Raw genomic sequence first — 57,178 nt, 5'->3', positions numbered from 1 at the left:
CGGCTGCGTACGCGGCGCATCCTGAAGGCCCCAGTTTTGGTGACTATTTGGGTGTGGGTGGCGCATCGCTGTTCTATGGCGTGACCGGCTACATGGCACCCGGCCTGGCTGGGTCGATGCTGAACGGCACGGTGGCCATGTCGCTGCAAAGCGCTGGCACGGCGGCTGGCATGGTGGGTGGTGCACCTGTGGCGGCGGGACTCGCTGCAAGTGCGGCCGGTGCGCGCGCCTTGGGGCTTGCGGGCGGTGCCATGGGTGCGTTGATGCCCGTTCAAAAAGCTGCGGGTGCCATTGGTGGCTCTTCTGCTGGCGTCGGCTTTGGTGGTGGCATCAGTGGTGCGGTCACCCCTGTCAACCCTTTTCAAACCAGTGCGAACGCGAGCAGTGGTGGCCAGGGCGTACCCGGTGGTTTGGGCGCTGCAGTCCAGAGCAGCATGGCTGGCAAGTCGGGTGGCGGCACTGGCAGTCACCTCGGTGCATTTTCACCCTCCCCCTCGCCGCCTCCTTCTGACAGTCCTGTGGCTTGGCAAGGCTTGAACGCGGGTAGTCAAAGTCTTGGCCAGACCCAAGCTCCTGGTTTTGTTGATGCGCGTTTTGATCCATTTGCGAGTCCACGTGATGGCGGCTCCAGCAAAAGCCAACCAACCAGCAACGAAACCGGTGGCATGCCTGCCAATTCATTCGATGCAAGGTCTGCACAACAACGATTTGAGACCGACTACAAGCAAGAACCAAGTGGCGTGGCAGACAAGCTCAACAGTTTTTCAAAGCGTTTGCAATACGCTGCGGATCGCAGGAAACCGCATTGGGTGAGTGATGGTCATCTGGGTCACGCGCCAGGCTTGCGCATGGGGCTCGATTCTTGAAGAATCACTATGGATTCATTGCAAAAGATTGAGAACTACCTCGTTGCCCGAGGCTGCGAAATTCACAAAATCAAAGACCATTTGGTCGAATTTCGTCTGCCCGGTGAAACCAGTCGAACGCCCGGTGGTCGACTGTCCCTGGCACGGGATGGTTCTCTGAAAATGTGGCATCGCTACGCAGAAAAGGGGCTCGCAGCGGGTGAGCCTTGGCTTGCCGCAGGCGACATCCCTCTTGGAGACAAAACTACCCCGGCGCTCCGGGCGCATGTCGACCAGCTGACCGTGCACCAAGAACTGGCGGCACTGAACAAAGTGCCCAAATTTTTGTCTGCACCAGGGCAACTGCGCTCGTATCACCCGGAACAAGTGTGGCGAGCGGCAGATGCGTCCTTACAGGCGGCTGGTTTGATTCCGTCGCGCTTGAAAGGACGTTACTGCGATGGCTCGGATCAAAAACCAGTCTACAAGCTGCTGGTGTCGAACGACGGCGTTGCAACCGCTTTTTCATTTCGTGGCGACATCGATCTCCCTGCACCATGGCGGGAAGGCAGGCAAACCAGTGATGGCAAGAAAACCATGTTCGTCACGGGACGCGATTTGGGACTGGATGGCGATCTTGCACCACCCCGGTCTTCACCTGTTTTACCGCGCCCGGTGAAAGCGTCTGAATTTAATCCGGTCGATCTGGACTTGAATCGAGACACCATCAATTCATGGATGGCTGCTGAAATCCCGCCCGCTGATCATAGGCACCTTGTCAAAGGTAATGCCACTTTGGATGGCTCGGATTTGCGGGTGTATCTCAGGCATCATAGATATGCCGGTACGATGATGGTTCCCATGTTTCGCCCTGATCCGTTGGGCAGGCCAGGCATGGTGGAGTTGTGCGGTGTGCAACACCTAATGCCCAAGCTTACGTTCAGCACCGACAAGATCATGGCCAAAGGCTCGCGAACGGTCGGCGCCTTTGTGCCTTTCCCTACTCCTGATTCACTAATGCGAGCAATGACTGGCGATTCCCTGGCTCCGATTCAGGCGTGGCTGGCAGTCGCTGACAAAACGAAGCCGCTGGTGATCTCTGAAGGGGTGGCAACAGGACTTGCGATTCAACAAAGCGGTGCGGGCAACACGCTGTGCGCCCTATCGTCCAACAATGTGATGGCAGTCGCCAAATGGGTCAAAGAAACCGGCCTGTCGGACATGTTTCCAAGTGTCGTCATTGCAACCGATCACGACATTGGCCGTGATGCGGCGGGAAGACTCAAATCGAATGCCATCCCGCGTGCCTTGGAGGCTGCAAATTTGACAGTGTTCGCTTTGGCCGTGCCTCCTGCGACAAGTCAAGTTGGCACTGATGCGCGGGACCTGCTCGGCCAAGGTGGCACCCAGGCCGTTCGCGACTACATTGCCAGCGCTGCACCGGCTGCCGACGTGGCGAAAGCGAGATCCGACATCTTTCTGTCGGCGAACGTAAATCAGCTTTCCAAAGAACCAGAATTCGAGCGGTGAGCTTGGCTGAAGCAGGTTCGGAAGATTCCTTGATTAGCGATTAATCCGACAAAAAAGGATGTAATTCTGCAGTTTTCAGACATATCTACCCTCTGCGCCCGACGAGTCAGCACAAAATCCGACAAACCCCATTTTTCAGAATGAAACACTTTTCCGACAAAAAGTGTCACAATAATATAAATATCAGACAAATATTAAGTGATCGACATGGCAATCAAGCAAAAATCCGACGTTTCTCTGCCTGAGCTTCTGCTCACAGGTAAGGGCGACCCCGCTGCAGACCGCAAGGTCATTCGGCTAGCCAGTGACGGGTTACTGTTGAAGCTGTACCAGGGTATCTATACAAGCAACCTGGCCAGCCCCCCAGAATCGGTCGTACTGCGTCATTGGGCGAGTATTGTGAGCCACCTACTGACTGACGGGATCCTCAGCTATCGAAGCGGCTATGACGCAAAGCCCTTCGAGGGCCGTATTTATGTTACGCGCGGGGATCGGCCGCGAATCCTGGAGTTGCCGGGCCTCGCCATCAAGGTTATCCCAGGACCAGGCGCAGTTGAGGGTGACACGCCCTACAAGGGCTTTTTCCTGGCCAGTCAATCTCGCTGGTTGTTGGAGAACCTGGCAATTGGCCGCGGTGTCGGTGAGCGAACGCTTTCTCAGGAAGTGCTTGAGTCGGAGCTCGACAAGGTTCTTTCAATTCGTGGGGAGTACCGATTCAATCAACTCCGGGATACCTGCCGCACGCTGGCAGAAAAATTGGGCCGGGAAAAAGAGTTCAAGCGCCTGGATGGCATCATGGGCGCCATGCTGGGGACCCACGAGAGCGAAAAGCTGCACAGCCAACAAGCGCTTGCCCGCGCTGCCGGACGCCCCTATGACCCAGACCGTCTCGCCCTTTTCGACACACTGTTCAGCCGCCTGCGAATGGAGGCTCTGCCGGAGGTGGCCTCCACCGCGGACGTGGGGGTATCGCGCGAGAACTTCGCGTTCTTCGAGTCGTACTTCTCGAACTATATCGAGGGCACCACCTTTCTGGTCAGTGAGGCCGAGGAAATTGTGTTTGAAGGTAAGCTCATCGCGAACCGAACCGAGGACTCCCACGACATTCTGGGAACCTTCCAGGCTGCCATGCGAGCCCCCTGGCGCGACCAGCCAGCCAGCACGGCTGACGACTTCCTGGGTTGGCTAAAAAACGTCAACGCGCTGGTCATGCAGTCCCGACTGGACAAAAACCCTGGGGAGTGGAAAAACCAAAACAACCAGGCGGGGTCGACGCTATTTGTTTCCCACGAGTTCGTGCAGGGCACGCTTCGTGAAGGCTTCGAGCGGATTTACGCGCTGGAGGACCCCCTGGCTCGCGCACTGATGACCATGTTCGTCATCTCTGAAGTTCACCCCTTCAAAGACGGTAACGGAAGAACGGCGCGACTTGCGATGAACTGCGTGCTGAGCGCGGCAGGCCGGTCACGCATCATCGTGCCGACGGTCTATCGCGAAGATTACCTGTTGCCGCTGAAAAGCCTGTCGAACCATGCCGACGCAACGCCCTACATCCGAGCCATGACCCGTATCCAGGCCTGGACGGCTGCCTTTGACTACACCCGACCACGCCACGAGCTCCACCAAGCGCTAAAGCAGTGCAATGCCTTCGAAGAAGACCTACGAAACTACCGGTTGGTGTTCCCGGAAACCAAAGCAGAAATTGCTAGAGACAGCGGGTAGAGCGAACGGCTGGGGGGTTTGCTTCCTTTTTTTGTGCTGCTTGCGCCAAAACGGTATTTGGCAACAGCACTCAAAAAGGACGCATGCATGTCAAAACAAAATCCATACCTCAACGCCCGCCGGGAGTGGGATGAGCGATACGGAGGGTTGATCTCACGCGCGCGCAATTGGCAACTCATTGCCGCTGGCTCCTTGGCTGTCGCGGTTGTGGCTGTGGTGGGCATTGCTTTCATCGGGTCCCAATCAAAGATCCAGCCGTTTGTGGTTGTCACCGATCAACTTGGCTCGCCTGTTGCTGTGGCTCGTCCTGCGCCGGTTGCCAAGGCTGATTTTGACAAGCGGTTGATGGTGGCCCAACTGGCCGCCTTCATCAAAGACGTCCGCTCCATGTTGCCCGATGCTGTTGCCCAACAGGTCACGCTTAACCGGGTGTATGCCATGGCTGGGCGCGACGTGGCTGGGTTTCTAAATGATTTTTTCAAAGACAACTCACCTTTCTCAGTCGATGGCTCTGTCACCCGCGTGGAGGTTTCATCCGTCATTCCACAAGGGGGCGAAACCTACCAAGTGTCTTGGGTGGAAACAAAGGCCAAGCCTGGGGCGACGGCTGTGGCGGAACACTGGAAAGCGGTCGTCATGGTCGGGGTTGACGCCAAGCTGGCGGAAAACCAGAAAGTCGCGCTTTGGAACCCGTTTGGCATTTACGTCAAGTCCATTTCCTGGACAAAAGAAGTTCTGTAAAGGCAGTCATCATGAAAAAATCCATCCTCACTCTCGCCGCACTTTCCTTGGCTGCCAGTGCATTTGCACAGTCAAATGGTGCAGCTTCGTCAACCAAGCCTGCCGCCGTCGAAACCATCGAAGCGAACGATCATGGCCTGATATCCACTCAACCATTACCCCCGCGATCAGTTCCAGCAGTTGAAGCCCTGGCTTTGCATCCCACCCCTGCAAAGCAACAAATCACGGCATCCCCTGAAGTCTTGGCTCCGACACCCATGCTGCCAACAGCCAAGGTCCAGGTCAGAAAACTTCCTGCCGCCGATGCCGCAAGGCTTGCCGCCGCGCAACGCTGGGAACAAACAGGCACGGCTGATGCGCTGGTCGGCGCCGGTGGCGTTGTCGAATATCCCTATGGGTATTCACGTCCCACGATTACTTGCGCACCCTTACACGTCTGCTCTGTTGCACTGCAAGAGGGAGAAGCAGCGACCAGCGTGTCGATTGGCGATACGGTGCGATGGCTATTGCAGACCGCAACAGCCGGGACAAAACCGGTGATGATGATCAAACCGACACAGGCAGGCCTGTCAACCAATCTGGTGGTGACCACAGACAAGGGCCGCATCTATTACATGCACCTGGTCTCAAACAAAACCGAGTATGTGCCTATGGTGAGTTGGTATGACCCGGCTGCAATGACGCGCGACTTGAGCGCCGAGGCGCAAACATCGGCACGGCAAAAGGCAGAATTTGAGGCAACGATGGTTGCCACCAAGATTGCCGCCGAACAGGCCAAAGCCCAAAGGGTCGTGGCGGACAAGTCGGTTGGCAAACTTGATCCAACAACGCTTGATTTTGGCTACACCTGCACCGGTGAGGCGGCGTTCAAGCCTGCGCGTGTCTTTGCCAATGACACGCACACGTTCATTCAATTGCCGCCGGGTGCATCAGCCAGTGATGCACCAGCGGTGTTCAATGTCTCGAACAATGAAACCGAGCTGCTGAATTCCCGGCTGGTGAATGGCTATTACATCCTCGATGGCAAACCCGCCAAACTCAGTCTTGTTCTGGGTGTGGGTGCCAGCGCCCAAACCGTCCAGTGCCAAAAATCATCGCCAAACAGTCTGTTCAGCTGGGGCGCCAAATGATGTTCAGATTCGGCAAAAAGTCCCAAGCTGACGATCCAGCGGACGTTGAGGTGGCGGCCATTGATGGCCCGGGTCAGCCGCTGGAAATCCATACGCCACCACCTGGCACCAAGCGACTGTCCAAGAAAGGGCAGTTTTTACTCTTGGGCGGCGCGTCAACGGTGGCATCGGCGATTTTGATCGGCGTGATGATCAGTGGCAAAAGTGGCGGCAATGCTGAGTCTAAAAAGCAATTGACCGCCAGTGATGCACCAGGCCAAACGGCCCCGTACAAGGAAAACGCTGAAGACATCCAGCGCAGAGCAACTGTTGCGGCTGCAGCGGTTGGCAATCAAGCCACTCTTCAAATGGCTGATGGGCAGCAAACAGGGCCATTGACAAGCCGCTCGTCAAATCCAAAAGGCAGTTCTGGGGGAACTCAAACTGCCAGTGGTGGTGCCTCACCGCCCTCACCCGCTGAGGCACACCGGTTGTGGCTGCAAAAGCGCAAGTATGAGCGCATTCAGGGGCACCTCATGGCATCTGACTCAGCCGAAACAGCGGACATCAGCAAGGGTGGTGCCGCGCTGGCTGCCAAATCGGCTGCGGGAGGAATCATGGGCGTGAATGCTGATGGTGAGGCCGTGGTTGGCGGTGTGAACCAAAAGCTGTCAGCCGCCAATGGGCGTGCTGCGACTGCCCGTGCGTCGGCTACGGCTGAGGCCATGCGCATGGCGAATTCGCCAGCCGGGGTGGCAGGTACCGGCAGTAATTCAGGAAATTTACCTCCCACTTTGGCTGCTGGCGGCTCCGCCGGTCTTGACCCTGCAGTGGCGGCCCAAGCGCGCAACAAGGCTTTCATGAAAGAAGCATTTGACAACGGCTACTTGCCAGAATTGCTCAAACCCAAATTGGGGGAATTTGAATTGACGGCTGGCTCCGTCATCCCCGCGGTCATGCTGTCTGGCATCAATTCCGATCTGCCTGGAACCATCGTGGCCCAAACCCGCCAAACTGTTTATGCCACCAATGACCCCGACACTGTGGTGATCCCACAGGGTTCGCGCCTGGTCGGCAGGTACTCTGCTGATGTCGCCTATGGTCAATCACGGGTGCTGGCGGCGTGGGATGAACTGATCTTGCCCAATGGTTCGCGGATTTCCTTGCGCGCCATGTCGGCAGCCGACGGTCAAGGTCAATCCGGCATGGAAGATCAGGTGAATAACCACTTCTGGAAAACCTGGTCGTCAGCGCTGTTGGTGTCGTTCTTGGGGGTTGCCGCCCAGCAGTCGCAACCGCAAAACCAGGGGGCATTCAACACGCCATCCGGCTCGACTCAAGCCTCTGCTGCTGCCATGAATTCTTTGAGTGACGTCAGCTCGAAGATTTTGCAGAAAAGCTTGAACATTTCACCCACGCTGCAAATCCGCCCCGGCATGGCTTTCAACGTCATGGTCAACCGCTCAATCATCTTGCCGACCTACCGATGATCATGGCACTGCACGGCGACTCTAACACCGCGTCGTTCGGCAGATGCCGATCCGCTCACAACACACCGCGTCAAACAGACGGATGCCAGTGTCAGCTTACTGGCAAATCAATTTCATGAATTTGAAAGCCATCTAGTCGCCCATCTTGGCTGACTTCAACGTGCCCATAACGGTCATCAAGGTCCGTGTGAAGCGGCCATTCATTTTTGCCCATCGAATGGAAGAGCTGACATTCCCAAAAGGCCCGTCAACTGGGATTGACATTCGAGTGGCCATTTTTTTAGCGTCAACATGGTTTGAGTTGGATTCTGGAGACGCATCTTTTGTTGGATTGGTTTTTAAGCTTGATGTTGAATATAGTGGCGGCAGAACGTTGTCGGCGCCGATAAAGATCTGACCTGGTCAAATTGGCGTAGGCATAAGTGCCACTTCAAAAAATTTCAAGGTATTCCCTGGGCCTGCGGCTACTTCAGCTTCGACTGGTTCGCTTGCAGCCGCACGATGTCATGCGTCAAGCGGATGTGTGCCTCCAGCGCCAAAGAAGCGCGTGCCTCCTGGCGGCCCACGGCGGCACGAAAGATGTCTTCGTGTTCCTTGTGCACATCGCGTCCGCTGGCGTGCGCTGCGGTTAGTCGCCAGTTTATGTTGCGGTAACGCTCGGCATGGCGGTACAGGATGGACAGTAGGTACTTGCTCCAGTTTGAATCAAAGCTTGCAATCAGTGCCTCATGAAAGGCCTTGTTGCGGCGCTCCCAAAGCTCAGAGCCAGACTCTGCTAGGTCTCTTTCGGTCTGGCTCAAGCACTCGTAGCTTTGCACCAGCGCGGCCTCCCATTGGGCATCACCATGGCGAATGGACTGGCGCAAGGCCTCCGTTTCCAGCATCACGCGGGTGTTGGTCACGTCTTCCAGGTCTGCCAGCGAGATCGTTGCCACCCGAAAACCGCGCTGGCCTTCCGAGGTGACGAGCGCATCGGACATCAGCAGCGACAAAGCCTCGCGCAGGGTACCCGCGCCCACCTCGTACTGATCTTTCAGGTGCTCCACGCGCAGGCGCTCGCCGGGTACCAGCTTGCCGCACACCACGTCGTGGCGCAGGGCCAGGTAGGCGCGCTCCACCAGCGTGCGCGGCGCTGGAGCTTCGTTGGCTGAGTCTGCAACACGGTTTTTTTGAATGCTTGACATCACAATGCTCCCGGGTCGCCTCTTAGGTTGTAGTCGGAGCGCTACCTTGGCGCTGCTTGAGCCGATAGGCCAGTTGGGGCCGGGTCAGACCGAGCAGGCGCGCCGCCTCAGACAGGTTGCCTCGCGCACGGGCCACAGCATGGTCCAGCACACGTCCCTCAATCTCATCAAGCGAGCTGCCGCTGTCCAAGATGCGCGTGCTCAACTCGTCGTCTTGCACACTTGGCAATCTGGCTAGGCGGCCATTCGCGTCCAGGCTGGTCTGCGCCCCATCTGGCTGGTTTGGAAACAGATGCTCTAACTCGACCCTGCCGGCCTGCAATGCAAGAATCACACCCCTTTCCACCAGGTTTTCCAGTTCGCGCACGTTGCCGGGCCAGTCGTATTGCCGTAGCGCCTGCAGTGCGCGCTCTTCAAAACCCAGCACACGTTTGCCGTGCAGCGCGCAAAAGCGCGCGAGCATGGCCTGGGCAAGTGGCTCAATATCGGCTTTGCGCTCGCGCAACGGGGGGATGCAGATGGGGTAGACATTGAGGCGGTACATCAGGTCAGCCCGGAAACGCCCGGCCTGAACGGCTTGCGCCAGATCCACATTGGTGGCAGCCACCAGGCGCACATTGACCTTGCGCGTGGTCTCGCTGCCCACGCGCTCGATTTCGCCTTCCTGCAAGACACGCAGCAACTTGGTCTGGGCCGCCATCGGCATTTCCCCCACCTCGTCAAGCAGCAGGGTGCCGCCGTCAGCGCGCTCGAAGCGGCCGAGACGCGCGGCGTGGGCGCCGGTGTAGGCCCCTTTATCGACGCCAAACAGTTCGGATTCGATCAGTTCAGCGGGCAGGGCGGCGCAATTGACCGCTACAAACGGTTTGTCGGCCCGGCTGGACAGTTCATGCAGGGCGCGCGCAAACCGCTCTTTCCCGACACCGGTTTCGCCCGTCAACAACACCGTGGCCTGCGTCTGTGCCACCTTTTGAATCAGCGTGTAGGCTTTGCGAAAAGCCGGGGAGTTACCAATCAGCTGGCCACCCAGGTTGACGGGCTCCAGCTTCGACTTCAGCTCCTCCACCTGCGATTGCAGGGCCACTATCTTTTCCATCAGGGAGTCGTTGGTGAAATAAACGCGATGCGCTTCGCCATCCGGCCACTCTTCAATCGGGCGCCCGACGATCCGGCAATGGTCCGCGCCAGAGGCGGCACAGATGGTTTCCTTGTATAGGATCAGCCGGCCCATGAAGGCACTGGTGTAGCCGCTGGCGTAGCCCAGCAGCGTCCAGCAGGCGGGTTCTTCATCCAATCCGAACTTCTGCTGGTGTGAAACAGCCTCCCAAGACTGCTCCCAGCTGAATTCGCCGTAAAACTGGCCTGCTTGGATATCGAAATTGAGCTTGATGGGTGTGACTTTGGCCGCCCCTTCGAGCATGAACAGTTGCGGGCCGACTAAAAAAGTGTCTTGCGAGACTTCGCCTGGTCGCGTCTTTCTTGCGTATTCGGCGTCGTACACGCCTGAGGCGTAACCCATGCGCGTCAGGATGCGCCGTGCATGCTCGGGGCCAACTGATGTCATTAGATCCTGACGCAATTCAGTCAGCGCCATGGTGTGCATCAACACCATGCGCAGGTCGCCCAGCCAGATCCCGCCGCTTTCTGGCTCAAAGCGTAACAGGCGTCGTAAATCGTCGTTTGGGGGGTATTTCAGGCTCATAAATAGGTCACTCCACGGTCAATGAAAAACAATTATCTCGAAATTTATGTGCCAGCGCCAAAAGTTTGAAATTTATTGATCATGTTGTTGAATTTGATTATTTGGTAAATTTTAGCCGTTCGCCCTTCATCAAATACGCAAATTCAAAGGAATATCTTAGATTGTTGATTTAAGGGTAAACCCTTTTTTTTCACGAAGTCTTCTCAGGTTCCTTGAGAAAAGGAGAGTCGTTTGTAGTGGTTAACCCTTTAAATATCGAGATTTAAGGCGTTTTTGATTTTATTGGCAAGGTCCTTGCGAAGTCCTGACGGTAATGCCCGCCACCACATGACCCTGTCAGATGGGAAGACTTGGGCAGATAAATTTTCGTTGTTGCATGTGTCACGGCAATTCCGCCACATTTTAAATAGAGGAGACTTGAGATGGCTTTACTGAATCGAATGGACTGGTATGACATCGCCAGAACGACCAATTGGTCACCGAAATACGTCACAGATCTGGAGTTGTTTCCAAAAGAGTTGGCGGGTGACTACGGCCTCCCTGCCGAAGCGTGGGAGCAATATGACGAACCTTACAAACAGACCTATCCTGAATATGTGAAGATTCAACGGGAAAAAGACTCTGGCGCCTATTCGGTCAAGGGCGCCTTGGAGCGTTCAAAGATTTTTGAGAACTCCGACCCGGGTTGGAAGTCGGTGATCAAGGCGCACTACGGTGCCATCGCACGTGCAGAGTACGCTGCCGCCAGTGCAGAGGCGCGGATGGTGCGTTTTTCCAAGGCACCTGGCATGCGCAATATGGCCACCATGGGCTGTCTTGATGAAGTGCGTCATGGTCAGATACAGCTTTACTTCCCGCACGAGCATGTATCGAAGGATCGCCAGATGGACTGGGCGTTCAAGGCCTATGACACCAACGAATGGGGTGCGATCGCAGCGCGTCACTTTTTCGATGACATCATGATGACGCGCGACGCGATCAGCGTCTCCATCATGCTCACCTTCAGCTTTGAAACCGGCTTCACGAACATGCAGTTTCTCGGTTTGGCAGCAGATGCGGCCGAATCCGGAGATCACACCTTTGCCAGCTTGATATCGAGTGTGCAGACTGATGAGTCGCGACACGCCCAGATTGGCGGGCCTGCCCTGGAGATCCTGGTAAAGAATGGAAAAAAAGCCGAAGCTCAAAAGAAGGTTGACATTGCCTTCTGGCGCGCCTGGAAACTGTTTTCGGTGCTGACGGGCCCGATGATGGACTACTACACCCCGGTGGAACACCGCAAGCACTCTTTCAAGGAGTTCATGGAAGAGTTCATCGTGGCACAGTTCGAGCGTGCCCTGACCGATCTCGGGCTTGATTTGCCCTGGTATTGGGATCACTTCCTTGAAGAACTGAGCGAGCAGCACCACGGCATGCACCTCGGCGTCTGGTTCTGGCGGCCAACCGTATGGTGGAACCCAGCAGCAGGTGTCACGCCTGCCGACCGCGACTGGTTGGAAGAAAAGTACCCGGGCTGGAATGACACTTGGGGTCAGTGCTGGGACGTCATCATCGACAACGTGGTGGATGGCAACATGGCCATGACTTACCCCGAAACCTTGCCGATGGTCTGCAACATGTGCAACTTGCCAATCAACTACACACCGGGCAAAAAGTGGAACGTCAAAGATTTTCCACTTGAGTACAAAGGGCGTCTGTACCACTTTGGCTCGGAGCAAGACCGTTGGTGCTTTGAGCAAGAACCAGAGCGCTATGCAGGTCATCTGAGCCTGATCGACCGTTTCCTTGCCGGCATGATCCAGCCGATGGACTTGAGCGGCGGCTTGAACTACATGGGCCTGGCCCCGGGCGAAATTGGTGATGATGCTCACAACTATGCATGGGCCGAGGTTTACAAAGCCATGCGTGAAATCAAGAAAGCAAGCTGACAGCAACTGAAAGCTGACAACAACTGAAACATACCGCCGGTGACTCCGGTCACCGGCAAGATAACTAACCTGTTACAGGAGAAAAAAATGGCTTTATTTCCTTTGAGTTCCAATTTTGAAGGCGACTTCGTGCTCCAACTGCTGCCGGTTGATACCGAGAACACCATGGACGAAGTGGCGGCGGCGGCGGCCCATCATTCAGTGGGACGGCGCGTGCGTGCGCGTCCCGGTCACATCATGCGGGTACGCCGTCAGGGCAGCGAGGAATTCTTGCCCCGCACCATGAAGGTCGCAGACTCGGGCTTGAAGCCCACCGAAACCATTGAGATCATCTGGGAAGCTCCCAAGCACTGATGGATTTGCAGGCAGTCGCAGTGATCGCAAGGATTGCCGCGACGCAAGCTGAAACAGGAAAAAACCAACATGGCATTCAAAAAAGTATGTACCCGCGACGACTTGTGGGAAGGTGAGATGCAGTCATTCGAAGTGAATGGGCAAGAAATTTTGCTCGTTTGTGCCGAGGGTGGAGATATCAAGGCGTTCCAGGGCATCTGCCCGCATCAGGATATTCCATTGGTCGAAGGCAAATTCGATGGCAAGACGGTCATTTGCCGGGCTCATCTTTGGCAGTTTGATGCCTGCTCCGGCAAAGGCATCAACCCTTCTGACTGTGCCTTGGCCGAATACCCGGTAAAGGTCGACGGCGAGGACATTCTGGTAGAGACCGACGGTGTGAAGCCGCTTTTTGCGCACACCTGAAATTTCGTGACAAGCAAACAAACCAATACGGAGACAGTAATGAGCAATACGAGTGAACCAGTGAATAAGCACAGCAACAACCGAGTGGGGCCTGTGATGAGAGCGGGTGAACTGGCGATGGCCGTGGCCGAAGCCGCAGTCGAGGATAACCCAGGACGGGATATCCGGGTTCTGGACCAACTGGCTTACCTACGCATCGATACCGACGACGAAATGATCTTGCGCAGGGAGACGATTGAACGCGCGCTTGGGCGCCCTTTCAAGATCAACGAATTGGAGCTTGATCTCAGCTCTTTTGCAGGACGAATTGAAAGTTTGCCAGATGCGGTGCGCTTCTATCTGGTCAAACATCTTTAACCTCCAAACCCATCCACCATTGACAGTTGTCGAAAGCAACTCAAACCCATTAAGGAGACAGATCATGTCAGAAGTACAGGTATTAAAGCCGCTCAAGACTTGGAGTCACTTGGCTGCGCGTCGTCGTAAACCCAGTGAATATGAAATTGTGAGCGCAAATCTTCACTACAACGACCGTGATGCGAACGCGCCTTATGAGCTCGATCCAGACATGTTCATGAACAAATGGTACAAGACCAATACCTTTGGAAGTGCCCTCAAACATGACGACTGGAACGCATTTCGCGACCCGGAAGAGGTGGTGTACCGCAGTTACAACATGATGCAGGATGGTCAGGAAAATTATGTGATGGGCCTGTTTGACCAGTTCAACAGCCGCGAGCATGACAAATCACTCGACCCTCGCTGGGCCGGCTCCCTCGCGCGGATGTACACCCCGTCACGGTATCTTTTCCACACCGTGCAGATGGCATCTGCTTACGTGGGCCAGATGGCACCTGCCAGCACCATCACCAACTGCAACTACTTTCAGATGGCCGACGCGTTCCGTTGGTTAAGTCATAGCGCATACCGCACCAAAGAACTCTCACTCACTTTCGCCGACAAAGGCTTCGCCATCAAAGAGCGTGAGTATTGGGAGACTGATCCGGCGTGGCAAGGCTTCCGGGAGTTGATGGAAAAAATACTCACCACTTGGGATTGGGCTGAAGGGTTTGTTGCACTGAGTTTGGTCGCAAAGCCAGCTATCGATGAAGCCGTCCTGCGCAAGCTCGGTGAATCAGCCCGCCATAACGGCGACATGCTGCTTGGCTTGCTGACTGATGCACAGTTGGTCGATGCCGCACGGCACCGTCGCTGGGCAACTGCCCTGGTCAAGATGGCGCTTGAAAAGTCAGGTAATGCCGAGGTTATCAAGGGCTGGATTGCCAAATGGGAGCCCTTGGCTGACAAGGCCATCGAGGCCTACTGTGGTGCGCTCGCAGATGTGCCTCAGGCGGCCCAATCTGCAAAGCAGGCCACACGCGACTTCCGCCAATCGTTGGGGCTGTAAGTACAACCAAAAGCCTGAAAGCATGCGCTCTAAAGGCGTCCGCAGCCAGGCTGTAACCCCAATGATTGGAATGGTTATGACCAAAACGAGAATCACAACTGAACCCGAGAAGAGTGTCTTTGACCAATCGGGGAAAGATACGGTATTGCGGGCCGCGCTGCGTGCCGGAATTGGCTTTCCCTACGAGTGCAACTCGGGCGGATGTGGCAGTTGTAAATTCGAATTACTCGATGGTGAGGTGGAAAATCTTTGGCCGCAAGCACCGGGCCTAACCGACCGTGACAAACGAAAAGGCAATCTTCTTGCTTGTCAATGCGTTGCAAGCACTGACTTGCGCATCAAGGTTCGTAACTCACCAGAATGCGTGCCAGTCATCAGTGCCCAGCGATTTCGAGCCAAATTTACGGGTATGCACGAGATCACCCACGACATTCGCGAGTTTCGATTTGTTGCCGATGGTCCCGCAAATTTTCTGGCAGGTCAGTTTGCCATGCTGGAAATTCCCGGCGTTGGTACGCCCCGAGCCTATTCAATGTCAAACATTGGCAACAACGCAGGGGAATGGCACTTTCAGATCCGCCGCACCGCCAATGGCGTAGCAACCAACCAGTTGTTCCACCACATGAGGTCTGGCGAGGAAATTGAAATTGATGGGCCTTATGGTTTGGCCTATCTGAGAACCGAGGTCGAGCGTGACATCGTCTGCATTGCGGGTGGTTCAGGTCTGGCGCCAATGGTGTCAATTGCCCGTGGGGCGGCCCAGTCAGGCATGCTGAAAACGCGCCAGCTCCATTTCTTCTATGGTGGCCGGACTTCGCGCGACATCTGTGGAGAGAGCTTCTTGAGAGAGATTCCCGGTTATGGCGAACGCATCCATTTTCACCCGGTGGTGTCGTTGCCGGCAGATGACTCTAGTGCGCACTGGATGGGTGAAACCGGTTTTGTTCATGAACTGGTTCGGCGTGTATTTGGTGAGACCTTGCCAAATTTCGAGTTCTATTTTGCCGGTCCACCGCCCATGACACAGACATTGCAGGAAATGCTGATGGTGGGCTACCGCGTTCCTTTTGAGCAGATTCATTTCGATCGCTTTTTCTAGGAGGCACATCTTGGTCAATGCCCAATCCAAACTTGAAATTGCCGCTCCTGCCAAGGCAGTGTGGTTAACGGTCAAGGATTTTTCTGGCATCTGCAAAATCCTGCCGATGTTCGACATGCTTGAGTGCAATGGCAATACGCCGGGTTCAATCCGTAAATTGGCAAGCGCTGATGGTGTGCTGATTGAACGACTGGAGTCCTTGGACAACTCAGCCCGTGTTTTGTGTTATTCGATCATTGAGCCAACCACGCCGATGAACGGTTACCTTGGCAAGATTGATGTCCGAGACCTAGGAGCCCGCCGCTGCGAAGTTACATGGTCTTCCACTTTTGAGGCTATAGGCTTACCTGGCGACCAAGTCATTGCTCTGGTGGAGGGCATTTATGCCACCGGCTTGGCCAATCTGGCCAAGCTGCACTCTTGATTGAGTCAATTTTCCAAGGATGCAATCACTTTCAGATCAATTCTCTTGACCCCGCCTGGGGACCAAAAAATAGTATTTAACTGGGCGATTAGAGCCTCGAAACCGGGCAGCAACCAAGTCGACATGTAGGTTTGTCAGCATGCCGTGGTGCAAGGCTCGGCGAGCGTGGCTTCGGTCGCCGCATTAGCAAGGCTCATTGATTGAGTCCGAACATAAATTCACATCAAAACCAGGAGACAGCAAAATGAAATTCAAATTAAACACCATCAGCATGGTGACCGCCGCCTGCTTGGCATCCACAGGTCAACTGGCCCAGGCCACAGAGGTCTTTCGACTCGAAGGCTTTGGGGCAGTTTCGCGTGCCATGGGCGGCACAGCTGCGGCCTTCAATGTGGGTGCTGCCGGCATGATGACCAACCCGGCCACCTTGTCATTGATGGCACCGGGCTCCGAACTTCATTTGGGCTTGGATCTGATCACCACAGATATCAATGTGCGAAATCAATCGACCGGGGAAAGTGTTTCATCCGGTACCCACTCCAGTAACCGAGGCCCCTATTTGGCCCCCGAGGCAGCCTACACGCACCGCAATGGCGATTTAGCGTACGGCATTGGGGCCTTTGCTCAAGGCGGCTTGGGAACTGAATATGGCAGCAGCAGTTTTCTTTCCCGTGCCGCGGGTGGCCTCAATACCGGTCTTGAAAACTCAAGCCGTCTGCTGGTGTTAAACATCCCGTTTGCCGCGAGCTACCAGGTCAACGAAAAGCTGGCAGTTGGCGCCAGCCTTGATGCGATGTGGCAGGGCTTGAATCTGGATCTCCTGCTTGGCGCAGGCCAGGTTGGCGCGCTGATTGGCGCAGGAAGAGTCAACGGGAGTCTATTACCGGTACTCGGTGGTTTGCCGGACATGCGCGGTGCGCATTTCAGCTTGACCAAAAATGAACCCTTGGCCAGTGGCGTTGAATCCTGGGGTTTTGGTGGCCGCATTGGACTGACATACAAAATGTCGAACGACACCATGTTCGGGTTGGATTACGCCATGGAAAGCCAGATGAAGGACATGGATGGACGAGCCACGCTCACCGCCATTGATGGCATTGCCGGGCAAATCCCCTTGGCAGGCAACATCAAGTTGCGTAATTTTCAGATGCCCGCGAAATTGGACTTTGGCCTAAGCCACCGCTTCAACGATCGCTGGATGATGGCTGTGGACGTGTCGCAGGTATTTTGGGAACACGCCATGAAAGACATCAATGCCGGATTTGTGGCAGATGGTGGTGGCACTCTTGACATCCAACTGCCACAAAACTACAAAGATCAAACCATACTGGCTTTTGGCGTTGCCTATCAGACCGGCAACTGGACGCTGCGCGGCGGTGCTCGCCTGGCAACCCAGGCGCTGCGTTCAGAAACTTTGTTTGCCGTGATTCCTGCAACGCCAAGAAAACACGTGTCGGCCGGATTTTCATACGCTTTTTCCAAAGAGAACAGCCTTGATGTTGCATATTCTCATGCCTTTGAAGAGTCGATGGGCAATCCTGGTGGAACATCAAATTCTGCGGATCCGATTCAAACAACGCACTCGCAAAACAACGTGACCATTGGCTACACACATCGGTTCTAAAAATAACTCGAACCGCGGCGAGGGTGCGCCCTCGAAAATTCTCATGTGGCGTGTGACCAATCTGATTGGCGATGCCACCGAGTTCAGAGAGATTGAAACGCAGTCCATTTAAAACACAGGAGACAACACATGAAAGCCGCAGTTTATTACGGTCCCCAAGATATCCGTTGCAGCAATATCGCTGACTCTGTCATTCGCGCAGACCACGAAATGCTAGTGAAGGTCACCGCAACATCGATCTGTGGCTCCGACTTGCATTTGTACCGTGGGGCGCTGGACCCCATCATGGCAAAGGGGCAATCACAAACAGGCCACGAACTCGTCGGCGAGGTGCTTGACATAGGGAAGGCTGTGGGTCGCTTCAAGCGGGGCGATCGAGTGACCATGGGCTACTCTGCATCTTGCGGTCACTGCTACATGTGCGAGGTCGGTCAAACAGCGCATTGCGAGACAACGCAGAAAGCCGTCTATGGCTTTGGTGTGCCATTTGGCAATCTCAATGGCACGCACGCAGAAACCATGGTCATGCCTTACGCGGACGGTCACGCCATGAAAGTGCCTCATGAAATATCTGATGGTGCTGCGCTGACGCTGTCCTGCAACCTGCCCACCGCCGTCATCGCCAACCATCTGGCCGACATTCAGGTAGGTGAAAGCGTGGCGCTTGTAGGCTGCGGCCCGACCGGTCTGATGACACTGGATATCGCCCTGCACCGAGGGCCTGGACGAATTGTCGCGTTCGATACCGTACCTCACCGTTTGGCAGCCGCCGCTAAAAAAGGGGCGGTTGCCATTGATTCGTCGCAAGATGGCTGGAAAGAAAAAGCGCTGCAACACACGGGCGGTCGTGGCTTCGACAAGGTGATCGAAATGGTGGGCTATCCCGAAACCCTGCAAATGAGCCTAGACCTGGTTCGCCCGGGCGGGACAGTCGCGGCTTTGGGAGTGTTCTGCGACAACACCTTTAACCTCAATCTGGCAGACGTGTTTTTGCGCGACATCACGCTGCACATGAATGGTTTTGCCAATGTTCAGCCGTATATGTGGGAGGCTTTGCGCATGATGGAGCGCGGCGTGGTCAACCCGCAAGAATACTTCTCACACACGTTTTCTCTGACTGATGTGGACAAGGCGTTTGCAACCTTCCATCAAAAGTCGGGTGGTGCCATGAAGATGTTGATCCTACCCTGAGCTGGCCTTGGTCAATTATTCATCTTAAGCCATTTATCTCGATATTTTTTCAAATCACTCACTTGACTCAACTTTTAAGCTTATTGATTTGAATTTAATCATTTGATAAGTTTTACGTCACAAATATGATCATATGATCAATTTAATAAAAATTAGCAGCTCAATTTGACGAGGGAAACCCCTAGATTTGAATAATTTTTGTCAACTCTTAAGAAATTTAGCATCTTAAACCTAGGGGTAAACCCGCTAAATATCGGGATTTCAGCCGTAACAAAGCTTGTTGGCAAGATCCTTGCAGTGCCATCTAAACAGTACCTTCTACCCAAATAACCATGACCGCAACCTTCACCCCATCAGTAGAGCCGGCTTGCAACATCGCAAACAGGTTTGTCCGCGTCAAAGAGGTTCGTGCAGACGGTTTGGTGTGTTTTGAATTTGCCATCGGCTGGCCCGAGTTGTTCGTGGATTTAATGTTGCCGAAACCTGCTTTTGACGATTTTTGCGCCCGGAACCAAGTGCAATTGTTGAGTAATTGAGTCCCCTCGTCGTTTCTTTTAAAAGGATATTTTCTATGTCAGTCGATCTCCATACACGTGAAATAAAGCCTCTGCGCAACACGTTTACCCACACAGCAAAATACGTCGGTAACGAAAAACCTGCGTCGCGCTACCAGGAAGCCACGCTTGACACCCAGCCGACTGACAACTTTCACTACCGCCCCACTTGGGATCCAGAGCACGAGGTATTTGACAAGTCACGCTCAGCGGTCAAGTTGGCCGACTGGAACATGCTGCGTGACCCGCGTCAGTACTACTACGCCACCTGGACCATGGCACGGGCGCGCCAGCAGGACGCGATGGAATCGAGCTACGAATTTGTGCAGTCTCGTGGGCTGGTCGCCAAGATGTCCGAGGCCGTGCGCAGCAAGGCCTGCGAGGTCCTGATGCCGCTGCGCCACGTGGCCTGGGGTGGCAACATGAACAACAGTTCCATAGGTGCCTACGGCTACGGCACGCCGTTCACGGCACCCGCCATGTTCCACGCCATGGATCACCTGGGCGCGGCGCAGTTCATCACCCGTCTGGGGCTGGCGCTGGACGAGCCTGCCATTCTGGATGCGGGCAAAAATGACTGGCTCAACACCGCCTGCTGGCAGCCGCTACGCCACTATGTCGAAGACACGCTGGTGTTGCAGGATCCGTTTGAGCTGTTCATTGCGCAAAACCTGGCGCTCGACGGTCAGCTCTACCCGCTGATCTACGGCAGCTTTATCGATGACCACATTGCTTTGCAGGGCGGCACAGCGGTGTCGATGCTGGTCGCCTTCATGCCCGAGTGGCACACCGAGAGTGCACGCTGGATTGACGCTGTGGCCAAGGTGGCTGCGGCTGAATCGGCTGAAAACCGGCAACTGATCGCGGGTTGGCTCACCAAATGGGCTGATCGTGCCCAGGCTGCCCTGGCGCCAGTGGCTGAACTGGCACTGGGTAGCGTTGGCGCGACTGCTCTGAAGGAGGCGCGCGCAGCGCTTGACCTGCGCTGCAAAAAAGCCGGACTCCTCGCCTGAGTGCCCGCACCCAACCATTCTAAAAAGGAGACACGCATGTCAAATGTATTTATTGCCTTCCAGGACAACGAAGATTCGCGTCCCATCATTGAGGCCATCCTGGCCGACAACCCCGCCGCACAGGCGACCTACCCCACCGGACTGGTCAAGATTGACGCGCCCGGGAGCCTGGTGATCCGCCGCGCGACCATTGAGGAGCTGGTAGGTCGCCCCTACGACTTGCAGCAGATTCACGTCAACCTTGTCACCCTGTCGGGTCACATTGACGAAGATGACGACCAGCTTTCTCTGAAATGGAACAACTGAACCCCAACCCCAAACAAGGAGCACACATGGACACCCCTGTACTGAAAAAGAAACTCGGCCTCAAAGAACGCTACGCCGCCATGACGCGTGGCTTGGCCTGGGACACCACCTACCAGCCGATGGACAAGGTTTTTCCGTATGACAAATACGAAGGCATCAAGATCCACGACTGGGACAAGTGGGAAGACCCGTTCCGCCTGACGATGGATGCCTACTGGAAATACCAGGGCGAGAAAGAGAAAAAACTCTATGCGGTGATCGAAGCTTTTGCGCAGAACAATGGCCAGACCGGCGTGGCTGATGCACGCTACGTTAACGCGCTCAAGATTTTTCTCACTGGTGTGACCCCGCTGGAGTACTACGCTTACCGCGGCTTTGCCCACGTGGGGCGACAGTTCACAGGTGCCGGTGCCCGCGTGGCCTGCCAGATGCAGTCCATTGATGAACTGCGCCACAACCAGACCGAGACGCACGCCCTGAGCCACTACAACAAATACTTCAATGGCCTGCACAGCCCCAAGCACATGTTTGACCGCGTGTGGTACCTGTCGGTGCCGAAGTCCTTCTTTGAAGACGCCTACACCGGCGGCCCCTTCGAGTTCCTCACCGCCGTCAGCTTTTCGTTCGAGTACGTGCTGACCAACCTGTTGTTTGTGCCCTTCATGTCGGGCGCGGCGCACAACGGCGATATGTCCACCGTGACCTTCGGCTTCAGCGCGCAGTCCGACGAGTCGCGCCACATGACACTGGGCATCGAATGCATCAAGTTCATGCTGGAGCAGGACCCGGCCAACGTGCCGATCGTGCAGGGCTGGATCGACAAATGGTTCTGGCGCGGCTACCGCCTGCTGAGCATCGTGGCCATGATGCAAGACTATTTCCTGCCCAAGAAGGTCATGAGCTGGCGTGAGAGCTGGGAAATGTATGTGGAAGAAAACGGCGAAGCCCTCTTCAAGGATCTGGCCCGCTACGGCATCCGCAAGCCCAAGGGCTGGATCCAGGCTTGCGAAGGAAAGGACCACATCAGCCACCAGACCTTTGCCGTCTTTTACAACTACAACGCGGCCGCACCCATTCACACTTTTGTTCCTAGCGCGGAAGACATGGCGTGGTTGACTGAGAAATATCCCGAGACCTTCGATCAGTACTACCGGCCGCGTTGGGACTACTGGCAAGAGCAGGCCAAACAAGGCAACCGCTTCTATCAGAAAACATTGCCCATGCTGTGCCAGACCTGTCAGATCCCGATGATCTTCACTGAACCAGGTGATGCCACCAAGATCGCTTACCGCGAAACCGACCACAAAGGTGACAAGTACCATTTCTGCAGCGACCACTGCAAGGAGATCTTCGACAACGAGCCCGAAAAGTATGTGCAGGCCTGGCTACCGCCGCAGCAGATCTACCAGGGCAACTGCTTCAAGGAAGGTGTTGACCCGACCGCCGAGGGATTTGATCCGCTTCTGGCCGTGCTCGACTACTACAACATGAACGTTGGTCGGGACAACTTTGACTTCGAAGGTTCCGAAGATCAAAAGAACTTTGCCGCCTGGCGCGGCGAATCCGCAGAAGGAGCACAAAAATGAGCGTTAAAGCCCTGAAACCCTACAACTTTCCTGCCAAAGACGTGCGCGAGAACTTTCCCGCACCATTGTTGTTCATCGGCTGGGAAGACCACCTGATGTTCGGCGCGCCAGTTGCCCTGCCCCTGCCACCGGACACGCCCTTTGGCGCACTGGGCACGGCGGTGCTGCCCGCCACCTATGGCTACCACCCGGACTTTGCCAGGATTGACTGGAGCAAGGTGGAATGGCTGAAGTCTGGCAAGCCCTGGCAACCAGATGCCACCAAGTCGCTGGCTGAAAACGGTTTGAAGCACAAGGATGTGATTCGCTTTCGGACTCCAGGCCTGAACGGTATCAACGGCTCCTGCAATTAAGTGTTGCAGCTTCAGCAGGGGGGCTCAAGCCCGCCTGCTGCGTCGGCAGTATTTCAACCAAGTAAAAAAACCACGTTCCAATTTATGAGTTACCAACTGACCATTGAGCCGCTGGGCGCGACCATCGAGGTAAAAGAAGGCCAAACCTTGCTGGATGCTGCACTGCGTCAAGGCATCTACATTCCTCACGCCTGCGGCCATGGCCTGTGCGGAACCTGCAAGGTCGAGGTAACCAGCGGCGAGGTAGACCATGGCCATGCCAATCTGTTTGCGCTGATGGACTTCGAGCGCGATGCCGGCAAGACGCTGGCCTGTTGTGCCACCTTGCAAAGCGATGCCACCATCGAAGCAGACATCGATGAAGAGCCGGATGCCGAGATCATTGCGGTACGCGACTTTGACTGTGTGGTGTCACGCATCGAGCAGCTGACACCAACCATCAAAGCTTTTTTTCTGAAACTTGACAAACCTTTGCACTTTCAGGCTGGGCAGTATGTGCAGGTGACGATTCCCGGCATCGAAGGCAGCCGAGCGTTTTCCATTGCCAATTCCCCGGCTCAGGTTCAAGCCACCGGCGAAGTTGAACTCAATGTGCGCATCCTCAAAGGCGGCGCGGGTACCACCTGGCTGCATGAACAACTGAAGGCGGGCGATGCCTTGCGGATTTCCGGCCCCTATGGCCGGTTCTTTGTGCGCAAGTCGTCGCAGTCTCCCATGGTCTTCATGGCAGGCGGCTCGGGGCTGTCTAGCCCGCGCTCGATGATTCTTGACTTGCTGGAATCAGGCAGTACCGTTCCCATGACCCTGATTTATGGTCAACGGGTTGCCGAAGAACTTTATTACGATGCCGAATTTCGTACGCTGGCGGAAAAGCACGCCAATTTCACCTACGTTCCCGCCTTGTCCAGTGACCCAGAAGATGCGGTTTGGGATGGTGCACGAGGCTTCGTCCATGATGTCGCACAAGCCCACTTCGCTGGCGACTTCTCCGGCAACAAGGCTTATCTGTGTGGCCCTCCGGTGATGATTGAGGCCTGCATTTCCACCTTGATGCAAGGGCGCCTCTACGAGCGTGACATCTACACCGAGAAGTTTCTCTCGGCCGCAGACACCAACCAGCAGCGCAGCCCCTTGTTCAAGCGGGTTTGAATGGACACACGATGTTTTTAGACACCCGCCCCAAGGTCCCTGTTCACGTCGCGCAAACAGACGAAACATTTCCGTGTGCCCATGACGAAAGCCTGCTGCAAGGCATGTTGCGTTTGGGGCGCAAGGGTATCCCGGTGGGATGTGTCAATGGTGGTTGCGGCGTTTGCAAGGTTCACATTCTTGAGGGGCAAACCCACCCGCTCGGTCCCGTCAGTCGCGCTCATGTCAGTGCCGAAGAAGAAACCCAAGGTTTTACTTTGGCCTGCCGTGTCGCACCAGTTACCGCCATCCGGCTGGAGGTGACTGGCAAGTTTGAAAAGCCGTTTCGCAAAGGGTTTGCTGCTACAGCAAACGCCTGAGTTTTAACCTAGAGGAGACTTCAATGGGTATCATGAGACTTGGTCATGCCAGCCTGCGGGTGATGGACATGGCTGCCGCTCTTAAGCACTACGAAAAGGTGCTGGGCATGAAAAAAACGATGGAGGACAAACATGGCAACGTGTACCTCAAATGCTGGGACGAGTGGGACAAGTTCTCTGTGATTCTCACGCCCTCTGACCAGGCGGGTTTGAATCATGTGGCCTACAAGGTCGAAAAGGACAGCGACCTTGACGAGCTGAAAAAGAAGGTTGAGGCCTCCGGTGTCAAAACAGCCATGCTGGAAGAAGGCACCTTGCCATCAATGGGTCGCATGCTTCAATTCAACCTGCCAAGCGGACACGAAATGCGTCTTTACGCCAAGAAAGAGTACGTGGGTACCGAGGTTGGAACTGACAACCCCGATCCATGGCCAGACAACATCACGGGCGCCGGCGCGCACTGGCTCGACCACTGCCTGTTGATGTGCGAGCTCAATCCAGAGACGGGTGTAAACAAGGTGGCAGAAAACACCAAGTTCATGACGGATGTGCTGGACTTTTTCCTCACCGAGCAGGTTGTTGTGGGGCCTAACGGCTCTATTCAAGCGGCTACCTGGATGGCACGCACCACTACACCACACGATATCGCCTTTGTCGGTGGTCCGCGCATGGGCTTGCACCACATCGCCTTCTTCCTGGATTCGTGGAATGACATCTTGAAGTCGGCCGACGTGATGGCCAAGACCAAGACCCGCATCGATGTGACGCCTACACGCCATGGCATCACGCGCGGCGAGACCATCTACTTCTTTGATCCGAGCGGCAACCGCAACGAGACCTTCGCCGGCCTGGGCTACCTGGCCCAGCGCGACCGCCCCGTGACCACCTGGGACGAATCGCATCTGGGCAGTGGCATTTTTTACCACACGGGTGAATTGATGCCCTCGTTTACCGAGGTATACACCTGAGCAGTCTGACGCAATGATGAAAGGAATTGACGCTTTAAGTGTGGAGTCGCATGCCATTTCGGTCGCAGCCGCTGCATCGGCCGTTCAGGCTGCGGTAGCGCACGCCAGCGAACTTGGCATTCGCATCAATGTCGCCATTACGGATTCAGCAGGCGTGCTCGTGGCTTTCCTGCGCATGCCGAGGGCTTTTCTTCACTCAGTGGAGATTGCCATCGACAAGGCATACACCGCTGCCAGCTTTGGTTTTCCGACCTCCGAGTGGATGGGTATTCTTGCAGGCGATGAGGCTTTGCGGCTGGGGATGCCACTGCGGCCACGTCTGGTGGTCTTTGGTGGCGGCTTGCCAATCCGTGATGGTGGACATTTGTTAGGCGGTATCGGTGTCTCGGGAGGGTCTGCCGAGCAGGATGCGGCTTGTGCTCAGGCCGGGTTGACGGCCGTCGGGTTAAGTAGCTAACTTTCCTGGCCCTTGGCGGTAGTCGACTGGGGCCATGAAAGTTATTTAACGTTATCGGCGCAAGGCTTTGCCAAAGCGCCACTTTAGGGAAAGTGCATCATGAAAGAAATCAAGAACTTCATCAACGGGCAGTACGTCACCAATGTCAGTGGCAAGACCTACGAGAAGCGCAACCCGGTCGACAACTCGCTGATTGGCATGGTGTATGAGGCCGGCCAACCCGAGGTGGATGCTGCCGTGGCCGCCGCACGCGCCGCGCTGAAGGGTCCTTGGGGCAAGCTCTCGGTGGTAGATCGCTGCGCCATGCTCGACGGTCTGGTGGCCGAGATCAACCACCGCTTTGATGACTTCCTGCAAGCCGAGATTGCCGACACCGGCAAGCCAGCGCACCTGGCCTCGCACATCGATATCCCGCGCGGTGCTGCCAATTTCAAGATATTTACCGACACCATCAAGAACGTCTCCACCGAGTCGTTCGAGATGCGCACCCCTGACGGAAAAACTGCGCGAAGCTACGGTGTGCGCACACCGCGCGGTGTGATTGCCATCATCTGTCCCTGGAATCTGCCGCTGTTGTTGATGACCTGGAAATGTGGCCCTGCCATGGCCTGTGGCAACACCGTGGTGGTGAAACCGTCTGAGTCCACCCCCAGCACCGCCACGCTACTGGGCGAAGTGATGAACAAGGTGGGTGTTCCACCCGGCGTGTACAACGTGGTCAATGGCTTTGGGGTCAATTCGGCTGGCTCGTTCTTGACCGCCCACCAAGGTGTCAACGGCATCACCTTCACCGGTGAGACCAAAACCGGCACTGCCATCATGAAAGCCGGAGCCGACGGAATCCGCCCGGTGTCGCTTGAACTGGGGGGTAAAAACGCGGCGGTGGTGTTTGCCGACTGCGATTTTGAAAACGCTCTGGCCACCGTGACCCGCTCTGCCTTTGAGAACTGCGGCCAGGTCTGTCTGGGCACTGAGCGCGTGTATGTGGAGCGACCGATTTTTGACAAGTTCGTCAGCGCCCTGAAAGAGCGCGCCGCGGCCATCAAGCCCGGCCGTCCGTTTGATGCCGATACCAAAATTGGCCCGCTGGTGAGCAAAATCCACCAGAAAAAGGTGCTGTCTTACTACGCCAAAGCCAAAGCAGAAGGTGCCAATATTGTTCTTGGTGGCGGCGTTCCCAATATGCCAGATGACCTGAAAGACGGCTGCTGGGTCGAACCCACCATCTGGACCGGCCTGCCCGAGAGTTCACCTATTGTTCGTGAAGAAATTTTTGGCCCATGCTGCCATATCCAGCCGTTTGACACCGAAGAAGAGGTGCTGAATATGGTCAACGACAGCCCCTACGGCCTGGCCACTTCTATTCACACCCAGGATATCAGCCGAGCCAGCCGCCTGGCAACGCAAATCGAGGTGGGTCTGTGCTGGATCAACAGCTGGTTCCTGCGTGATTTGCGCACACCCTTTGGCGGCTCCAAGCAGTCGGGTATCGGGCGTGAAGGTGGCCTGCATTCGCTGGAGTTCTACACCGAACTGCGCAACGTGATGATCAAGTATTGAGAATATTGTGCCCCCATTTTTTTATAAGAAACTCCTATGAAGCTTTATTACTCTCCTGGCGCTTGCTCACTGTCACCGCATATTGCCCTGCGCGAAGCCGGTCTCGCTTTTGACTTGGTCAAAGTCGATCTCAAAACCAAGAAAATCGATGCTGGTGACGATTACTTTGCAGTGAACCCCAGCGGCTATGTGCCCTGTTTGCAGCTCGACGATGGTCGCATGCTCACCGAAGGCCCCGCCATCGTGCAATACATCGCTGACCAAGCGGCTGGCAAAAAACTTGCGCCGCCCAACGGCACGTTTGAGCGCTATCAACTACAGCAGTGGCTTAACTTTATTTCCACCGAGATTCATAAAAGCTTTTCCCCGCTGTTCAATCCCGATGCCAGCGCTGACTCCAAGGCTACGGCGCGCAAGACTTTGGATGCCCGCTTGGCGACAGCAGCAGCACAACTTTCCAAGACACCCTATTTGCTTGGAGAGAGCTACTCTGTCGCCGACATCTACCTGTTTGTTACCTTGGGCTGGGCTGGCTATGTGGGTGTGGACTTGGCGCCATGGCCTGCGTTGCAACACTTTTCGGCCCGGGTGGCCTCCCGCGATGCCGTTCAGGCCACCTTGCGCGCAGAAGGTTTGATTCAGGCCTGAACATGATGACAACATCCAATCCAGAAATTGCACAATCGATTGTTGCTACGGGCATCCGCACCAACTACCATGATGTGGGCACCGGCTTCCCGGTTCTGTTGATTCACGGTTCCGGCCCGGGCGTGACCGCGTGGGCCAACTGGCGCCTGGCGATGCCTGCGCTGGCCAAACAGGCTCGGGTCATTGCCCCCGACATGGTGGGTTTCGGTTTTACAGAACGGCCAGATGGTTTTGCATACACGATGGATGCCTGGGTCAGGCAAGCCATTGGCCTGTTGGATGCACTGAAGCTTGATCAGGTTGATCTGGTTGGCAACTCCTTTGGTGGTGCGCTGTCCCTTGCACTGGCCATTCGTCACCCCCAGCGTGTTCGCCGCCTGGTGCTTATGGGGGCCGCTGGTGTCGAGTTTGAGCTGACACCTGGCCTGGATGCCGTTTGGGGCTATACGCCATCGCTTGACAACATGCGCAAGCTGCTGGACATCTTTGCCTTTGACCGCGGACTGGTGACCGATGAACTTGCACGACTGCGCTACGACGCCAGTATCCAGCCGGGATTTCAGGAAGCTTTTTCGTCGATGTTCCCCGCACCGCGTCAGCGCTGGGTGGCATCACTGGCAAGTCCTGAAGCGGATATACAAGCACTGCCACACGAAACTCTGATCATTCATGGTCGCGAAGACCAAGTCTTGCCTTTGTCAAACTCGATCCGGCTGAACGCGCTGATTTCACGTTCACAGTTGCATGTGTTTGGGCGCTGCGGTCACTGGACGCAAATTGAGCATGCGGCACGTTTTGCGCAGCTGGTCGGGAATTTCTTGGCTGAGGACGACGCATGGGCTGCCTGAAAGATTCGTAAAAACTACTACTTTGATAGCTTATTGCGCTTATTTAATAAGGGCTAGAGGCTTAAAAAATCAATATTTTCTAATTAACCAACCGAGCTGAACCGAAATGGATGCAAAACTAATTGAAACCCTGGGCGATGAGCTTTACCACGCCATGAGCACACAAACCGTGGTGGACCCGCTCACCAGCCGTCACCCCGAGATCACCATCGAGAACGCTTACCACATCCAGCAGCGTATGTTGTCACGGCGCCTGCGGGCGGGTGAGCGTGTGGTAGGCAAGAAAATTGGCGTCACCTCTGCTGCCGTGATGAATATGCTGGGCGTTTACCAGCCTGACTTTGGCTATCTGCTCGACGGCATGATCTACAACGAAGGCCAGTCGATCGACATCGCCACGCTCATCCAGCCCAAGGCCGAAGGTGAAATCGCCTTCATCCTGAAAAAAGACCTGATGGGGCCTGGCGTCAGCAACGCCGACGTGCTGGCCGCCACCGAATGTGTGATGCCTTGCTTCGAGATCGTTGATAGCCGCATTCGCGACTGGAAGATCAAGATCCAGGACACCGTGGCGGACAACGCCTCCTGCGGGGTCTTTGTGTTGGGTGACCGCGCCGTAAACCCGCGCCATATTGATCTGTCCACCTGCGGCATGGTGCTGGAGAAAAATGGGGAAATCATCGGCACCGGTGCGGGTGCAGCCGCCCTGGGGTCGCCGGTGAATGCTGTCACCTGGTTGGTCAACACCTTGGGCCGACTGGGTATCGGCATGAAAGCGGGTGAAGTCATCTTGTCGGGCGCTTTGGCGGCCATGTCGCCGGCCAAAGCGGGCGACAACTTCCGCGTGTCGATTGGCGGGTTGGGCAACTGCTCAGTGCGTTTCTCCTGAAACTGCCTGAGTCGCGATGGCCACAACGCTTCCTCAAGCTGCCAGCGCCGTCACCGTGCTGGTGTCGCGCCGCGTCAAGCCGGGTCACGAGGCCGCTTTCGAGCAGGCTTCCGAAGCGATGACTGCTGCTGCCCGACCGTTTCCCGGCTATCTGGGCGGCCAACTGGTGCGCTCTGATCCCGAAGGCGACGACGAGGAAAGCAACATTTACCACACCGTGTTTGCATTTGACACGCCAGAACACCTGCAAACCTGGCAGACCTCGCCCGAGCGCACGGCGCGGCTGGCCGCCATTGCACCGCACACCCTGGGCAGCACCAAACTGCGTGAGGTCAGCGGCCTGGGCCACTGGTTCACCCCGCCCGCCGGAATTGCCCTCCAGCCACCTCCACGATGGAAAGTGGCGGTAGTCACCTGGCTGGGCATCTGTCCGACGGTGTACCTCCTGTTCCTGACGGTCGCACCTTTGCTGACCGGCTGGCCGCTGCTGCCGCGGGTAATGGTCATCACGATGCTGGTGGTGTTGCTTATGACTTGGGTGGTGGCACCGCGCTTGACCATCTGGCTGAAACCCTTTTTGTATCCGCCTACCCGCGGCTACACCTGACTAGGAACTTGAATGGATCTTTTACTTAAAGGCAAACGCGCCTTAATCACCGGATCGACCTCCGGCATAGGCTGGGCCACCGCGCGCGAACTCGCGGCTGAAGGGGTCCATGTGATTCTCAATGGCCGCGACCCAACCAGGCTGACCAGCGCGATCGAACGCATCCAGTCCGAGTTTGCGGACGCGATGGTAGACGGCGTAGCCGCCGATTTGTCATCCGCTGCCGGTTGCCAGCAACTGCTCGAGGCTGCTGGTGAGATCGACATTCTGGTCAACAACCTGGGCATTTTTGAGCCCAAACCTTTTGAGCAGATTGGCGATGAGGACTGGCTGCGCTTTTTCGAGGTCAACGTGATGAGCGGTGTGCGTTTGTCGCGCCACCACTTGGCGCTCATGAAGGCCCGCAACTGGGGCCGCATCGTGTTCATCTCCAGCGAATCGGGCATTTGCCCGCCTGCTGAGATGGTGCATTACGGCATGAGCAAGTCGGCTCAGTTGTCGGTGTCACGCGCTTTGGCTGAAACCTGTACCGGCACAAACGTCACGGTCAACAGCGTGCTGCCCGGCCCGACCAAAACCGAAGGCGTGGGCGAGTTCTTTGCCACCCTGGCCCGTGATGCCGGCCAGACGCTGGAACAGGCGGAACACGACTTTTTCAAATTTTCCCGCCCGACATCGTTGTTACAACGCTTTATCGAGCCCGCCGAAGTGGCCGCCATGGTGGCCTATGTCTGCAGTGCGCGCTCTGCCGCCACCAACGGTGCCGCCCTGCACGTCGAAGGCGGTGTGGTGCGCTCTCTTATTTAATTTCAACTGAAGGAATTTTTATGAAAAAAATCAAATGTGCCCTCATCGGGCCCGGCAACATTGGCACCGACCTGCTGGCCAAGCTGCAACGCAGCAAGGTTTTGGAGCCTGTCTGGATGGTAGGCATTGATCCCAACTCAGACGGCCTCAAGCGCGCCCGCGAAATGGGCATCAAAACCACGTCTGAGGGCGTGGACGGCCTGGTGCCACACATGGTGGCAGATGGTGTGCAAATCGTCTTTGACGCCACCAGTGCCTATGTGCACGCAGAAAACAGCCGCAAGGTCAACGCCCTGGGCGCGTTGATGATTGACCTGACCCCGGCGGCCATTGGCCCGTTTTGCGTGCCGCCAGTGAACCTGATCGAGCATGTTGGCAAAGGTGAGATGAACGTCAACATGGTCACCTGCGGTGGCCAGGCGACGATCCCAATGGTGGCAGCGGTGAGCCGCGTGCAACCCGTGGCCTACGGTGAAATCGTTGCCACCGTGTCCAGCAAATCCGCCGGCCCCGGTACGCGCAAGAACATTGACGAATTCACCCGCACCACCGCCAGCGCGGTCGAGAAGGTGGGTGGTGCGAAAAAAGGCAAGGCCATCATCATCCTGAACCCGGCCGAGCCGCCGCTGATCATGCGCGACACCGTGCATTGTCTGACCGAGACCGAACCGGACCAGGCCAAGATCACCGAATCGATCCACGCCATGATCAAGGAAGTTCAGAAATACGTGCCCGGCTACAAGTTGGTCAACGGCCCGGTGTTTGACGGCAAACGTGTGTCGGTCTTCCTGGAAGTGGAAGGCCTGGGTGACTACCTGCCCAAATACGCGGGCAACCTCGACATCATGACGGCCGCTGCCGCCCGCACGGCCGAGATGTTTGCCGAAGAAATCATCGCCGGTCGCTTGACGCTCAAACCCGTGCAAGCCTGACCCCACCCTGGAGAACGACCATGACACAAGCTAAAAAAATCACCCTGCACGACATGACCCTGCGCGACGGCATGCACCCCAAGCGCCACCTGATGACGCTGGACCAGATGAAAAGCATCGCCTGCGGGCTGGACAACGCAGGCATTCCGCTGATCGAAGTGACCCACGGCGATGGCCTAGGCGGCTCGTCCGTCAACTACGGCTTTCCGGCACACACCGACGAGGAATACCTGGGCGCGGTTATCCCGCTGATGAAGCAGGCCAAGATTTCGGCCCTGCTGCTGCCCGGCATCGGCACCGTTGATCACCTGATGATGGCCAAAGACCTGGGTGTATCCACCATCCGTGTGGCCACCCACTGCACCGAAGCCGACGTGAGTGAACAGCACATCACAAAGGCCCGAACTCTGGGTATGGACACCGTGGGCTTTTTGATGATGGCGCACATGGCCAGCCCCGAGAAGCTGGTAACCCAGGCCAAACTGATGGAAGGCTATGGTGCCAACTGCATTTACGTGACCGACTCGGCCGGCCACCTGCTGCCCGACGGCGTAAAAGCCCGCCTGAGCGCGGTGCGTGCTGCGCTCAAGCCCGAGACCGAGCTCGGCTTTCACGGCCACCACAACCTCGCCATGGGCGTGGCCAACTCGCTTGCCGCCATTGAAGTCGGTGCCACGCGCATTGACGCGGCCGCCGCCGGCTTGGGTGCGGGAGCTGGCAACACGCCGATGGAAGTGCTGGTGTCGGTGCTGGACCTCATGAAAATCAGCACCGGTGTGGATGTCTACAAGATCCAGGACGTGGCCGAAGACCTGGTGGTGCCGATCATGGATTTCCCGATCCGTATTGACCGTGACGCCCTCACCTTGGGTTATGCCGGGGTTTATGGCTCTTTCCTGCTGTTTGCCAAACGGGCCGAGAAGAAGTATGGCGTCAGCGCACGCGACATCTTGGTCGAGATGGGACACCGCGGCATGGTGGGTGGCCAGGAAGACATGATTGAAGATACCGCCATGACCTTGGCGCGCCAGCGCCAAGCGGCCTAAGCATCAGACTTTGTTGGAGCGGCGCCTTCGCTGCTCCAACAATGCCCCGGTCTGCCTTGCCTTCGGGTGCGGACCTCAACTCAACATTTGCAAGAACCTTATGAAACTCGATCTCAACACCATCAACGCCCTTGCTGACCGCCTGGAAGACTGCCAACTGCAGCAACAAGACACCACCAAAATCACCGACAACCATCCCGACATGGACTGGGACGACGCCTACGCCATTCAGGACGAAATCCGTCGGCGCAAAATGGCGCGTGGTCTGCGCGTGATTGGCCTCAAGGCCGGTTTGACCTCACACGCCAAGATGAAGCAAATGGGCGTCAGCACGCCGGTGTTTGGCTTCATGACCGACGACTACGCCGTGCCTGATGGCGGTGAGTGCAAGGTGAGCGAGCTGATCCATCCCAAGGTCGAGCCCGAGATTGCTTTTGTCACCAAGACCGACCTGCGTGGCCCCGGCTGCCACATTGGCGCCGTGCTGGCCGCCACCGACTTCGTCATGCCTGGCATCGAGGTGATCGACAGCCGTTACCGCGACTTCAAGTTCGACCTCAAAAGCGTGGTGGCCGACAACACCTCGGCGGCGCGTTTTGTCGTGGGTGGTCAACCGATGCGTGTGATGGGTGCCGACCTGCGCACGGTCGGCATCGTGCTGGAAAAAAATGGCGTGCCCGTCGCTTTTGGTGCCGGTGCGGCCGTGATGGGCCATCCGGCAGCGGCGATTGCGGCCTTGGCCAACCACCTGGTCGAACGCGGAGAATTCATTCCGGCTGGTACGCTGATCCTGTCCGGCGGAATCACCGAAGCCGTCTCGGTGAAGGCCGGTGACAACGTGACCCTCCGTGTGCAAGGCATGGGCAGCACCAGCATCCGTTTTGTTTAATTTATTAACTTTGACATAACAGGATTCAGACCATGCCGTTCGCACAGATTTACCTCATGGAAGGCCGCACCGAAGAGCAAAAGCGCGCCGTGATCGAAAAAGTCAGCGCCGCGCTGGTGGAGGCCGTGGATGCGCCCATCGCCAACGTGCGCGTCTGGATCACCGAGGTGCCCAAGGAAAACTGGGGCATCGCCGGCGTCACCGCCAAAGATTTGGGGCGCTAGCAGCCTGCTAGGCACAAAGCTTGCACCACTGCGGGTGCCCGTGCTGAGGCACCAACCGCGCTGCCAGTTCAAGCCTTCTGGGACGCAGGTGTTTCGGCACCTGCGTCCCTTTCCGTTTTCTAATCAGTTGGGGTTAGAGTTCGTCGCTGCGCAAGTGGTCTGACCCACAAATTTTTCTAATTCGCCATGAAAAAAATCAAAAGCATCCTTGTCGCCAACCGCAGCGAAATCGCCATCCGGGTGCTGCGCGCAGCCTCCGAGATGGGCATCCGCACGGTGGCCATCTTCTCCAATGAAGACCGCTTTGCGCTGCACCGCTTCAAGTCTGACGAGTCTTACCTGGTCGGGGCTGGCAAAAAACCAATCTCAGCTTACCTCGACATTGACGACATCATCCGCATCGCCAAAGAAGCAGAAGTAGACGCCATTCACCCCGGCTACGGCTTCCTGAGTGAGAACCCGGACTTTGCCGATGCCTGCGCGGCTGCCGGTATCGCTTTTATTGGTCCCAAAGGCGATGTGATGCGCACGCTGGGCAACAAGGTCGCCGCGCGTGCTGTGGCGATTGCGGCCGGTGTGCCGGTGGTGCCTGCCACTGGTGCCTTGCCGGATGACATCGAAGGCGCCAAAGCCATGGCGCTCATCGTGGGTTACCCGCTGATGCTCAAAGCCAGCTGGGGCGGCGGTGGCCGCGGCATGCGCGTGATCGAGACCGAAGCCGACCTGGCACCGATGATGGAATTGGCCAAACGCGAAGCCCTGGCGGCTTTTGGCAACGACGAAGTCTATCTGGAAAAACTGGTGCGCCGCGCCCGCCATGTGGAAGTTCAGGTGCTGGGTGACCAACACGGCAACCTGGTGCACCTGTTTGAGCGCGACTGCTCGGTGCAGCGGCGCAACCAAAAAGTGGTGGAGCGCGCCCCAGCCCCCTACATGGATGAAGCCACCCGCCAGGAACTCTGTGAATCCGCCTTGCGCCTGGCCCGCGCTGCCCACTACAGCCATGCCGGCACGGTCGAATACCTGTATGACGTGGACAGCGGCAAGTATTACTTCATCGAAGTCAACCCACGCATTCAGGTCGAACACACCGTGACCGAAGTCGTCACTGGGGTCGACATCGTCAAGGCGCAGATCCGTGTCACTGAAGGCGCCAGGGTCGGTGACGACGACTCCTTCATCCCATTCCAGAAAGACATCAGCCTGCGCGGCCACGCCCTGCAATGCCGCGTCACCACCGAAGATCCGGAAAACAACTTCACCCCGGACTACGGCAAGATTGCCGTCTACCGCAGTGCGGCGGGCTTTGGCATCCGCCTGGACGCCGGCACCGCTTACGCTGGCGCCGTGATCACCCCGTATTACGACTCGCTCTTGGTCAAGGTCACCGCCTGGGGCCACACGCCGGATGAAGCCGCCGCCCGCATGGACCGCGCCCTGCGTGAGTTCCGCGTGCGCGGCCTGTCCACCAACCTGCAGTTCCTTGAAAACGTCATCGCCCACCCGCTGTTTCGCTCGGGTGAATGCACCACACGTTTCATTGACACCACGCCAGAGTTGTTCAACTTTGTCAAGCGGCGCGACCGCGCCACCCGCTTGCTCAAGTTCCTGGGTGATGTAGCCATCAACGGCAACCCCGAGATGAAAGGCCGCACGCTGCCGCAGCTGCCGCTGTCCCTGCCGATCAAACCGGTGTGTGACCTGACCGCCCCCATTCCCAAAGGCACGCGTGACCGCCTCAAAGAGCTTGGCCCGAACCAGTTCGCCCAATGGATGAAAGACCAGCCGCAGGTGTTGTTGACTGACACCACCATGCGCGACGCGCACCAGTCCTTGTTTGCCACCCGCATGCGCTCGGATGACATGACCGCCATTGCGCCGCATTACGCCCGCATGTTGCCGCAGCTGTTCTCCATGGAGTGCTGGGGCGGTGCCACCTTTGACGTGGCGCTGCGTTTCCTGAAAGAAGACCCGTGGGAGCGCTTGGCCCGCCTGCGCGAAGCCACCCCCAACATCCTGTTTCAGATGCTGCTGCGTGCCAGCAACGCGGTGGGTTACACCAACTACTCGGACAACGTGGTGCGTTATTTTGTCCAGCAGGCTGCGAAGAACGGTGTGGATGTGTTTCGTGTGTTTGACTCCCTCAACTGGGTCGACAACATGCGGGTGGCGATGGACGCGGTGATCGAGACCGGTGCCCTGTGTGAGGGTGCGCTGTGCTACACCGGTGACCTGTTTGATGCCAAACGCAGCAAGTACGACCTCAAGTATTACGTTGGTCTGGCCAAACAACTGGAAAAAGCCGGCGCCCACATTCTGGGCATCAAGGACATGGCCGGCGTGTGCAAACCGCGTGCCGCCCATGAACTGGTGCGGGTGCTCAAACAAGAGGTGGGGCTGCCCATTCACTTCCATACCCATGACACCAGCGGTATTTCAGCCGCTTCGGTACTGGCAGCGATTGATGCCGGGTGTGATGCGGTCGATGGCGCGCTGGACGCCATGAGCGGTCTGACCTCACAACCCAACTTGGGCTCGATTGCCGCAGCACTCAGCGGCTCGACCCGCGACTCCGGTCTGGATCTGCAAGCGATGCAGGCCCTGTCACATTACTGGGAAGGTGTGCGCCGTGCCTATGTGCCGTTTGAGGCCGACATGCGCTCAGGCACCTCGGACGTCTACAACCATGAGATGCCTGGCGGTCAATACACCAACCTGCGCGAACAGGCCCGTGCCATGGGCTTGGCGCACCGCTGGCCGGAAGTCTCAAAAGCCTATGCCGACGTGAACATCCTGTTCGGAGACATCGTCAAGGTCACGCCCACTTCCAAGGTGGTCGGTGACATGGCACTGTTCATGGTCGCCAATGACCTCAAACCGCAGGATGTCAGCAACCCTGCGCGTGAGATCGCTTTCCCTGAATCAGTGATTTCGCTGTTCAAGGGCGAGCTTGGCTTTCCACCTGATGGCTTCCCCAAGCCGTTGGAGAAGAAAGTGCTACGCGGCGAAGCGCCCATGCAATGCCGGGCTGGCGACCATTTGCCCCCCATGGATCTGGATGCCAAACGCCTGGAGGCCGAACACGCCATTGGCCGCAAGGTGAGCGACACCGACCTGGCCTCTTATTTGATGTATCCGAAGGTCTTCAAGGACTATGCCGAACATCGGCGCGACTACAGCGACGTGTCATTGCTGCCAACCTCACCCTTTTTCTACGGCCTGCTGGACCGTGAAGAAATCGCCATTGACATCGACAAGGGCAAAACCCTGGTGGTGCGCCAGACCGGCCGCTCGGACACGGTGGACGAAGAAGGCAAGATCAAGGTCTTCTTTGAACTGAACGGGCAGCCGCGCACGGTGCAGGTCCACAAGGCGGGCTTGGGCGCGGTCAAAGCCAAACCGAAGGCTGAAGAGGGCAACCCCAAACACGTGGGCGCACCGATGCCGGGCATGGTGGTCACAGTGGCGGTCAAGGTCGGGCAGAAAGTGGCCAAGGGCGACCCGTTGCTGTCGATGGAAGCCATGAAGATGGAGACCATGCTGAGCGCCGAGCGCGAGGCCACGGTGCACGCCATCCATGTGCGCACCGGGGAAACGGTGAATGCCAAGGACCTGCTGATCGAGCTGCGTTGACTGAGAGCTTTGTATGTGTCCAGCTTGGGCTGATCTGTAGTTCCAAAACTCAACGGTGGTACCTGATCGGGACGATGCATCGGCAGGCGTGAACTGTATTGCCGGTAACTGCACAGGTGCTGTGTCGACCATGTCCATCGGTCGCTCTGACAGAATGACCGACTGGTATTGAGTATTTGGCTCGACCAATGGCCGCAATGGAGCAACTGACCTCAATGTCTGGAAGCAGCGCGTCCGGGTACTCCGGTTGGCGAAATCAACGCCACATTGCCGACTTTTCGGTGTACGCCCGACCGACTGCATTGGAGCAACCCGACCGATAAGTTATATAACTGAACCTCGCTCTCGTCTTGGATCGGCAGTTCGAAATCTTTCAGGCGAAAACCGCAGGAACTGGCAGGTATGAGTGACCTGGTTAACCGGGCATTGAACATCTTCAAATTGAGGGGCGTTTCCGATGGGATCGGAAGATCGTCCTGGCATTGCATTTGCGCCTTCGCGGTATGGGTAAAGCCAGTCCAGCGGGGGTTTACCACCTTCCCCCAAAGTTTTGATGCTGGATTGGCCTTCCTGAAAGGAATGCCGTCCCATGCTGAAAAATTCCGTTCTCACGTTGCTGCTAGCCCACGGCATGGCCGCCATGGCCCAAACCGTCAGCGGTAACGTCTTTTGCGCTGGCACGACGTATGACCCCGCCCCAGCGTCAGTGTCGATCAGTGGCACCGTTGCCGCATCTGATGTAGGCCTGCCTGGTGCCATTTGGGTGGGTATCGAAGACCCGGGGGTGTCAGGTTACCCGGCGGCCTTTTTGACACCCAGTGGCTGGGTGGCCTGGACGACCGGCGGGTTCCCCACTTACGTTGAAACGCCTGCACTGGGATCAACTTTTTCGTACGCCGCGTGCATTCCCAATTCACCCACTGGGTGGGGCTGTGCATCAACAAGCGGCAATTTCCTGGGTTGGAAAGTGTATGCAGGCTATGGTGTCTTAACGCCCGAACACCAAACCTTGATTCAAAAGCGGCGCGCATCGCTCGATGCAGCCAAACCATGGCTGCAACAAAAGGGAAAGTGGCGTGCCGACTATGAGGATGACCAGGCCTTTCGCAATGCACTGGTTCAAAAGTCAGCCAACGAGGGCCGATGGGGACCCGCGCTAACCATTCCACTGATCGACTGCACCCCGCCTGATTCGGGTGGTCGATGAGTTTCCACCTGAAAGGCCCCTATGGAAAACTTGACTGATGAGCAACAAAAGCGAATGGCCCTGCTGGATGCGTATGAAGCCAAAACGGCACCCGAGCGAGAAATTCGTAATGGCGGGATTGATCAGCACGAACAGGAATACCGCGAAAAATGGCTGCAATTGCAGTCCGGTATTGAAGCAACCCGTGGCGATCTGCAAACCAGACTGAAGGGGCTGGGTGCCTCTGAGCAATCGATTTCCGCGTCGGTGGCCATTGAGCTTGCCAAACTCACTGAGGGCTATTACGCCCAAAAAGACAAGGCCGCTCGCGAACTGGATGGCACGTTGGCCAAACCGGAAAGCTGGCTTGATTTCCTAAAAGATGCAAAGCTTGAACAACCCGATGACCCCATTTTTGACAGTCTGATTGAGGAAGCAGAAAAGGCACCGGATTCCGGCCTGGAAGGCATCTCCCAACAAACAGCACCCAACATTGTTCTGGCTGATTTGCATGCGCGTGAAGGCAAGGACGGGGTGATGGAATACACGCGCGGCTTGACGGTGGCCGTGCGTGATGTCGGTGACCGCCTGGATGTGCGTAAAACCGATGATCGCGACGTTGAGGCGGCACTCAAGATTGCCGCCAAAAAGTTTGACATCGACAAAGGCCTGCTGCTGACCGGTGATACCGCGTTCAAAGTCCGTGCAGCGGAAATCTCTGGCAAATTGGGCTACCCGTTACAAAACGCTGAGCCCGAGGTATTGAGGGCCTGGATGAGGGGTAAACAGGTCGCCCAAGGGCTTGAACGCGCGCGTATCCCAAGTGTTGAAGCTGGCATCACGGGTGATCCGGCAATAAACCTGACGATTGCGCGTGTGGGCAAGTCCGTTCTCCGTGCCGATCAAAGAACGACGGATGTATTGACGAAAAATCCTGTGGCCGGGATTGATCTGGTTGGCAAAGACAAGATTTCAATGTCTGATGAACGCATGCTTGCGGCCAACGCCAGTATCAAAGATTTGGGCTACCAGGCAATTCACCAAATTGCCAGGGCTGACCTTGAACAGCAAAACGGTGGCGTTGAACCTGGTTCTGTCGACCTGCTGCGAGAGAAAGGCATTTTGGACACGGACGGCAAGCTCACGCAGCTTGGAACGGATGTGGTGATGGTGCGTGATGACCGCGTCATCAGGGAACGCGAAGCGCTGGAACCAGCGCAGAAGAACAAGATTGCGCAGTATTTCAAAACGTCGGGTGACTACGTGCGAGATGCCTTTTTGGAGGAGCGGAAAAAGGCCGCACCTGAAGTGGCTGAGGACATAAAAGAAAAGGCACTCGAACAGGAAAACGCCTTTCAGGTCGGAGAAAAAATGCCCAAGGCCCGCCAACACACATTGGAGGAAGGTATTGAACTTTGAACCACAACGCCCGACTGGAAAGGGCATTTTTAAGGAAAAACCATGCGAGCATTGACAACCCTCTCCCCGCAAACGATGGCCGAACTGGACATCCCGGCCGACTCTGAAGTGCATTCGGTTCGCGATGCCGACAAACTCGGCATCGATCTCATCAGCCCTGAGCATGATGACGTTGACGCCTTGGATTTTGTCGAGGTGCCTCATGACTGAGGCCAAAAAGGACCTGCGTGAGCAAATCACGGAACGCATCGTCGCCTCCTTGGAGTCGGGCGTCATGCCCTGGCGCAAGGGGTGGACCAATGAAGGTGGTGTCGCTGCCGGCCTGCCCCGCAATGCGGTTTCCGGCCGCATTTATAGCGGTGGTAACCGGCTCATGCTGATGATGCAGGGGATGGACAAAGGCTATGCCGATCCACGCTGGCTGACCTATAAGCAGGCAACCAGCCTGGGCGGCGGCGTCACCAAAGGTGAAAAGTCAACGCCCATTGAATACTGGGACGAGTTGCCTTTTCATCGCCGCCGGGACGTGGACATCACACACAATGGCGCGCGGGTGACGCTGGCTGAAGCACCGGGAAAAAATGCGCAAACCGTCAAACTTGCCAGTGGACTTCAGGTGGACACCCGCCAATTGGTGGTGGAGTCTGACGGGACCAAATACAGTTGGAGGCAAGCAGAGCGAACCTTGAGCTTGCTGTTCGAAAAAACCAGCCATGCCTTCAACGTCGAGCAATGCAACGGCTTGTCACTTGAACCCATTGCCACAACAAAAGACCGCCCCGCCGTGGAGAAAATCGCTGCTGTGGAAAAAATCGCCAGCGGTATGAAGCTCGACGGACTGAAGCTTGGCCATGGCGGTGATCGGGCTTTTTACTCGCCTGCGCGCGATGCCGTTCAAATGCCGAATCCTGATCAATTTGAAGGCCCTGAAGCCTACGCTGGCACGCTATTGCATGAACTCGGCCACGCCACCGGCGGTGAAAACAGGCTGAGTCGCCCTCTCGCAAACGGCTTTGGTACGAGCGAGTATGCCCGTGAAGAATTGGTTGCAGAGTTGTGCAGCGCTTTCGCCAGTGCTGAGACTGGCGTGCCGTTTGACGATAAAAATCATGCTGCCTACATCGGTTCGTGGCTTGAGACCCTCAAAGGTGACAAACACGCCGTTTTTGCGGCAGCGAAAGACGCGTCAAAGGCTGTGGACTATTTGCTTGAGAAAAGTCTGGTCGTTGAGGTCGAAAAAGACGTTGGCCTGGTGGCGGATGAAGTGCAGGTCGATCCGGTGAAAGAGGAAGTCCTGAAGCCTTCGAAAGCCCGGGTGAAAAAAGTAGCTAAAGCTGAAACTGAGCTGGAAATTTAGGAACTGAAGGCCCTGCATGTCCAGGTCGCAGCGACAGCAGCTCTACGTCATTCCCCGAACCCAAGGGGACATCACGCGCTTCGTTTGGGTGGCCTTTCTGATCTTTGGCTTGGTCACCGCGCTGACCTTCGTGCTGGTTACGCAATACACCGCCTGGCAGTTTCGTTTTCACCCGACACTTGGAACGCCCGCCGCGATGCTTGGCCAGACACGGATTTATTGGCCTTGGGACATCCTGATCTGGATATTTCGGTACTTCCGGCCAGACTCATCACCGGATGTCATGTCCGTCATCAAGACGGCTCAAGTGATGCTGGCTGCTGGTGCAATGACTGCCATTGTTTTCCCCGTGGCTTACGTTTTCCGCAGAACTCGCAAGCTGAAAGACGAACGCAATGACTTGCACGGTTCGGCCCATTGGGCCGTGGCAGACGAAATCGAAGCGGCCGGTATCTTGCCAACACTGGCAAACGTTGGCGGTGTGATGCTGGGTGCAGTTGACATTCCCGTCAAGAATTCCGGCTTCAACCCATTTGGCGCAAAAGCCAAAACCGTGTATCTGCGCCATAGCGGTCCGGAACACATTCTGGTGTTCGCTCCGACGCGTTCAGGCAAAGGTGTTGGTATCGTGGTGCCGACACTGTTGTCCTGGTCAGAATCAGTACTGGTACATGACATCAAGGGCGAAAACTGGGCCCTAACTTCCGGCTTTCGTGAAAGGGTCTTGAAGCAACGCTGCCTGCGGTTTTCGCCATCAGAAACGGATTCGGCACGCTTCAATCCGCTGTCCGAAATTCGGCTTGACGACAACCTGGTGAAGGACGTGCAAAACGTCTCAACCATGATCGTTGACCCCGACGGAAAAGGCCTGCAGGACCATTGGGCAAAAACCGGCTTTGACCTCATGACAGGGGTCATCATTTTCGTGCTGGTGTCCGATGAACTGGTGGATGCACAGCGCAATTTGTCAACCGTGCAAGCCATTTTGTCGGACGGGGGGCCGGTGCGCGAGCTGGCTGAGCGACTGGCTGCAGATAAAGACACCAATGCCGATGAAAAAACCAAAATTGCCGAGGGCTTCCGGGCGGTAATGGAATACATCCGGGACATCGGCTACGAAAGGATCGGCGCGGGTCACTGCACCGATGTGGAACTGGTCGCCTGGAAAACCGCCTCGCAAGCTGCCCAGTCGTTTTTGAACAAGGCCTCCAACGAGGCCTCTGGCGTGCTGTCAACGGCCCTGTCGTTCCTGTCGCTGTATCGTGATCCGATTGTGGCGGCCAACACCAGTACCTCGGACTTCACGATCGAGTCACTGATGCAGCGCAGGACCAGCCTGTACTTGGTCGTGCCACCCTCAGACAAAGACCGCCTGAAGCCACTTTTAAGGCTTGTCATCAATCAGGTGGTGCGTCGCCTGACTGAGAAAATGGAGTTTGACGAAACCGGCGCTTCCAGGTCGCGGTTCCCGCACAAGATGCTGCTGCTGATTGACGAATTTCCGGCGCTGGGAAAACTTGAAATTTTTGAGGAGGCCCTGGCGTTTATCGCTGGCTACGGGCTCAAGGCCTTGTTGATCACACAAGACCTGTCCCAGTTGACAAAGGCCTACTCAAGAGACGAATCCATCCTGTCGAATTGCCACATCCGGATTGCCTTCGCGCCCAACAAAATCGAGACGGCTGAGCTGCTCTCCAAAATGAGCGGTGCCTCCACGGTTGCCCACACCCAAAGAAATTTCTCGGGTTCACGCCTGAGCGTGGTGCTGAACAATGTCAGCACGAATGAACAGTTGAGCCAGCGGCCCTTGCTGACACCGGATGAAACCATGCGCCTTCCACCGGCCGATGAGCTGGTGTTTGTCGCTGGTCACGCGCCAATTTACTGCCAGAAAATCATCTATTACAAGGACTCAGCACTGGTGCAAAGACAGATGCTGGGCGCCGCAAAACTGATTGGACATTCAGTGATTGACTCGCGGGTAAAAGGCATCCAAAGCTGACAGACAGAACTCTTGAAGCATGCAAGCCAAACAACTGAACCTCGTACCGCTTTATGTGACGCTACTTGCGATGTCAGCAACAGCGATTTTTGCCATCGTCGCCAAGTCATCTGGCCTCGTTTTGAATGTCACTGGATCGATGCCTGACTTGGTCTACAAATTAGGTCTTGGCGAAAAGGGGAGCCTGGTCAGCTTTTGCTCGCCGATTCCGCATCCGTCAATCGGTCACGGCTCGTGCCCTGATGGCAGCATGCCCTTGATCAAACGCGTGGTGGGCGTTGCTGGCGATCTCGTGACAGCAACCGATGCCGGTATTGACATCAACGGGCAGCCAGTGCCGAATTCAAGACCGCTGGACCTGGACACCAAGGAAAGCGCCCTTCCCCATCTGCGCGGATCGTTTCGCCTCAAACAAGGAGAGATCTGGGCTGCTGGTGAACACCCGAACAGCTTTGATTCACGGTATTTTGGGCCTGTGAAATTTCCAAGGGACGACCACCACAACAGGACACGCAAATCCTCGTCCGGTTTTGTCGAACAGTGATCGGCTTGCTGCGCTCCGTGTAACGCCAGGCGTGTCTCGCTACCACAGCACTGTTGCACGGGCAGCCGCAACCAGATCGTCAGGTGCAATGACTTTTTGAGGCAAAAATGAAATGGATCGCATTGGCAAATCTTTGAGCACCCCGGCGCTTCGCAGTGCAATGGCCACAAGCTCTGTGCAATAAAGTTTTTTGCCGTCATCATCAAGCGTTAACTGGTCGTCAAAGGGTCGCCCCAAAAGCGATTTGGCAGCGCTTTGAACAGCATCGACCTTGTCCGCCGGCATCAGCAACACTTCACCCTCTGAAGCCTGCTCGGTACTGAAAAAAACCTCTGGCTTTTCGAGCTTTGTGCCCGCGCCTGGCATGGCACTTTCAATGTAGATTTGGCCATCCGGTATCAGCTGCACGGCGATGCCCACATGGCTCCATCGCCCCCCACCCTGGCCCAATAGCACTGCCTGTGTGATGGGATCATTGTCCAACCCGCGCCGTGCAACCACCGAACCTGGACGAACCGCCGCAATCACACGCTCTCGCCAGGCCTCTGGTTCTGCTTGAACAGGAATGGCCATCAACATGAAGGCCATGGCCACCACCATGCTACCGGTGTGCCTCATCGCGGAGAAATTCCAGCGTTAGCCAACCCTATGCGCACTCTGTCAATGGCATCTCGGATGAGATACGCCTCAAAGTCATCCACGGCGTTGCTGCGCATTTCTGAAAAACCAACGCGTTTGACAAACTGGGCAAGCGCATTTACCAACTCTTCGCTCAATTCCACCGTCAAAGTAACCATTGAATTTAATTTACAAGAGTCGATGATTAATATATTGAACGAATTGTTTGATAACTTCGTTTGATAAATACCAAAATCCCGGCAAAACAAATCTACAAACTGCCAGCCAAGCACCAAAGCCCATCAAAGCCAGGACGGCCCCTTGCTTTTGATCCCATGCGAGCGACCCAAACCAAACTGCACCACCCCACACCAAAAAAGTGACTGCAATACAAACTACCCACTTGGCGTAGAAGACCACTTGACGGTATTTGCATGCGGTCATATGCATATAGTTTCGTGCCACAGTTTTAAAGTCATTATTCATAGTATTTATTTTTATCAAAAAATATAAAGAAACTGCTGATGATTATATTTTAAAGAGCACCAAACCACAACACGATATTCGATTACAACCAATATATATCAAACAGTTTCTTGAAAATTTTTTCGGATATTTAAAATATCACAATTGCATTTCAATATTGCGCTTCCTATCCACACTTATGTGAGCAAGCTCTGGGTTCTTCACACGAATACCCATCATCAAAGCTTCTTTTGCTGCCAACTCCCGGAACGTAAGTGACCCCGTAACAAACACTTCGCCACCAAATTTTTGGATGGCCAACAGCAGCCCAGCCTGCATGGCCAGTTCGTCGTTCTCTTGCGCCAAATCGATTCGCGGTCCACTGTCGGTCAGTCGTACCTTGCCACGGGTGTCAAGGTATTCAATGCTGTGCTCTGGTGTGATCCTGAGCTGGGCAGTGCGGATGTCGAAGTAGTCCGGTCGCGCCGTGCCCCTGATGCTGTTTTCTTGCTCAGCTAAAGGATTGATGGGGCCAAGGTCTTCGCCCTCGATGCCCGCCTTTTGTCTGTTCTTTTCACGCTGGGCACGATAGCGCAGCCCGCGAAGCGCCGCGATGGCCGCCTCGTTGCCAAGCGCGGCCTGTCGCTCCAGCCATGGCAACCATTCCATTGCGTTGGCACGTGTGAGTGCCAGACGTTCCTGTCTTTGCCGATCTGCCATGCCTTCCATTGCTGCCGTGCGCTGTGCGGCCCACAATAGCCGGGCAATCTGGCTGCCATATTGGTTTTGCAAAGTGGCTACTGTCCTGGCTTTGGCAACTGCGAGCTGTTTGAGCAGGTTTGATTTTTCCGATTGATGAAGCACCCGCAGGTCAATTCTTGCAGCCTTGCGGTTATCTTTAGCCGTGTATTTTTCTGATTTGTATTGTTCAAAGAGCGCCGTGCGTGCGATGGCACGGTCAAGTCTGGCTTGATCGCGCTGGTCTCCTCGCCCGGTACGCCCGGGATGTTCTTGCGAGTCCGGGTCAGTACCGCAGGCAATACGGGCAACATAGTCGTTGTAGGCGGATCCGAATTTCGGCCCATTGGCCAATGTGGCAGGTGCCGTAGTGATGTCTGGCGGCTCGTACGCACCAAATCGGTTTTGCAAGCGGCCCAAACTGAGCGCATAGTGGACGGCCGATGCTTTGGTTTGCGTCGCCTTGTCCAGCATGTTGGCCTCGAAAATCAAACCTGATTTGACTTTCACCACGCTCAGCCCTCTGGCGGCGCAAGCGCCGTGGAACTCTTGCCAGTTCTGCGTTGCAAGGAGCTCCGGCGCAACCCTGTTTTTGAGCCAGCCTGCCAGTGATGGCAGTCCTGCCTTGACTTCGCTCATCCTTGCCTTCACAGCGGGAGCATGCGGCGCAAGTGATTTGTCGGTTTCAAGTCCGAGCTGGCGGCGCAGGGCATGCGTCAACCGCTTGATTTGCCCGTCGATGACCACGTGGGGGCCGTTGTCGTGTTGCCAGCCCTGCTCCAGTTCGATTTCTCGACAGGTTTTGTCCAGCACCAAAAAGTCATATCGCGGTGGCCCGGTGAGTATTAAATGGTCAGGGTGAACACGGTTGGCAATGATGTGAATGTGGTGGTGGTGATCTTTATCGCGGTGGATCGCAAAAAATGCCTGGTTGTTGGCCATGCCAACCTCTTTGAGCGCCCGGGCGGCGGCGGCTGTGGCTTGGTCAACGGTGGGCCGCTCGCCCTCCTTCCATGACAGGACCACGTGATAAAAAGGATTGGTTTTGGGATTAGCCTTTGATCTTGAGGCCCAGGCCCGCGCCGTGCCATCCATCAATTTGATGATTTGGCGACGGTCGTCCGGGTCAGTGGGGTTCAGTCCCTCCATGTTGAAAGAGGCTGCTTCCAGCACACCCTCGCGCGCAAGGTAATTGGCGGCATCCTCCGGCTCGTAACCGCCTGGTTCAGGTTGTTCTGGCGTCTTCTTCGGGTCATCGACCACATAGTTCGCTGCGCTGGCCACGGTCTTCCAGGACTTTTTCAGCAGAATGACTTTAGCCAGCATGGACCATTCCGACTGCTTTGTCTTTGCCGCCTGATGCGGTTGATTCGAGCGTGTCGGCACGTTCACGCAACTCATTGATCAACGCCCACCACTTTTTGCGGTCTTCAGCCGTCCAGCGGCCATCTCTGGCTGGGTACAGGTGTTTGAGCATGGCACCCAGTCTGCGAAATTCGTAACCCGCCTGCGCTTTTTCAAAGGTGACAAAAACAGCACCATGCAATGCGGTGTCACGGATCAGCTGAGACACGCTGACACCCAGGGCTGCTGCACGCGCATTGAAGCGTTCGGCTTCGTCAAGCGAAACCCTAAGTTTTAAGAACGTTGAGCGTTGCATGATCAGACGGAATCATTCACCGGCTGACCGCGTTGAGGCGCCAGGACGTCGCCATGACGGCAGTGGCACTGACAGGTGAAGCCACCACGCACATTCTTTTCATTTGCATCTCCAATCGACTAGCCGCCACGACGGCGGATAGCCAATACTGGTAAGTCGCAAGTGTGAGCGCGCGATTGAATGGTGGGGTTTGCTGCCGGGCTGAAACGGACTGGCAAAGCGAACCAAGCGAAGCGACTTTGTTTTGACAGTCCGTTTGAGCGTCGTCCAGGGGCTAGCCTTACGGCTGGGGTTGTCGAACGACATCCCCAATGAGTTGAACCCGGACTTCGGATGTTGCGATAGCGATCGTTACCCGAATGGGACAAGACAATCCGGGCGTTCTGCAGAATTGGCTTGGTTCAACGAATAGAGCGCGGCCAGTCCTTGCTTCCCAATCTCCGCAAACCTGGAGGCGATTCAACTTTTTCACCTTGTGATCTTTTTGTTCGCGCTTGGCGCTCCGGCATCAATTTCCAATTTGCACCCGGCCGGTATTGAGCAACGGCAATCAACAACAGATATTCCCATGACGCTCAAAAAATTGCTTTCCAGTTTCGTGGTGGCGACTGCAGGTCCGCTCGGCGGCTCGGGTGAAAGCACTCAACGTATGTTTGGAGGTCAATAATGATCGGAACCCAACCCGTAGGCACCATCAGTGGCGTCGTTATCACCGCGGTGTCCCACGAAGGCATCAGCGTTACCGTAGACGGCAAAGCAGCCAGACTGGCCATCTTGACCGATGACGGTCGCGTGATTGCGGCAGGTAACCAAGTGGCCAAAGAGGTTGAAGCCGTCGCGCTTAACAGCTACCGCAACTTCCTCAAAGGTCAAGGTTTCCTCCGTGTACACAGTAAGCGGTCATTTAACCGCGATCTTGCAAGTGACGCCGATTTGAGCTTGTGATTTGCCGGTGAAGCTGACTGCCGATGGCCGGTCAGTAAGTTAACTTTTGACACGATGTTCCGGGTCAGCAAAGCCTCGCAATCGTCAGCGGTCAGGGCTTTTGCATCGCCACCAGTAAAGCGTTCAGGTATTGGTAGCTATCAAAGCCGACACCGGCGGCGAAAGAGTGGTTGCTGGAACATTTACCGTCACTACAGCGGCTTTGATGGCTCGGCATCAAAGATTGAACGAACCAACTTTGACTCGACCGCCATGGAATTCATTCTGGGCCTTTTTGATCCGGGTGCATTTGCCATCGAGGTCGACCAGGACAACAGCGATGCAGGCCAGATGGACCTGATGACCGCACTGGTGACCGGTCTGGCCAAGAGCTTCAAGTTGCAGCTGACCAATGGCAACACAGCGACTTTCATTGCCGACGTGAAGAAATTCAACAGCCAGGGCGCTGTGGATCAGGCGATCCGGCACTCAGCCCCTGATCTGCTTATTTCCGGCTCCATCAACTGGGCATGAGGGTCTTTTCCGCAGGGAAGACGCCGCCTGCCTTGACCTTTGGGTTTGTGAAGTGGACAATGTGCTGTATTACACATGCACAGGAGTGTTACGCCATGACCGCCAGAACCATCAACGTACGACTCCCCGAGGCGCTTTACAACCAGATCGAAGAGCTGTCCAAGGCTACCGCACGGACCAAGAGCTTTTTGGCCATCGATGCGCTGACCAGCTATGTGCAGAGTGAATCCTGGCAGATTCGTGACATTCATGAAGGCATCAAGGAAGCCGATGCAGGTGAATTCGCCACCGACAAGCAGGTCAAAGCGGTGTTCACTAAATACAGCGCTTGATCCATGCTGATCAAGTGGACCAATACAGCGCTCGCGTCTGTTGATGAAATCGCAGGCTACATCGCCAAAGATAACCCGACCCGTGCGACCACCTTTGTGCGGGAGTTGCAGGACGCTGTGACCAAACTTCAGGACCATCCGGGCGTAGGTCGGGCAGGGCGGGTCCCCGGCACGCGTGAACTGGTCCTGCACAAAAACTACATCGCCATTTACCGCGTGCGTGGTGATGACGTTGAAATTTTGAGATTGCATCACGCAGCCCGAAATTTATGACGAACCGGGTCAGTCAGCCCCTGAAGCTGACCTTTGACAGCTTGCACTGTCGGATCGCGGCCTTGCCAGTGGCTCGCAGGGTGTGTTCTATTATTATCGGATCGATCAGATCGCTGAGTCGGCTCAAATCTCACCACTGCTGCCAGGCGAGTAAAGGACTTTCACCGCCAAGTTCCGCCTACTCGCGGTTTAACTGACGGGCATTAGATACCACGTAGGCCAGGCCTTTCATGTGCTCTTGAAGCGGTTTATACTGACTATCTTTAGCGCAACCGAGACTGACAAAGCCAACTTTGGGTGCAGTATTGCTTTTTGTAATTACTTCGCTCATGTGTCAATTGTCCCAGCATTCGCTCTGATCAACGTTTGATCCCGAAAGCCCCGAGCATTTGGTCGGTTTGTTTTTCCATTTGTTCTTGCATTTGCGCCAACATGCTCTTGGACTGCTCTAGATTTCCGCCCATAAGACCTTGCAATACTGGGGACTGCATCGCGACGAACTGCGTCCACATTTCTGGCGTCAGCCCCTTGGACTGCTCAGCGAACTTCGTCTGAACTTCTATCAGCGACTGAATATTCTTTTCCAGATACCCTCCCATCAAGCCCTGCATGGCATGCCCATAAAATCTAATGACACTGGCCAGCACTGGCGCGGTAAACATGGGAGACCCATTCGCCTCTTCTTCAAGAATTATTTGAAGCAGGATGCTACGGGTGAGGTCCTCCCCGGTCTTAACATCAAGCACAACAAAGGGCTCGCTGTCCATTACCAAGCGCTTGACTTCTGTCAACGTGATGTAACTCGACGTATCGGTATCGTAAAGCCGCCGGTTGGGGTATTTTTTAATAACTCGCTGAGCAACTTTTGTGTCAGCGGTTGTTTTTTTGTTTTGCATGTGGACTCCTGACTCAGGCCAAAACCAGCCAACTGAATGGCTGGATATTCGGCTTAGAGTATTTCATATTTTCAGCATCACCCTGAGAAACTGAAGACTGGTTCTCTTCAGAGGGAAATGCTGGTAGGCGCGATTGGACTCGAACCAACGACCCCCACCATGTCAAGGTGGTGCTCTAACCAGCTGAGCTACGCGCCTAAGGTTTGTCCGAGAGCCTGAATTGTAGCAGCGATCTTGACACTCTCGCTTCACCAGTGGAAGAAAAAGAGAGATTGATGCGCCATAATTGACGTTTACGTAAACGTCAATTATTTTTGGAGAGCACATATGGACATCGCAGGCAAAGTTTTCATCGTCACGGGTGGCGCATCGGGTTTGGGCGAAGGCACTGCTCGCATGCTGGCGGCCAAAGGTGGCAAAGTGGTCATCGCCGACATGCAGGCGGAAAAAGGCGCGGTCATTGCCTGTGAAATTGGCGGAGCATTTGTAAAGTGCGATGTAAGCAACGAAGCAGATGGCCAAGCGGTGGTTGCCAAGGCCGTGGCCATGGGCAAGCTTATGGGCTTGGTTAACTGCGCAGGCATCGCGCCAGCAGAAAAAACCGTGGGCAAGAGTGGCGCTCACAGCTTGGGCGTGTTCACCAAATGCATTATCGTCAACCTGGTGGGCAGCTTCAACATGATTCGCCTGGCCGCTGACGCCATGTGCAAGAACGAGCCAGAGGCCACGGGAGAGCGCGGAGTGATGATTTCCACCGCGTCAGTGGCCGCCTATGACGGCCAGATTGGCCAGGCGGCCTACAGCGCCTCCAAGGGCGGCATTGTCGGCATGACGCTGCCCATAGCGCGTGATCTGGCGCGCAACGGTATTCGTAACATGACCATCGCGCCCGGCATTTTTGGCACGCCCATGATGTTCGGCATGCCCAAGGAAGTGCAGGACTCTCTGGCCGCGAGCGTCCCTTTCCCCTCGCGCCTGGGAACGCCACAGGATTACGCAAAACTGGCGCAGCACATCTTTGAGAATGACATGCTCAATGGTGAGGTAATTCGTCTGGATGGAGCCATTCGCCTGGCCCCGCGTTAACACTGCGACAAAACTGAAATACCATGGGCGCGCCTCGCCCGTGAAGGCGTTGTTATGAACGTTACAGTCGCGCCGCCAGTCAGCTGCATTTCAGTTACATCATTTCAGACCCGCCTGAAGGCACATCAAGGTATTTCGACTCGTCGGAGTTGACACATCCAAATAACGCTCACTGCAGGCGACTCGCCACATCAAAGCAAATGGCGTCAAGCCATGCAGAGTTCTTATATTTTTTGCTGAGAGCAATTTCAGGAGCAAAGGTACATGGCAACTGGCACCTGATGTACAGACAACCTGAGCCTCATGTTTCTACAATCGCACCATGTCCATTCCTCAGACCTTCATTCAGGAGTTGCTGTCACGCGCTGACGTGGTGGAGATCGTGGGCCGTTATGTGCAGCTGAAGAAAGGCGGCGCCAATTTTATGGGCCTGTGCCCATTTCACGGAGAAAAGTCGCCTTCTTTCTCAGTCAGTCCAGCCAAGCAGTTTTATCACTGCTTTGGTTGCGGCAAGAACGGCAATGCGATCAGTTTTTTGATGGACCACGCAGGCATGACCTTTGTAGAGGCCGTCAACGACCTAGCCCAGCAATACGGCATGCAAGTACCCCAAGACGATGCCAGCCCGCAAGATCGGGTCCGCGCAGCCGAGCAGCGCGAAAAGCAGACCACTTTGAGTGACGTGCTCGAAAAAGCTGCAGACGCCTACAAGAGAAACTTGAAAGAATCATCCCGAGCGGTGGCCTATTTCAAGGGTCGTGGCCTATCGAGTGAAATTGCCAGACAGTTCGGATTGGGCTACGCGCCCCAAGGCTGGCGCAATCTGGCTAGTGTTTTCCCAAGTTACGACGACGCCCTTCTGGTGGAAAGCGGACTCGTGATTTTGAACACAGAAGAGGGCGAGGAAGAAAAGCGCTACGACCGTTTTCGCGACCGAATGATGTTTCCCATCCGCAACGTCAAAGGCGAATGTATTGGCTTCGGTGGTCGGGTTCTGGGTGACGACAAGCCCAAGTACCTTAACTCTCCCGAAACACCCGTGTTCAGCAAAGGGCGTGAGTTGTATGGTCTGTTTGAGGCCCGTCACGCATTGCGCGAACATGGCTATGTGCTAGTGACTGAAGGTTACATGGATGTGGTGGCGCTGGCCCAACTCGGCTTCCCCAATACGGTTGCGACCTTGGGGACAGCATGCACAACAGAGCATGTGCAGAAGCTTTTTCGTTTCACAGATTCAGTTGTATTCAGCTTCGACGGTGACGCCGCAGGCCGGCGTGCCGCCCGTAAGGCACTTGACACGGCCCTACCCTTTGCAACTGACGTGCGCAGTGTCAAATTTCTATTTTTGCCACCAGAGCACGACCCCGACAGCTTCATTCGCGAATTCGGGAAAGAGGCCTTTTCACGCTATGTTAGTGAAGCCGTCCCGCTGAGTCGTTTTTTGATAGACGCGGCGCGCGCGGGCTGCGAGCTGAACAGCGCTGAAGGCCGAGCCCACCTGGCCAGCAACGCAAAGCCCTTGTGGATGCAACTACCCGATGGAGCCCTCAAGCTGCAGCTTCAGACCGAGATTGCGGATCTGGTGCAATTGTCAAACCGCGAATTGAACGATGTTTGGAACCCAAAGCCAGCGGGTAACAGCGACGAAAAACAAAGCCGCTACAAAAAAAACAGCGACTCTCGCAATGAGTTAGAGGGATACAGCGGAAATTCACGAAAGAAATTTACGCCGCGCCCCCGTCTGGGTGCACGCGCACTACCCGCCAGTCGGGCCGATCACGCCACCCGAATTCTGCTGGGCAATATGGCAGCGCTTGAGGTCTTGTCTGCCGAAGATCACACCATGCTGTGCGAGCTACCCGCGCCGCACGGCCCTCTGTTCATATGGCTGGAAAGCCAACTCCATGAACACGGCCCGCAGACGTGGGTAGCTTTGCGGGAAGGCCTGCGAGAGCACGAAGGGGCAGAACTCGCACTCAGGCTAATGACCGACCACGAAATCGGCGACGCGGAAGAAGCGGACGAATCCGCCATCGAACTGCGCAATCTACTCAACCGCATGCTGGTTGAACGAATCAAAATCCAACAAACCGAGGCCATCACAGCCTCTAAGGCCGATCCAACTGCCCTGCTCCGTTACCGTGAGCTTCAGTCCCGAAGACTGCAACTTGAAGCGGCGCTTTTACAGGCTGATTGACTCGGCCAAGAGTTGGAGTGAATCCGCATGAGTCCAATTACAAATTTAGTTTTCAGAATTGATTTTTTTACAATTGAAAGTATAATTCAAGGTTGATTTTCTGCAAGAGCGACAGCAGCACCTCCGGACCCAGCCAAACGATGACATTGTTCACGACCGGCTACCCTACCGCAAGGACTGCACACCAAATGTTCGCCCTCACATCTTGCGACTGGGGGATTTTTTCCCCGCCATGAAAACCGCGCCGGTCGCTTGGGCGCCTGTTCATTCTGTCTTTTTTGAAGTTCTGAGGTTTACATGCCTGCTCAAAAGTCCAAGAAGCCTGTCCAGTCCGCTGCAAAGCCCACCACCAAGGTCGCCGCCATGCCCGCGTCCAAGGCCACGAGCCCGAAGGCCGTGGTCGCAGTGGCAACCAAGACCGCTATTGAAAAGCCCGAATTGAAAGTCAAAACAGTGTCCGTATCCAAGTCCCCAGAAAAAACGTCCATCGTCAAATTAGAAAAAATTGCTCCCGCCGCTGTTGCTGCCGATATTGTTGTCAAGAAAAAACCGGGGCGCCCTCCTAAGGCCGCGTCCATCGAATCCGAGTCAGCGCCAAAAACCGGAGCCAAACGGGGACGAAAGCCAAAAAGCGCGACAGAGTCTACCGGTGCGGACGACATGGACATGTCTGACATTGAGGCCGACTTGGCAGGTGAGCCAGTTGTAACCGGTGAAAAGGTCAAACCTCTTCGCATGAAGATCAGCAAAGCCAAAGAGCGGGCGCTGATGAAAGAGTTTGGACTGGACGAAACAGTGCTGTCTGAAGAAGACATCGCCAAACGTCGCCTGCGCCTCAAAGCTCTGATCAAACTGGGCAAGACACGCGGCTACCTGACGCATGGGGAGATTTCAGACCACTTGCCCGACAAGTTGGTCGATGCCGAAACACTTGAGGTCGTGATCGCCATGCTAAACGACATGGGCGTGGCTGTTTACGAACAAACGCCGGATGCTGAGACGTTGCTACTCAACAACAATGTCTCGACCGCAGCCACAGAAGAAGAAGCGGAAGAAGAAGCGGAAGCGGCTTTGTCCACTGTGGACAGCGAGTTCGGTCGCACTACTGACCCAGTGCGCATGTATATGCGCGAAATGGGCACCGTGGAGTTATTGACGCGCGAAGGCGAAATCGAAATTGCCAAGCGCATTGAAGGCGGCTTGATGGCCATGATGGAGGCTATCTCGGCCTCCCCCGCTACCATTGCCGAAATCCTACGCTTGGGTGAAGACATCCGCGAAGGCAAGGTTGTCATCACCACAATTGTCGATGGATTCTCCAATCCCAACGAAGCCGACGACTACGTGGCAGAGGAAGATTTTGACGAGTTCGATGCAGCCGACGATGACGATGGAAAAGGTGGCTCCAAGGCACTGACGAAAAAATTGGAAGAACTCAAACGCGAGGCGCTCACCCGCTTCGACAAAATGCGTGAACTGTTTGAGAAAATTCACAAGATTTATGAGAAAGAAGGGTACGGCACACCTAGCTACATCAAGACGCAAAAGGCCTTGTCGGACGAGTTAATGTCGATCCGCTTCACCGCAAAGGCTATTGAAAAGCTATGCGACATGGTGCGCTCCCAAGTGGATGATGTTCGCAAGAAGGAGCGTGAATTGCGTCGCATTATTGTGGACAAATGCGGCTACCCCCAAGAAAACTTCATAGCCGATTTCAGTGGTCGCGACAAGCACGGCAACAAAGTTGCCAGCCAGTTGTTGAACCTGAAGTGGATCGAGAAGCAAGCTGCGGCCGGCAAACCCTGGAGCGCAGTCTTGAGCCGCAACATTCCACCGGTGCAGGACTTGCAGCAAAAGCTGACTGACCTGCAATCCCGCGTCGTGGTGCCGCTGGACCAGCTCAAAGACATTAACAAGCGCATGAACGAAGGCGAATACTCTTCACGCGCGGCCAAAAAGGAAATGATCGAGGCCAACTTGCGCCTGGTCATCTCGATCGCCAAAAAGTACACCAACCGCGGTCTGCAATTTCTGGACTTGATCCAGGAAGGCAACATCGGCTTGATGAAGGCGGTGGATAAATTTGAATACCGCCGTGGTTACAAGTTTTCGACCTATGCCACCTGGTGGATTCGACAAGCGATTACCCGTTCGATCGCGGACCAGGCCCGCACGATTCGCATTCCTGTGCACATGATTGAAACCATCAACAAGATGAACCGCATCAGCCGCCAGCATTTACAGGAGTTTGGCTTTGAGCCCGATGCCAGCGTCTTGGCCGAGCGGATGGAGATCCCGGAAGAGAAAATCCGCAAGATCATGAAAATCGCCAAAGAGCCAATCTCTATGGAAACGCCCATCGGCGACGATGACGACTCCCACTTGGGCGACTTCATTGAAGACAGCGCCAACACCGCCCCTATGGAAGCCGCGATGCAAGCCGGCCTGCGCGACGTCGTGAAAGACATTTTGGACAGCCTCACGCCGCGCGAAGCTAAGGTTCTTCGTATGCGTTTCGGTATCGAGATGACTAGCGACCATACACTCGAAGAAGTGGGCAAGCAGTTCGATGTAACGCGTGAGCGGATCCGCCAGATTGAAGCCAAGGCACTGCGCAAACTCAAGCATCCCTCGCGCTCCGACAAGTTGCGTAGTTTCACTGACAATCTTTAGTCGGCAAAAAATAGCTGCGCATTCTGGAGATAGTGACAGGTCGCACAGCGTGCGATATTGCAAATCTGAACGTAGGTGTCGGTGCCGATGGGTATGCATCCGGCCAACAGTATGCGTTCCGCGAACCCACCTTGCGCTGGCGATGGCGACTGTGTTATTCAGCGGCGCACGGTGCAGCGGTGGCTGGCACCGTGGCGCACGCGGCTGGGACGAGCGACGCGGCGTTGTTATCGGCAGGCTGCCAGTTGTGCGGCAGCAGCAGTTCGAGCTCGCGATCCTTCGTTAGCAACTGGGGAACACACATTGATACGCTCATCGCGTCAATGTGTGTTCCCCAGTTGCTTACTCCGCAAGAACGGTGTAAGCGTCTGGCCAACCCATCTTGAGAACATCCTCGAAGAAGCAGAGGATAGTGTCCACTAAGGAAATAGGTGGACACCATGACAGACTCCAAGCCGATAAAGAGACGTCGGCACAGCTCTGAATTCAAAGCGCAATTGATCGCGCAATGTACGCACCCTGGTATCTCGGTGGCCCAGGTCGCGCTGAACAACGGTATTAACGTAAGCGATCAATTAACCGCGTACTTTCGGTCGGGTGTGGAATCCGTGATGCTTGTGTCCGCGTAAACAACGTGGACATATGCGATGCAGAACAACTCAGAGGTATTGAGCGGATTGGTGGTGGGAC

The 57,178-nt window shown here is 55.8% G+C and carries 56 protein-coding genes and 1 tRNA gene (1 of these 57 cut by a window edge); 49 read left to right on the top strand and 8 right to left on the bottom strand.

Annotated elements, in window-relative coordinates; translation table 11 throughout:
* From trbL to C5P05_RS08070, 6 genes are all read left to right on the top strand, one after another.
* Positions 1-866, top strand: partial view of a P-type conjugative transfer protein TrbL gene (gene trbL, locus C5P05_RS08095; RefSeq protein WP_114969347.1) — the 3' portion only. It extends 760 nt beyond the left edge of the window; only the last 866 of its 1,626 coding nucleotides appear in the window; its start codon lies off the left edge, out of view; the stop codon is at positions 864-866.
* Positions 867-875: 9 nt separating this feature from the next.
* Positions 876-2,375, top strand: a complete 1,500-nt coding sequence (locus tag C5P05_RS08090; RefSeq protein WP_114969346.1) for a toprim domain-containing protein — start codon at positions 876-878, stop codon at positions 2,373-2,375.
* A 207-nt stretch (positions 2,376-2,582) separates the two neighbouring features.
* On the top strand, positions 2,583-4,097 hold the full coding sequence (locus C5P05_RS08085; protein ID WP_114969368.1) for a Fic family protein: 1,515 nt from the start codon (positions 2,583-2,585) through the stop codon (positions 4,095-4,097).
* A gap of 87 nt (positions 4,098-4,184) precedes the next feature.
* A complete protein-coding gene (locus C5P05_RS08080; protein WP_114969345.1) occupies positions 4,185-4,838 on the top strand; it encodes a VirB8/TrbF family protein in 654 nt (217 codons plus the stop codon).
* 11 nt (positions 4,839-4,849) lie between these two features.
* Complete coding sequence (locus tag C5P05_RS08075; protein WP_232834392.1) at positions 4,850-5,968, top strand: TrbG/VirB9 family P-type conjugative transfer protein; 1,119 nt, start codon at positions 4,850-4,852, stop codon at positions 5,966-5,968.
* A gap of 185 nt (positions 5,969-6,153) precedes the next feature.
* Positions 6,154-7,437, top strand: coding sequence for a TrbI/VirB10 family protein (locus tag C5P05_RS08070; RefSeq protein WP_232834396.1), 1,284 nt, complete (start codon positions 6,154-6,156; stop codon positions 7,435-7,437).
* 464 nt (positions 7,438-7,901) lie between these two features.
* On the opposite strand, the gene C5P05_RS08060 is transcribed toward C5P05_RS08070, so the two are convergent.
* Both C5P05_RS08060 and C5P05_RS08055 read right to left on the bottom strand, forming a co-directional pair.
* The gene (locus C5P05_RS08060) at positions 7,902-8,621 is read right to left on the bottom strand and encodes a GntR family transcriptional regulator (protein ID WP_114969342.1); all 720 of its coding nucleotides are present in this window, start codon (positions 8,619-8,621) and stop codon (positions 7,902-7,904) included.
* Positions 8,622-8,643: 22 nt separating this feature from the next.
* Positions 8,644-10,323, bottom strand: a complete 1,680-nt coding sequence (locus C5P05_RS08055; RefSeq protein ID WP_114969341.1) for a sigma 54-interacting transcriptional regulator — start codon at positions 10,321-10,323, stop codon at positions 8,644-8,646.
* A 422-nt stretch (positions 10,324-10,745) separates the two neighbouring features.
* On the opposite strand from C5P05_RS08055, the gene C5P05_RS08050 reads away from it, so the two are divergent.
* From C5P05_RS08050 to C5P05_RS07885, 35 genes are all read left to right on the top strand, one after another.
* Positions 10,746-12,251 (top strand): aromatic/alkene/methane monooxygenase hydroxylase/oxygenase subunit alpha, encoded by a 1,506-nt coding sequence (locus C5P05_RS08050; RefSeq protein WP_114969340.1) that lies wholly within the window; start codon positions 10,746-10,748, stop codon positions 12,249-12,251.
* 87 nt (positions 12,252-12,338) lie between these two features.
* On the top strand, positions 12,339-12,605 hold the full coding sequence (locus tag C5P05_RS08045; protein WP_114969339.1) for a toluene-4-monooxygenase system B family protein: 267 nt from the start codon (positions 12,339-12,341) through the stop codon (positions 12,603-12,605).
* A 69-nt stretch (positions 12,606-12,674) separates the two neighbouring features.
* Positions 12,675-13,010 (top strand): Rieske 2Fe-2S domain-containing protein, encoded by a 336-nt coding sequence (locus C5P05_RS08040; RefSeq protein ID WP_114969366.1) that lies wholly within the window; start codon positions 12,675-12,677, stop codon positions 13,008-13,010.
* A 39-nt stretch (positions 13,011-13,049) separates the two neighbouring features.
* Positions 13,050-13,367 carry an MmoB/DmpM family protein gene (locus tag C5P05_RS08035; protein WP_114969338.1) on the top strand — a complete coding sequence of 106 codons (318 nt, stop codon included), beginning with the start codon at positions 13,050-13,052 and terminating at the stop codon, positions 13,365-13,367.
* A 64-nt stretch (positions 13,368-13,431) separates the two neighbouring features.
* Complete coding sequence (locus tag C5P05_RS08030; protein WP_114969337.1) at positions 13,432-14,418, top strand: aromatic/alkene monooxygenase hydroxylase subunit beta; 987 nt, start codon at positions 13,432-13,434, stop codon at positions 14,416-14,418.
* A gap of 76 nt (positions 14,419-14,494) precedes the next feature.
* Positions 14,495-15,517, top strand: coding sequence for a 2Fe-2S iron-sulfur cluster-binding protein (locus C5P05_RS08025; protein ID WP_114969336.1), 1,023 nt, complete (start codon positions 14,495-14,497; stop codon positions 15,515-15,517).
* Positions 15,518-15,527: 10 nt separating this feature from the next.
* The gene (locus C5P05_RS08020) at positions 15,528-15,941 is read left to right on the top strand and encodes an SRPBCC family protein (RefSeq protein ID WP_157979245.1); all 414 of its coding nucleotides are present in this window, start codon (positions 15,528-15,530) and stop codon (positions 15,939-15,941) included.
* Positions 15,942-16,185: 244 nt separating this feature from the next.
* Complete coding sequence (locus tag C5P05_RS08015) at positions 16,186-17,565, top strand: OmpP1/FadL family transporter (RefSeq protein ID WP_114969334.1); 1,380 nt, start codon at positions 16,186-16,188, stop codon at positions 17,563-17,565.
* A gap of 129 nt (positions 17,566-17,694) precedes the next feature.
* Positions 17,695-18,756: an alcohol dehydrogenase gene (locus tag C5P05_RS08010; protein ID WP_114969333.1), complete on the top strand. Its 1,062-nt coding sequence runs from the start codon at positions 17,695-17,697 to the stop codon at positions 18,754-18,756.
* 332 nt (positions 18,757-19,088) lie between these two features.
* On the top strand, positions 19,089-19,292 hold the full coding sequence (locus tag C5P05_RS08005; RefSeq protein ID WP_114969332.1) for a phenol hydroxylase subunit: 204 nt from the start codon (positions 19,089-19,091) through the stop codon (positions 19,290-19,292).
* 35 nt (positions 19,293-19,327) lie between these two features.
* The gene (locus tag C5P05_RS08000; protein ID WP_114969331.1) at positions 19,328-20,323 is read left to right on the top strand and encodes an aromatic/alkene monooxygenase hydroxylase subunit beta; all 996 of its coding nucleotides are present in this window, start codon (positions 19,328-19,330) and stop codon (positions 20,321-20,323) included.
* Between the two features lie 36 nt (positions 20,324-20,359).
* Positions 20,360-20,629: an MmoB/DmpM family protein gene (locus C5P05_RS07995; protein WP_114969330.1), complete on the top strand. Its 270-nt coding sequence runs from the start codon at positions 20,360-20,362 to the stop codon at positions 20,627-20,629.
* Between the two features lie 26 nt (positions 20,630-20,655).
* Positions 20,656-22,215: an aromatic/alkene/methane monooxygenase hydroxylase/oxygenase subunit alpha gene (locus C5P05_RS07990; RefSeq protein ID WP_114969329.1), complete on the top strand. Its 1,560-nt coding sequence runs from the start codon at positions 20,656-20,658 to the stop codon at positions 22,213-22,215.
* A complete protein-coding gene (locus tag C5P05_RS07985) occupies positions 22,212-22,568 on the top strand; it encodes a phenol hydroxylase subunit P4 (protein WP_114969328.1) in 357 nt (118 codons plus the stop codon). Before C5P05_RS07990 ends, C5P05_RS07985 begins: the two co-directional genes overlap by 4 nt.
* Before the next feature lie 84 nt (positions 22,569-22,652).
* On the top strand, positions 22,653-23,717 hold the full coding sequence (locus C5P05_RS07980; protein WP_114969327.1) for an NADH:ubiquinone reductase (Na(+)-transporting) subunit F: 1,065 nt from the start codon (positions 22,653-22,655) through the stop codon (positions 23,715-23,717).
* Positions 23,718-23,728: 11 nt separating this feature from the next.
* Positions 23,729-24,076, top strand: a complete 348-nt coding sequence (locus C5P05_RS07975; protein WP_114969326.1) for a 2Fe-2S iron-sulfur cluster binding domain-containing protein — start codon at positions 23,729-23,731, stop codon at positions 24,074-24,076.
* Positions 24,077-24,099: 23 nt separating this feature from the next.
* Positions 24,100-25,044: a catechol 2,3-dioxygenase gene (locus C5P05_RS07970; RefSeq protein WP_114969325.1), complete on the top strand. Its 945-nt coding sequence runs from the start codon at positions 24,100-24,102 to the stop codon at positions 25,042-25,044.
* Positions 25,045-25,057: 13 nt separating this feature from the next.
* Complete coding sequence (locus tag C5P05_RS07965) at positions 25,058-25,501, top strand: heme-binding protein (protein ID WP_114969324.1); 444 nt, start codon at positions 25,058-25,060, stop codon at positions 25,499-25,501.
* A gap of 99 nt (positions 25,502-25,600) precedes the next feature.
* Positions 25,601-27,061, top strand: coding sequence for a 2-hydroxymuconic semialdehyde dehydrogenase (locus tag C5P05_RS07960; protein WP_114969323.1), 1,461 nt, complete (start codon positions 25,601-25,603; stop codon positions 27,059-27,061).
* Between the two features lie 36 nt (positions 27,062-27,097).
* Positions 27,098-27,709, top strand: a complete 612-nt coding sequence (gstA, locus tag C5P05_RS07955; protein WP_114969322.1) for a glutathione transferase GstA — start codon at positions 27,098-27,100, stop codon at positions 27,707-27,709.
* A 2-nt stretch (positions 27,710-27,711) separates the two neighbouring features.
* Positions 27,712-28,557 (top strand): alpha/beta fold hydrolase, encoded by an 846-nt coding sequence (locus C5P05_RS07950; RefSeq protein WP_420130729.1) that lies wholly within the window; start codon positions 27,712-27,714, stop codon positions 28,555-28,557.
* A gap of 106 nt (positions 28,558-28,663) precedes the next feature.
* Entirely contained in the window at positions 28,664-29,446 is a 783-nt protein-coding gene (gene dmpE, locus C5P05_RS07945; protein WP_114969321.1) for a 2-oxopent-4-enoate hydratase, read from the top strand.
* Between the two features lie 16 nt (positions 29,447-29,462).
* Positions 29,463-30,053: an antibiotic biosynthesis monooxygenase gene (locus C5P05_RS07940; RefSeq protein ID WP_114969320.1), complete on the top strand. Its 591-nt coding sequence runs from the start codon at positions 29,463-29,465 to the stop codon at positions 30,051-30,053.
* 12 nt (positions 30,054-30,065) lie between these two features.
* A complete protein-coding gene (locus C5P05_RS07935) occupies positions 30,066-30,860 on the top strand; it encodes an SDR family NAD(P)-dependent oxidoreductase (protein ID WP_114969319.1) in 795 nt (264 codons plus the stop codon).
* 20 nt (positions 30,861-30,880) lie between these two features.
* A complete protein-coding gene (locus tag C5P05_RS07930; RefSeq protein WP_114969318.1) occupies positions 30,881-31,792 on the top strand; it encodes an acetaldehyde dehydrogenase (acetylating) in 912 nt (303 codons plus the stop codon).
* 20 nt (positions 31,793-31,812) lie between these two features.
* Complete coding sequence (gene dmpG / locus C5P05_RS07925) at positions 31,813-32,838, top strand: 4-hydroxy-2-oxovalerate aldolase (protein WP_114969317.1); 1,026 nt, start codon at positions 31,813-31,815, stop codon at positions 32,836-32,838.
* Between the two features lie 100 nt (positions 32,839-32,938).
* A complete protein-coding gene (gene dmpH / locus C5P05_RS07920; protein WP_114969316.1) occupies positions 32,939-33,727 on the top strand; it encodes a 2-oxo-3-hexenedioate decarboxylase in 789 nt (262 codons plus the stop codon).
* A 32-nt stretch (positions 33,728-33,759) separates the two neighbouring features.
* Complete coding sequence (locus tag C5P05_RS07915; RefSeq protein WP_114969315.1) at positions 33,760-33,951, top strand: 2-hydroxymuconate tautomerase; 192 nt, start codon at positions 33,760-33,762, stop codon at positions 33,949-33,951.
* A gap of 186 nt (positions 33,952-34,137) precedes the next feature.
* Entirely contained in the window at positions 34,138-37,584 is a 3,447-nt protein-coding gene (locus C5P05_RS07910; RefSeq protein WP_114969314.1) for a pyruvate carboxylase, read from the top strand.
* A gap of 589 nt (positions 37,585-38,173) precedes the next feature.
* Positions 38,174-38,791 (top strand): hypothetical protein, encoded by a 618-nt coding sequence (locus C5P05_RS07905; protein ID WP_114969313.1) that lies wholly within the window; start codon positions 38,174-38,176, stop codon positions 38,789-38,791.
* Positions 38,792-38,812: 21 nt separating this feature from the next.
* Positions 38,813-40,189, top strand: a complete 1,377-nt coding sequence (locus tag C5P05_RS07900; RefSeq protein ID WP_114969312.1) for an LPD7 domain-containing protein — start codon at positions 38,813-38,815, stop codon at positions 40,187-40,189.
* A gap of 42 nt (positions 40,190-40,231) precedes the next feature.
* Positions 40,232-40,399 (top strand): hypothetical protein, encoded by a 168-nt coding sequence (locus C5P05_RS34015; RefSeq protein ID WP_198674666.1) that lies wholly within the window; start codon positions 40,232-40,234, stop codon positions 40,397-40,399.
* Complete coding sequence (locus C5P05_RS07895) at positions 40,353-41,546, top strand: ArdC family protein (RefSeq protein ID WP_332871340.1); 1,194 nt, start codon at positions 40,353-40,355, stop codon at positions 41,544-41,546. Before C5P05_RS34015 ends, C5P05_RS07895 begins: the two co-directional genes overlap by 47 nt.
* Before the next feature lie 16 nt (positions 41,547-41,562).
* The gene (locus tag C5P05_RS07890; protein ID WP_114969310.1) at positions 41,563-43,548 is read left to right on the top strand and encodes a type IV secretory system conjugative DNA transfer family protein; all 1,986 of its coding nucleotides are present in this window, start codon (positions 41,563-41,565) and stop codon (positions 43,546-43,548) included.
* Between the two features lie 19 nt (positions 43,549-43,567).
* Positions 43,568-44,092, top strand: coding sequence for a S26 family signal peptidase (locus C5P05_RS07885; RefSeq protein WP_114969309.1), 525 nt, complete (start codon positions 43,568-43,570; stop codon positions 44,090-44,092).
* Between the two features lie 39 nt (positions 44,093-44,131).
* Here C5P05_RS07885 and C5P05_RS07880 read toward each other — a convergent pair whose 3' ends face one another.
* The 4 genes from C5P05_RS07880 to C5P05_RS07865 form a co-directional block, all read right to left on the bottom strand.
* Positions 44,132-44,680 (bottom strand): hypothetical protein, encoded by a 549-nt coding sequence (locus C5P05_RS07880; protein WP_157979244.1) that lies wholly within the window; start codon positions 44,678-44,680, stop codon positions 44,132-44,134.
* A gap of 26 nt (positions 44,681-44,706) precedes the next feature.
* Positions 44,707-45,003, bottom strand: coding sequence for a DUF7706 family protein (locus tag C5P05_RS34375; protein ID WP_232834390.1), 297 nt, complete (start codon positions 45,001-45,003; stop codon positions 44,707-44,709).
* Between the two features lie 331 nt (positions 45,004-45,334).
* Entirely contained in the window at positions 45,335-47,239 is a 1,905-nt protein-coding gene (gene traI, locus C5P05_RS07870; protein ID WP_198674664.1) for a TraI/MobA(P) family conjugative relaxase, read from the bottom strand.
* Positions 47,229-47,573, bottom strand: coding sequence for a plasmid mobilization protein (locus C5P05_RS07865; RefSeq protein WP_114969306.1), 345 nt, complete (start codon positions 47,571-47,573; stop codon positions 47,229-47,231). The genes traI and C5P05_RS07865 overlap by 11 nt, the downstream gene beginning before the upstream one ends.
* 666 nt (positions 47,574-48,239) lie before the next feature.
* Here C5P05_RS07865 and C5P05_RS07860 point away from each other — a divergent pair.
* From C5P05_RS07860 to C5P05_RS07845, 4 genes are all read left to right on the top strand, one after another.
* Positions 48,240-48,518, top strand: a complete 279-nt coding sequence (locus C5P05_RS07860) for a hypothetical protein (protein ID WP_114969305.1) — start codon at positions 48,240-48,242, stop codon at positions 48,516-48,518.
* Between the two features lie 252 nt (positions 48,519-48,770).
* Positions 48,771-49,031 carry a hypothetical protein gene (locus C5P05_RS07855; RefSeq protein WP_114969304.1) on the top strand — a complete coding sequence of 87 codons (261 nt, stop codon included), beginning with the start codon at positions 48,771-48,773 and terminating at the stop codon, positions 49,029-49,031.
* Positions 49,032-49,126: 95 nt separating this feature from the next.
* Positions 49,127-49,363 carry a CopG family ribbon-helix-helix protein gene (locus C5P05_RS07850; RefSeq protein WP_114969303.1) on the top strand — a complete coding sequence of 79 codons (237 nt, stop codon included), beginning with the start codon at positions 49,127-49,129 and terminating at the stop codon, positions 49,361-49,363.
* 3 nt (positions 49,364-49,366) lie between these two features.
* A complete protein-coding gene (locus C5P05_RS07845) occupies positions 49,367-49,636 on the top strand; it encodes a type II toxin-antitoxin system RelE/ParE family toxin (protein ID WP_114969302.1) in 270 nt (89 codons plus the stop codon).
* 359 nt (positions 49,637-49,995) lie between these two features.
* Here C5P05_RS07845 and phaR read toward each other — a convergent pair whose 3' ends face one another.
* Both phaR and C5P05_RS07835 read right to left on the bottom strand, forming a co-directional pair.
* Positions 49,996-50,532 carry a polyhydroxyalkanoate synthesis repressor PhaR gene (gene phaR / locus C5P05_RS07840; RefSeq protein ID WP_114969301.1) on the bottom strand — a complete coding sequence of 179 codons (537 nt, stop codon included), beginning with the start codon at positions 50,530-50,532 and terminating at the stop codon, positions 49,996-49,998.
* Between the two features lie 121 nt (positions 50,533-50,653).
* Positions 50,654-50,730 (bottom strand) — tRNA-Val (locus C5P05_RS07835).
* Positions 50,731-50,859: 129 nt separating this feature from the next.
* On the opposite strand from C5P05_RS07835, the gene C5P05_RS07830 reads away from it, so the two are divergent.
* The 4 genes from C5P05_RS07830 to C5P05_RS35255 all read left to right on the top strand — a co-directional run bounded on the left by C5P05_RS07830 (position 50,860) and on the right by C5P05_RS35255 (position 57,117).
* Positions 50,860-51,618, top strand: coding sequence for a 3-hydroxyacyl-CoA dehydrogenase (locus tag C5P05_RS07830; RefSeq protein WP_114969300.1), 759 nt, complete (start codon positions 50,860-50,862; stop codon positions 51,616-51,618).
* A 322-nt stretch (positions 51,619-51,940) separates the two neighbouring features.
* Positions 51,941-53,815, top strand: coding sequence for a DNA primase (gene dnaG / locus C5P05_RS07825; RefSeq protein ID WP_114969299.1), 1,875 nt, complete (start codon positions 51,941-51,943; stop codon positions 53,813-53,815).
* Positions 53,816-54,112: 297 nt separating this feature from the next.
* Positions 54,113-56,488 carry an RNA polymerase sigma factor RpoD gene (gene rpoD, locus C5P05_RS07820; protein ID WP_114969298.1) on the top strand — a complete coding sequence of 792 codons (2,376 nt, stop codon included), beginning with the start codon at positions 54,113-54,115 and terminating at the stop codon, positions 56,486-56,488.
* 440 nt (positions 56,489-56,928) lie between these two features.
* The gene (locus C5P05_RS35255; protein ID WP_114969297.1) at positions 56,929-57,117 is read left to right on the top strand and encodes a transposase; all 189 of its coding nucleotides are present in this window, start codon (positions 56,929-56,931) and stop codon (positions 57,115-57,117) included.
* The last annotated feature ends 61 nt before the right edge of the window (positions 57,118-57,178 follow it).

This window comes from Rhodoferax ferrireducens (genome assembly GCF_003347515.1).
Classification (GTDB): domain Bacteria; phylum Pseudomonadota; class Gammaproteobacteria; order Burkholderiales; family Burkholderiaceae_C; genus Rhodoferax.
The sequence above is the reverse complement of the archived record's forward strand: the minus strand, read 5'-3'. Positions and strand labels throughout refer to the sequence as shown.

What these genes read in the sequence shown, in the direction of transcription:
- C5P05_RS07905 (WP_114969313.1), top strand. Translation starts at nt 38,174, where the DNA reads ATGCTGAAAAATTCCGTTCTCACGTTGCTGCTAGCCCACGGCATGGCC.
- C5P05_RS07980 (WP_114969327.1), top strand. Translation starts at nt 22,653, where the DNA reads ATGAGTTACCAACTGACCATTGAGCCGCTGGGCGCGACCATCGAGGTA.
- C5P05_RS08040 (WP_114969366.1), top strand. Translation starts at nt 12,675, where the DNA reads ATGGCATTCAAAAAAGTATGTACCCGCGACGACTTGTGGGAAGGTGAG.
- C5P05_RS08080 (WP_114969345.1), top strand. Translation starts at nt 4,185, where the DNA reads ATGTCAAAACAAAATCCATACCTCAACGCCCGCCGGGAGTGGGATGAG.
- phaR (WP_114969301.1), bottom strand. Translation starts at nt 50,532, where the DNA reads ATGCAAAACAAAAAAACAACCGCTGACACAAAAGTTGCTCAGCGAGTT.
- C5P05_RS07850 (WP_114969303.1), top strand. Translation starts at nt 49,127, where the DNA reads ATGACCGCCAGAACCATCAACGTACGACTCCCCGAGGCGCTTTACAAC.
- C5P05_RS08085 (WP_114969368.1), top strand. Translation starts at nt 2,583, where the DNA reads ATGGCAATCAAGCAAAAATCCGACGTTTCTCTGCCTGAGCTTCTGCTC.
- C5P05_RS07970 (WP_114969325.1), top strand. Translation starts at nt 24,100, where the DNA reads ATGGGTATCATGAGACTTGGTCATGCCAGCCTGCGGGTGATGGACATG.
- C5P05_RS08050 (WP_114969340.1), top strand. Translation starts at nt 10,746, where the DNA reads ATGGCTTTACTGAATCGAATGGACTGGTATGACATCGCCAGAACGACC.
- traI (WP_198674664.1), bottom strand. Translation starts at nt 47,239, where the DNA reads ATGCTGGCTAAAGTCATTCTGCTGAAAAAGTCCTGGAAGACCGTGGCC.
- C5P05_RS07935 (WP_114969319.1), top strand. Translation starts at nt 30,066, where the DNA reads ATGGATCTTTTACTTAAAGGCAAACGCGCCTTAATCACCGGATCGACC.
- C5P05_RS08035 (WP_114969338.1), top strand. Translation starts at nt 13,050, where the DNA reads ATGAGCAATACGAGTGAACCAGTGAATAAGCACAGCAACAACCGAGTG.
- C5P05_RS08090 (WP_114969346.1), top strand. Translation starts at nt 876, where the DNA reads ATGGATTCATTGCAAAAGATTGAGAACTACCTCGTTGCCCGAGGCTGC.
- C5P05_RS07915 (WP_114969315.1), top strand. Translation starts at nt 33,760, where the DNA reads ATGCCGTTCGCACAGATTTACCTCATGGAAGGCCGCACCGAAGAGCAA.
- C5P05_RS07995 (WP_114969330.1), top strand. Translation starts at nt 20,360, where the DNA reads ATGTCAAATGTATTTATTGCCTTCCAGGACAACGAAGATTCGCGTCCC.
- gstA (WP_114969322.1), top strand. Translation starts at nt 27,098, where the DNA reads ATGAAGCTTTATTACTCTCCTGGCGCTTGCTCACTGTCACCGCATATT.
- C5P05_RS34015 (WP_198674666.1), top strand. Translation starts at nt 40,232, where the DNA reads ATGCGAGCATTGACAACCCTCTCCCCGCAAACGATGGCCGAACTGGAC.
- C5P05_RS07865 (WP_114969306.1), bottom strand. Translation starts at nt 47,573, where the DNA reads ATGCAACGCTCAACGTTCTTAAAACTTAGGGTTTCGCTTGACGAAGCC.
- C5P05_RS07990 (WP_114969329.1), top strand. Translation starts at nt 20,656, where the DNA reads ATGGACACCCCTGTACTGAAAAAGAAACTCGGCCTCAAAGAACGCTAC.
- rpoD (WP_114969298.1), top strand. Translation starts at nt 54,113, where the DNA reads ATGCCTGCTCAAAAGTCCAAGAAGCCTGTCCAGTCCGCTGCAAAGCCC.
- C5P05_RS07855 (WP_114969304.1), top strand. Translation starts at nt 48,771, where the DNA reads ATGGAATTCATTCTGGGCCTTTTTGATCCGGGTGCATTTGCCATCGAG.
- C5P05_RS07845 (WP_114969302.1), top strand. Translation starts at nt 49,367, where the DNA reads ATGCTGATCAAGTGGACCAATACAGCGCTCGCGTCTGTTGATGAAATC.
- C5P05_RS07960 (WP_114969323.1), top strand. Translation starts at nt 25,601, where the DNA reads ATGAAAGAAATCAAGAACTTCATCAACGGGCAGTACGTCACCAATGTC.
- C5P05_RS08055 (WP_114969341.1), bottom strand. Translation starts at nt 10,323, where the DNA reads ATGAGCCTGAAATACCCCCCAAACGACGATTTACGACGCCTGTTACGC.
- C5P05_RS07985 (WP_114969328.1), top strand. Translation starts at nt 22,212, where the DNA reads ATGAGCGTTAAAGCCCTGAAACCCTACAACTTTCCTGCCAAAGACGTG.
- C5P05_RS07895 (WP_332871340.1), top strand. Translation starts at nt 40,353, where the DNA reads ATGATGACGTTGACGCCTTGGATTTTGTCGAGGTGCCTCATGACTGAG.
- dmpE (WP_114969321.1), top strand. Translation starts at nt 28,664, where the DNA reads ATGGATGCAAAACTAATTGAAACCCTGGGCGATGAGCTTTACCACGCC.
- C5P05_RS07890 (WP_114969310.1), top strand. Translation starts at nt 41,563, where the DNA reads ATGTCCAGGTCGCAGCGACAGCAGCTCTACGTCATTCCCCGAACCCAA.
- C5P05_RS07975 (WP_114969326.1), top strand. Translation starts at nt 23,729, where the DNA reads ATGTTTTTAGACACCCGCCCCAAGGTCCCTGTTCACGTCGCGCAAACA.
- C5P05_RS08005 (WP_114969332.1), top strand. Translation starts at nt 19,089, where the DNA reads ATGACCGCAACCTTCACCCCATCAGTAGAGCCGGCTTGCAACATCGCA.
- C5P05_RS08025 (WP_114969336.1), top strand. Translation starts at nt 14,495, where the DNA reads ATGACCAAAACGAGAATCACAACTGAACCCGAGAAGAGTGTCTTTGAC.
- C5P05_RS07830 (WP_114969300.1), top strand. Translation starts at nt 50,860, where the DNA reads ATGGACATCGCAGGCAAAGTTTTCATCGTCACGGGTGGCGCATCGGGT.
- C5P05_RS08030 (WP_114969337.1), top strand. Translation starts at nt 13,432, where the DNA reads ATGTCAGAAGTACAGGTATTAAAGCCGCTCAAGACTTGGAGTCACTTG.
- C5P05_RS07965 (WP_114969324.1), top strand. Translation starts at nt 25,058, where the DNA reads ATGATGAAAGGAATTGACGCTTTAAGTGTGGAGTCGCATGCCATTTCG.
- C5P05_RS08075 (WP_232834392.1), top strand. Translation starts at nt 4,850, where the DNA reads ATGAAAAAATCCATCCTCACTCTCGCCGCACTTTCCTTGGCTGCCAGT.
- C5P05_RS07900 (WP_114969312.1), top strand. Translation starts at nt 38,813, where the DNA reads ATGGAAAACTTGACTGATGAGCAACAAAAGCGAATGGCCCTGCTGGAT.
- C5P05_RS07880 (WP_157979244.1), bottom strand. Translation starts at nt 44,680, where the DNA reads ATGGCCTTCATGTTGATGGCCATTCCTGTTCAAGCAGAACCAGAGGCC.
- dmpG (WP_114969317.1), top strand. Translation starts at nt 31,813, where the DNA reads ATGACACAAGCTAAAAAAATCACCCTGCACGACATGACCCTGCGCGAC.
- C5P05_RS08000 (WP_114969331.1), top strand. Translation starts at nt 19,328, where the DNA reads ATGTCAGTCGATCTCCATACACGTGAAATAAAGCCTCTGCGCAACACG.
- C5P05_RS07930 (WP_114969318.1), top strand. Translation starts at nt 30,881, where the DNA reads ATGAAAAAAATCAAATGTGCCCTCATCGGGCCCGGCAACATTGGCACC.
- C5P05_RS07940 (WP_114969320.1), top strand. Translation starts at nt 29,463, where the DNA reads ATGGCCACAACGCTTCCTCAAGCTGCCAGCGCCGTCACCGTGCTGGTG.
- C5P05_RS07860 (WP_114969305.1), top strand. Translation starts at nt 48,240, where the DNA reads ATGATCGGAACCCAACCCGTAGGCACCATCAGTGGCGTCGTTATCACC.
- C5P05_RS08045 (WP_114969339.1), top strand. Translation starts at nt 12,339, where the DNA reads ATGGCTTTATTTCCTTTGAGTTCCAATTTTGAAGGCGACTTCGTGCTC.
- dmpH (WP_114969316.1), top strand. Translation starts at nt 32,939, where the DNA reads ATGAAACTCGATCTCAACACCATCAACGCCCTTGCTGACCGCCTGGAA.
- C5P05_RS35255 (WP_114969297.1), top strand. Translation starts at nt 56,929, where the DNA reads ATGACAGACTCCAAGCCGATAAAGAGACGTCGGCACAGCTCTGAATTC.
- C5P05_RS08010 (WP_114969333.1), top strand. Translation starts at nt 17,695, where the DNA reads ATGAAAGCCGCAGTTTATTACGGTCCCCAAGATATCCGTTGCAGCAAT.
- C5P05_RS07910 (WP_114969314.1), top strand. Translation starts at nt 34,138, where the DNA reads ATGAAAAAAATCAAAAGCATCCTTGTCGCCAACCGCAGCGAAATCGCC.
- dnaG (WP_114969299.1), top strand. Translation starts at nt 51,941, where the DNA reads ATGTCCATTCCTCAGACCTTCATTCAGGAGTTGCTGTCACGCGCTGAC.
- C5P05_RS08060 (WP_114969342.1), bottom strand. Translation starts at nt 8,621, where the DNA reads ATGTCAAGCATTCAAAAAAACCGTGTTGCAGACTCAGCCAACGAAGCT.
- C5P05_RS07885 (WP_114969309.1), top strand. Translation starts at nt 43,568, where the DNA reads ATGCAAGCCAAACAACTGAACCTCGTACCGCTTTATGTGACGCTACTT.
- C5P05_RS08015 (WP_114969334.1), top strand. Translation starts at nt 16,186, where the DNA reads ATGAAATTCAAATTAAACACCATCAGCATGGTGACCGCCGCCTGCTTG.
- C5P05_RS07950 (WP_420130729.1), top strand. Translation starts at nt 27,712, where the DNA reads ATGATGACAACATCCAATCCAGAAATTGCACAATCGATTGTTGCTACG.